We start from the raw sequence: 56,248 nt of genomic DNA, 5'->3' as shown, positions 1-56,248 counted from the left end.
ACGTGCGTGAACTGGAAAATACCATGCACCGGGCCGTGCTTCTGGCGTCCGGCGAGGAGATTGGCGTCGAGGCCATCCGCATGCCGGACGGGTCTCCCCTGTCGGTAGCCAGTGGCCCGGCCGAGCGGGCCGCGCAGACGGCGGAAGCCGTCAGTCGTTCTTTCGTCGGGCGGACGGTGTCCGATGTGGAGCGGGATCTCATCCTCGATACGCTCGATCATTGTCTGGGCAACCGGACACATGCCGCGAAAATTCTGGGTATTTCCATTCGGACCCTGCGCAACAAGCTGAATCAATATACCGGTGAAGGGGTTCGCGTTCCCGGGCCCGGGGAAGCACGGGCCTGAAGGATCCGGCCATCGGTCAATGACCGGATTTCGAACGCTCAAGAGCATCCTGTCTTCGGATAAACGCGGAGAAGATGCCGTAACAGTCTAGGACCGATCAACTTTTCCGCTTTTTCATTGGTATGGAAGCGGGTTGATCCAGGAAGTGAACAGCACAATGTCGGACACGGCAGCAGGCGAACAGGGCGGGTCGGGCGGACCTCCAGCAGAGCAGCAGGCGGCAGCGCAGCCGGTCGCGGCTGGAGGCGGCCTGCCGAGAATCCGTGAGCTGATCGATACCCTGCGCACAGGGGATATCGGCCTCGCCACCGGCATTCTGGTGATCCTGACCCTGCTGATCCTGCCGATGCCGCCGGTGATGCTGGACATGTTCCTGGCGGTATCGATCATCTTTTCGGTCATGGTTCTGATGACCGGCCTGTTCATCCAGAGACCTCTGGAATTCTCGTCGTTTCCGACCGTTCTTCTGATCGCGACCATGTTGCGGCTGGGTCTCAACATCGCGTCCACGCGCCTGATCCTGGCAAACGGACACGAGGGCACGGCGGCGGCCGGCAACGTCATCCAGTCCTTCGGCAATCTTGTCATGGGCGGGAATTTCGTCATCGGGATCATCGTGTTCGCGATTCTGGTGATCGTAAACTTCGTCGTCATCACCAAGGGTTCCGGCCGTATCGCGGAAGTGGCCGCGCGCTTCACGCTCGATGCGATGCCCGGCAAGCAGATGGCGATCGATGCGGACCTGTCCGCCGGCCTGATCGATGAAACGGAAGCCAAGACCCGCCGCAAGGTGCTGGAAGACGAAAGCTCGTTCTTCGGCGCCATGGACGGTGCCTCGAAATTCGTGCGCGGCGATGCGATCGCCGGGCTCCTGATCACCTTCATCAACATTCTCGGCGGGATCTTCATCGGCGTCGCCCAGATGGAACTGACGTTCTCGGAGGCGGCCAACAATTACACGCTGCTGACGATCGGCGACGGCCTGGTATCGCAGATCCCGGCTCTGATCGTCTCGACGGCGGCTGGCCTGCTCGTCTCCAAGGCCGGCGTGCATGGCGCGGCCGACAAGGCGCTGACCAGCCAGTTCACGGGCTATCCCAAGGCGCTCGGCATGTCGGCGGCGGTGATGGTCATCCTGGCGCTGCTGCCCGGCATGCCGATGATCCCGTTTCTGGGCCTTGCCGGTCTGGCGGGCTATCTGGCCTATCAGGTCGGGGCGAAGAAAAAGCGGGAAGCGTCAAAGGTCGCGGAGAAAAAGGCCGTCGACGACGCGCCGAAGCCGCCGCCGGAGCCGCCGATTACCGACGCCCTCAAGATGGACGAATTGCGGATCGAGCTGGGCTACGCCCTGCTGCCGCTGATCAATGGCAAGGCGCAGGGGGAAAGCGACGTCCTGACCGAGCAGATCAAGGCGCTGCGCCGCCAGATTGCCGGCGACATGGGCGTTATCATGCCGCCCGTGCGCATTCTCGACAATATCCAGCTCGGCGCCAACGACTATGTCATCAAGGTCAAGGAAGTGGAGGCTGGCCGCGGTATTCTCTACCCGAACCATTTCATGGTCATGGACCCGGCGGGCGGTCAGGTGAAACTGCCCGGCACGCACACGACGGAACCGACCTTCGGCCTGCCCGCGACCTGGGTGGAAGCCCAGTACCGCGAGGATGCGTCCCTGCGCGGCTATACGGTTGTCGATCCGGCGACGGTGCTGTCCACCCATCTGACGGAAACGATCAAGGCCAATATCAGCGAACTTCTGACCTATGGCGACGTTCAGAAACTCCTGAAGGAGCTGCAGGGCGAGCAGGCCAAGCTCGTCGAGGATCTCGTTCCCTCGCAGATCACCGTCTCCGGCGTTCAAAGGGTTCTTCAGGCGCTGCTCAACGAACGGATTTCCATCCGCGACCTCGGCACGATCCTGGAAGGCGTCTCGGAGGCTACCGGCATGAGCCGCAATACCGACACCATCGCGGAGCATGTGCGCTCGCGGCTCGGGCGGCAGATCTGCGCCGCCAATCTCGCCCCGGGCGGCTATCTGCCGCTGATCGCCCTGTCACCGCAATGGGAGCAGGCCTTTCTGGAATCCATCGTCGGTGAGGGGGACGATCGTCAGCTCGCCATGCAGCCGAGCAAGCTGCAGGAATTCGTCGGCAAGGTGAGGGACGCCTTCGAGGAAGCCGCGCAGCTGGGTGAAGTGCCCGTTCTGCTGACCTCGCCGCTGACACGGCCCTTCGTGCGCTCGATTGTCGAGCGCTTCCGGGCGCACACCACGATCATGAGCCAGGCGGAGGTCCATCCGCGGATCAAGCTGAAGACAATCGGATCAATCTGACGGTATTTTGCTGAAAGGCAGCGCTTCATACCAAAGAGTATTGATTATGACCCATCTGATGGCCCATTTCCGTTTGCCGGCGTGGCGCATCGCGTAGCGCGGTCTGGTTGACCGGGCGCGCGGTACAACGAAGTCCGGCGGGCGTAAATGGGCCACCAAACGCGGTCAGATGTGTCATAATCAATACTCTTTGGTATCAGATCACGACATTGACGCGGGACATGACCGCGGTCGGGCTGGAGTAGACGTTCTGGCTGCCGCGGCTCTGTATCACCAGAGCCGTGTTTGCCTGAGAGGCGTAGGTGTTGATGCTGCTGAAGTTGTTGGCAATCGTGCGCAGGTTCTGCATTTTCTGAGCAGCTGCCGCCCGCCGCGAACCCCAGGACTTGTTGAAGTCCGACCAGGTCGACTTTTTTCGCGAGCTATAGGTCTTGTGGTAGTCTCTTTGGACGTAATTTCCGATTTTTGCCATCAGTGCATCTTTCCTGGATACGAGGATAGCCTCCCATAACAGCGTTAATAACGCGTTAACCGGTTGCATTGTGCAAACGTGCGAGCAGCGTTCGCGGAAAGCGGAATTGTATTGGCACTTGGTATCCTGCCGCTCAACTGGTAAGCGCAGAAACACGCCAAACCGCCGTTGGAGACAAGATGCACGGACAGACGCTCGACATGAATGGCTTTTGGGATGTCCCGGACGGGAAAGTCGCCGTTGTGGTGACTTATCTCGAAATGCTGAAAGCGCCAGAAGCACCGCTCGCTCGCCCGAGAGAAGATCTCACGCTCGAACGGTGGCCGTCGCCAGATATTGATGCGTATCGGCGGCTCTTCCGGCAGATCGGCGAGGACTGGATCTGGTTCGGACGGCTGATCCAGGAAGACGCCGCTCTGAAAAACATGCTTGCCGAACCGGCGCGCGAGAATTTTCTGCCAAAGCGCGATGGGGCTCCTGTCGGGACGCTTGAGCTTGATTATGCGAACCCGGAGGAACCGGAGATTTCCTATTTCGGTCTGATACCGGAGGCAATCGGAGGCGGCGCGGGCCGTTGGCTGATGGCGCAGGCGGTGGAGATGGCCTGGGCGCGTCCGGAAACCAGGCGGCTCTGGCTGCATACCTGTACCGCTGACAGTCCGCAGGCGCTGGGGTTCTACATGTCCTGCGGCTTCCGGCCTTACAAAAGATCGGTCGAAATCGCCGACGACCCGCGTCACATGGGTCTTTACTCCAGAGACAAGGCACCGCATGTGCCGGCGATCGGCTGAGACCGGATCAGCAAACGTTTCAGGCGCTGATTTTCACCCGTTCGGGAAAGGCTTCGGCGATGGATTTCCGGTTCGCGGCAAGCACGCCGCGCTCGGTGATCAGGCCGCTCACCAGGCGGGCCGGGGTGACATCGAAGGCGGGGTTGCCGACAGGCGATCCTTCCGCGACGATGCTGATGGTCTCCACGCCGCCGCTGTCGGTCTTGCCGGTGATGCGGCTGACTTCCGCGCCGCCGCGCTCCTCGATCGGGATCTCCCGAACGCCGTCGGACAGGGAAAAGTCGATGGTTGGCGAGGGCAGGGCGACATAGAAGGGCACGCCGCAGTCCTTTGCCGCCAGCGCCTTGAGATAGGTGCCGATCTTGTTGCAGACGTCGCCCGTTGCGGTCGTGCGATCGGTGCCGACGATCACCATATCGACTTCACCATGCTGCATGAGATGCCCGCCGGCATTGTCGACGATTACCGTGTGCGGTACGCCATGGTGGCCCAGTTCCCAGGCGGTCAGGAAGGCGCCCTGGTTGCGCGGGCGGGTTTCGTCCACCCAGACATGGACCGGAATGCCGCCCTCATGGCACATGTAGATCGGTGCGGTCGCCGTACCCCAGTCCACCGTCGCCAGCCAGCCGGCGTTGCAATGGGTGAGGATGTTGACCGGCTCCCCCTCACGCTTGGTGCGGGCGATTTCGGCGATGAGTTCCATGCCGTGCATACCGATGGCCATGTTGATGGCGATGTCTTCGTCGCAGATATCGGCGGCCAGCGTATACGCCGCCGCCGCACGGTTTTCCGGTGCGACCTGCAGGAGTGATTTTCGCGCCAGGTCGAGCGCCCAATGAAGATTGACGGCGGTCGGACGGGTTTCCAGCAGTGCCGAACAGGCGGCATGAAGGGAGGCGTCGGAGGGATCGGCGCGCATGGCCAGGGCGACACCATAGGCGGCGGTCGCCCCGATCAGCGGAGCGCCGCGCACCTGCATGACGCGAATCGCATGAGCGGCGTCCTCCATCGTGTGAAGTTTGACGATCTCGAATGCGTAGGGAAACTTTGTCTGGTCGATAATTTCGACGGACGCACCGTCCGCCGCGAGCCAGATGGTCCGATATTTTTTCCCGTCGACATTCATGGCAAAAACTCCCGGAAATCAGCGAATTGCCTCTGCATAACCCATGAATGAGGCGCAGGCCAGACCGGTGCTGCTGGTCTCAGGGTTAAAAATCTCCTAATCTCGGTTAACCATGTTTGGATCATTGCCGGTGGATAGCCTGAGGGGAAGAGCCGCAAGTCTGTCTTCCCACCGGGGGAGTCGGTTAGGATTCCATAAACCAGCGGCAAAAGAACGGAGTCAGGCGCCTCATGTCTGAAATGCAGGATAACGTTGTCCCCCATACGCGCATGCGGTCCTTGCGCGATGCGATCCGCAAGGTTCAGCTCGGTGAGGTCGAACGCTCGGACGTGGTGGTCGAGCTGCAGGAAACCGAACGGGCCCGGCTGGATATGCTGACCGATGAACTGAAGGATGTCTTCAGGGAGATCCCCGATGACGACGATCAGTTCTCGCTGCAGATCATCTCCGGCTCAACGCCGCGCCTGTGGATCGATGCCACCAGTCATGTGGCCGTCGGTGGCGATCGCCGGACCTACCGGTTCCTGAAGGACACGCGCCTTGGCCGCGTCGTCATTCTGGAAACCGCGAATATCGACGACATGGCCGATTGCCTGACCGAATATATCGCCGAACGGGTGCTGGAGCGGGAAAAGGCGCTGGAGGGCGACTGGCTCAACAACCGGCTGCGCGAAGTCGCGCTCGATTCGAAGGTGATCCGGGTCAAGGAAAGCCGCACACCCTGGCTGGCCGTGGCCGGTGCTTTCGGCATCGGTATCACCGCAGGTATCGTCGGTCTGGTCGCCTTCGCCTGGTTCGCCAATCCGCTCTGAAACCGGTGGCGGCGTCGAGCCTGTGCTCCGCCGCGGCGCGCTGATGCCACTGGCTTGAACAGGATGCTTTTCCGCGGTCGGGACCTGCGATGACGAAGCGCGGGCGGCCTGACGCAGGTGTGTCAGACCCTGTCCGGAATGGTGACCTGACGGTCCTTCAGCAGCGTGACCGGCATGTCCGGTTCGGCAAAGCCGTGTTCTTCCATCCGGCAGGTCCAGCCGGGGTTGGTCTTTTCGATTGTGAACAGATTGTAGCGGGCGGCCGGTTTGCTGCCTCCCGGCGCGCTCGTTGCCGAGGGGACGCCGATGACCGGGACCGGGCCGTTCGGGCCGTCTATATTGTCGAAGCTGGCGATATGGGTGTGACCGTGCAGGATCAGTTCGGCGCCCGCCTGTTTGACAACCGCCCGTACCCTTGAAGCGTCGGAAAGCCGTTTGTGCCAGCGCGTGGCGTTTTTGAACGGCGGGTGGTGCAGCATAACGACCCGGAAGAGATCTTCTTTGCCGAGGTCTTCCAGTATCCTTCTCAAGCGCTTGCTCTGGCTGCTGCCGACTCTGCCCGTCGCGAACCAGGGAGCGCTTGCGCGGCCAGTGGTGACACCGATGAGGGCAACACCATTGCGTCTGCGGATATAGGGGAAGGTCGCTTCAGACTTGCCGCTTTCGGAAGGTGCGTCCTGGGCGTCGTCGCCGGACATATAGGGCCACCAGGCAGCGCGGGCCTTGCGGATGGCTCCGCGGACATAGGCATCGTGATTGCCTGGGACGACGGAAACATTTTCCGGCTCGCCGACTTCTTCCAGCCAGGTTCTGGCGCCGGAGATTTCCAGCGGGAGGGCGATGTTCACCAGATCGCCGGTGACCGCGATGTGGTCCGGCGCCTGGACTTTCATGTTTTCGACAAGCTGCTCCAGGTAGCTGCCGCCCATGATTCTCGAGCGGTTCCGGTGCCAGTTCAGGTAACCGAGCAGGCGTTTGGAAAACAGTTGCAGGAGTTTGGGATCAGGTAGAGGACCGAGATGGGGATCGGAGAGATGAGCAAGCTTGAACATGGGGGCGCATCTTCAAAGCAAAAAGCGCCGCGTCAAGGAAAATAACGCGGCGCTTTGAATATCATGGCAAACTTGCGGGATCAGGCGGAAGTCCTGGAGCGTTTGACCTGCGACTTTGAGGTCTTGCCCGTTCCGGCCCCGCCGACGGTGCGTGTGGTCTCGCGCAAAGCGGCGCCTACAACATTAACGAAACCGAACATCGGTTTTCTCCGTGTGAGATCCGTGACCAGACTTAGTAATTGGTCGGGAAGGTTGCCAGGGCCGCGGCAATGCGCGGATTGCTGAGATCGATAGCAGGTTTCCACTGATAGTGGCTGCGGCGGATACGGCGTTTGCCAAACAGGGCGCTGAACATCGGGTTTTCCTTCAAGGCGGCAAACGGTGCGAATGCCTGCGAATTCATCAAGTTGCACGTTATGTATGCAAGTATCGCCCAAATGAGTAGCGTTATTCTGATCTGGCTGCCCTGCAGGGAATGCATGGGTTAATTAAGTTTTACTTCACAATTCCATTTCGTAACCTGAGGTGAATATTGAGAATCCTGTCATATCTGCCGAACCGATGGACCACGCGGCTGGTTCAGGGCATCAACCTCGTGCGCAATCCCGTTACGCTTGGCGTCAGGGTGATCGTCGAGGATGAAGGGAACCGGATCCTGCTGATCCGGCACAGTTATGTCACGGGCTGGTATCTACCGGGCGGCGGCGTCGACAGGGGCGAAACGATGGAGGAAGCCGCCTGCCGGGAAGTTCAAGAAGAGGCCGGCATCGCCCCCGCCGGACGGCCGGTCCTGCTGAATATCTATCTGAACGAGGAGGCTACGGGCCGCGATCACGTCGGCCTGTTTCACCTTCAGGACTGGATACAACACACCGGGTTCCTGCAGCCTAACGCGGAAGTGCTGGAAGCCGCGTTTTTCGCGCCGGAACAATTGCCGGAAGATGTCAGCGGAGCGACTGCCCGGAGGCTGGCAGAATTTCGCGCCGGGGAATTCCTGTCGAGCCGGTGGTAGGGCGCAGGTGGCGCCTCAGGTGTTCGAATGCCGGTTGCTGCCGGAAACCTGCCTTTGTCCCATGGCCTGTCGCGTTGCCTGTCACCTTGTGAAAAGGGCTGTCCCGGCCTTGAGCCGGGACCATGTCGGGAGCGTTGGAGGTCCCGGCTCAAGGCCGGGACGGCAGCGCGTACAGGTTTCCGGCCTCCGAAGACAATTCGGCCGTTCTGCATGGGGCTCTCAACGGCTTTGCCACATGCACCGGGTCTTCAGGCCGCCGCTTTCAGGCGGTTCCTGTCGTGCGGCCTCGTGAAATCGAGTTCCGGGCCAAGGGGAACGATGCGGTGCGGATTGATGCTTTCATGGGAGCCGTAATAGTGCTGCTTGATCGTCGCCATGTCCACCGTTTCGGCGACGCCCGGCACCTGGTAAAGCTCGCGCAGGTAGTTTGACAGCGCGGGGTAATCCTCGATGCGGCGGATGTTGCATTTGAAGTGGGTGGCATAGACCGCATCGAAACGCACAAGCGTGGTGAACAGACGCCAGTCGGCTTCCGTCATGCGCTCTCCGGCCAGATAGCGCTGCCGCGTGAGCCGGTCTTCCAGAAAGTCCAGCGTCTCGAAGAGGGCGGTGACCGCTTCCTCGTAGGCTTCCTGGGTTGTGGCGAAGCCCGATTTGTAAACGCCGTTATTGACCGTGTGATAGACGCGCTCATTGATCGTGTCGATCTCCTCGCGCAGATCCTCGGGGTAGAAGTCCAGCTTTGAGCCGGTGAGGCCGTCGAAGGCTGTATTGAACATGCGGATGATTTCGGAAGATTCATTGCTGACGATGGTGTTCTGCCGCTTGTCCCAAAGGATCGGGACCGTCGTGCGGCCGGTATAGTGCGGGTCCGCCTTCACATAGACATGCCAGGCATATTTCGCGCCTGTGTGCGGGTCGATCTCGGCGAACTCCCAGCCGTTTTCCAGCATCAGCGGCTGGACCGCCGACAGGGAGATCAGATCTTCCAGGCCCTTCAGCTTTCGGAAAACCATGGTGCGGTGCGCCCAGGGACAGGCGTAGGAGACAAAGAGGTGATAGCGGTCCGGCTCGGCCTTGAAACCGCTGGAGCCGCTGGGGCCGGCAACTCCGTCCGCCGTGATCCAGCTGCGGAAAGAGGACTCCTTGCGGACAAAACGTCCGCCCGTTGACTTGGTATCGTACCATTGGTCCTTCCATACACCATCGACCAATAAACCCATTTTGTGCTCCCTGGACCAACCCGGTTTCATGCGCGATCACCTGAAACCGGTTAAGTGATTTTGAAGTGTGGAAACTTTCGAAAGTCCTTCAACTGTCGAAATGCTCTCTTTCGATAACGCACTACGTCGTGCGCGTGTCGCGAAATTCAATCGGCTGAATGGTTTGTTCGAAAACAGTGAACAGTCCCGGCGCGCAAAAAGCGCTGGACCCGATACACGATTGCGTGGTAACCGCTTGACCCTCATAAAAGGAAATGCCGGGGTTCTCTCAAAGTTCCCCGCGCGATCTTACGAGACTGGGAAAAATGACCGCAGGTCTGACACTCCGACGACGAACCGGCCGACGAGACATTTCTCGTTCGCACCGTCGCGGCTGACCTGATCCCGGACTTCCCTGAGACGTTTCATCTGGGCCATCGGCAGGCGCGCCTTTCCTGAAGACTGCCTGCTGGGTACAGAAAAATGAAACAGACCACCTGGGTTATCCGGCCCGAAGACGCATCCGACACCACCGCAATCGACGACCTCCAGGCGGAAGCCTTCGGACCGGGCAGATTTGCCCGGACCGCATTCCGTATCCGGGAAAACGTACCGTATCGCGCGGACCTGTCCTTTGTCGCTCTGGTGGGCGCGCAGGTTGCGGGGTCGATCCGCCTGACACCGATCAGCATCGGGGAAACGAAGGCGCTGCTTCTCGGGCCGCTGACAGTTTCTCCCGATTTCAAGAACCGCGGTCTCGGCAAAGCGCTGATGGGCGCCGCCATGAATGCTGCCGAAGCCGCCGGCGACAAGGCAGTGGTTCTTGTGGGGGATGCGCCCTACTACAGCCCGTTCGGCTTTCAGCAGGTGCCTTTCGGCCGGATCACCCTGCCGGGCCCTGTCGATCCGGCCCGCCTCCTGATCGCGCTGCTGAACGGCAGCGAGATGCCTGAAGGTGCGGTGCATGGCGGGCAGTTTTAGGTAACGGACTCTCCTGTCCTGCGACCAGCAACGGCTGGAACGCCCCGATTAACGCCCCTCGCGGTACCAGGTGAGCGACAGCGCGCCGAGGAGGAGGGCGAGGCCGAGAAGGCCGATCATCAGGGGAAAGCGGTCAACGCCGTTGAGGACGCTGGCTTCGGTGGCCCTCAGCCCGATCCAGCCGTTGCCGGCGTAACTCGCCGACTGGCGCATGGAGACGACGCGCGGCATGTCCAGTTCGCCGCCGATATCGCGCAGGCGCCGGGAAACACCACCGGTGGCTTCGCTGATCGGGTCGAGAACGTCGGTCGTGGACAGGACGTTGGTATATTCGCGCGGATTTTGCGGGCCGACGTGAATGAGTGCATTCATTTCCCCGTCCGTGACGGCAAAAAGGCCTGTTTCGCTGACCGGCAGGCTGCCCCGCCACAGGCCGGGTTCCTGTTCGCTCATGGAGATGTCCCAGCGCTCACCCGTGGGTGAGACGACACTCACGTCGCCGACAGTTTCGCCGAGTGTCTGGCGTTCGATGACAAGCTCCTGGCCAAGAAGCGACACATTCAGTGCCTCTTCCTCCAGATCCGGCTCCTGCATCAGCCAGTGGGCCAGGCGGCGCAGCAGCGGCACATGCGGTCCGCCGCCCTCAAAACCGCGCGCCCACAGCCAGACGTGATCGGACAGCAGCATGGCGACGCGTCCTTCGCCTTCCCGGTTCAACACCAGCAGCGGCGTATCGCTCGGGCCGGACATCAGGGCCTGGCCGGCGTCAAGCTCGGTATCGACCGCCCGGAACCAGCGACTCCAGGCCGGCGGATCCTGTTCCGCGCCGGGCAGGCCCCTGGTGACCGGGTGACGTTTTCCAAGGTCGGCCAGCGTGGCATGGAAAGGTTGTTCCAGAACGGTCCCCGTCGGCCGGGCGGGAAGGATGGGGGCAAGCGGCGTTCTGTAGAGACTGCCGGCTTCGGCGTAATCGGGGCCGCCGGCCAGCAGGACCGCGCCGCCGTCGCGCACGTAGCGGGCGATATTGTCGAAATAGAGCATCGGCAGGACGCCGCGCCGCACATAGCGGTCGAAAATGATCAGATCGAACTCGTCGATCTTGACGGAAAACAGCTCGCGGGTCGGAAAGGCGATCAGCGAAAGCTGGTTGATGGGGGTGCCGTCCTGCTTTTCAGGCGGACGCAGGATGGTGAAATGGACGAGATCGACCGAGGCATCCGACTTCAGCAGATTGCGCCAGGTGCGCTCGCCCGCATGGGGAGATCCGGACACAAGCAGAACGCGCAAGTTTTCCCGGATGCCGTCGATCGTGACCACGACCCGGTTGTTCAGCGTGGTCAGTTCGTCGTCCAGAGGCTCGGCATCGAATTCGAAGATATTGTCACCGCCATGGGCGATCTCGACGGGGATATCAATCTTCTCACCCGTCCGGGCGGTGCGCTGGGTGACGACATCGCCATCGCGCTTGACGGTGACGCGCACCTGGTCGCCCGGCCCGGTTCCCTGGCCCTGGTCGACCACGGTCATGCTGACGGTCTGCTCCGAGCCAACGAGACCGAACCTGGGGGCCTTGTCGAGGACGATGCGCCGGTCGCGTTCATCGGCCGTGCCGGTGATCAGGCCGTGGACCGGGGCGTCGAAGCCAAGGGCGCCGGCATTTTCCGGAATGTCATGGATCTGGCCGTCGGTGATGACGATGACGCCGCCGACCCGTTCGGGCGGCACGTCCGCCAGTCCGCTGGACAGCGTGTTAAAGACTTCCGTTCCGTCTCCGGAACCCGAATTGCGGGCTTCCAGAACCCGGGTTTCGAATCCCTCCAGCGCTTCGATGCGGCCCTGCAGGAGTTCCGCGGCTTCTTCGGTCGTCGACTGGCGGTCCGCGAGACGCTGGCTCTGGCTCTTGTCGACGACAAGGGCGACAACACTGGTCAGCGGTTCGCGGTCTTCGCGCTCGACAGCCGGGTTGGCCAGCGCCAGAAGCAGCAGGGCCATTGTACCCGCCCGCAGCACCCAGCCGCGCAGCTTGAGGAATCCCGTGACCGCCGCGATAACAAGAGCGACGGCAATGCCGGTATAGATCGCCCACAGGGGCAGCAAAGGATCAAAGGAGAGGGACCAGACCATCGGGGTTCCTATTGTCCGAGCCGTTCGAGCAGGGCAGGGATATGCACCTGGTCGGCTTTGTAGTTGCCGGTCAGGCCGTACATGACGATATTGACGCCGGACCGGAAGGCGTAGTCGCGCTGCGACAGACTGTTCGGCACCGTCGGAAACATGAATTCGCCGGTCTCGGAAATCGCCCAGGCCGCGGCAAAGTCATTTCCGGTGATCAGGATGGGGGATACGCCGTCGCCGGCGCGTACCGGCCGGTCGCCCCGTGCGGTGCTTTCCTCCAGGCTTTCCACCCAGAGGGGACTGGTCGCATAGCGGCCGGGAAATGAATCGAGCAGATAAAAGGCCTTGGTCAGGACATGATCGAGGGGAACCGGCTCCAGGGGCGGCACATCCAGGTCCTCGAGAATCTCACGCAGTTTCAGGGTTGCCGGGGTGGAGGCAAATTCGTTGGCGGTCGCGTTGATATGGTCGCGCGTATCGAACAGGATCGTGCCGCCATTGCGCATGAAAGTGTCGATGCGCGCGATTGTCTTGTCGCTGGGTTTGTCCGCGGCCGGATCGATCGGCCAATAAAGCAGGGAATAGAAGGACAGTTCGTCGCTGGCGATATCGATTGCAATCGGCGATCCCGGCTCCAGCGCGGTGCGCTCGGCAAGGAACTGGGTCAGGCCGGAAAGGCCCGCGGCGCTGGTGTCGTCGATTTCCGGATTGCCGGTCAGCACATAGGCCAGCCGGGTCTGCAGGGTCGATTCCAGAGCCTGCAATTCCGCCGAAGTGGACTGCGCGCGGGCGGCCTCCGGTGTGGTTGCCACCAATGCCATACCACCGACCGCAAGGGCGAGAGCCATGCCCGCGGCCCTGCCGCGCAGCCCGAGGCGGCTCAGGCCGCCGGCCAGCAGGAAGACGGCAATCGCATCGAGGACCATCAGAAGGAAGGCCAGGGTGAAGAACACGGATCTGAGGTCCAGGGGGTCGGAGGCCGGATAGGGGGCTTCGATGGCGTCGCCTTCGAAGGCGGCAAGGTCCAGCGGCAGAAGCGCATCGCCGCTTTGCATCAGGTTCAGCGCGCGGAAACCGTCTTCCGTGCCGTAGAGGCCGGGCGGGGTTCTGCGGCTGGCTTCAGCCTCGCGGAAGGCGGCGGCGCCGACGGGCGTGACTTCAACCGGTGGAGGGCCGAAGCGGCCATAGCCGTCAAGAAGGCGCAGCGGAGGCAGAACGCTCTGGGAGGGTGTGCCGTCCTCGGCGGTTTCGGAAGCAGCCGCGACGTTGGAAACGGCAAGGATTCGGCGCAGCATGTTCAAAAAGACACCGGACAGCGGCAGGTTCGACCAGGAGGAATCCGCCGTGACGTGAAAGAGCACCACGCTGCCGGCTCCGATGGAGGCGGCCGTCACCAGCGGCGTGCCGTCCTCCAGCATCGCCCATGTCCGGTCGGGCAGATCGGATGTGGGTTCCGCCAGGACCTGACGTGTCACGGCCACTTCCTCGGGCACTTTCAGTCCGGAGAAGGGCGAGCCTTCGGGGAAAGCCGCCAGATGCTGCGGCTGTTTCCAGGACAGGGAGCCACCGAGCGAGCGGTCGCCAGCCCTGAGGCGCACGGGGATCAGGTCATCGCTGCCACCGGCGGTCCGGGGGCCGGCGAAACGAACCAGTGTGCCGCCGTTCTGCACCCATTCGCGCAGGGTTTGCACCGTCGTGTCCGGCAGACGGCCGACATCGGCCAGAACCAGAACCGAAATGCCCTGGTCGATCAGAGCGGGCACGGCCACGGCGATGTCGCTGTCCCGGGGGCGGCGGATGTCCGAAAACGGAGCAAGCGCGCGCTCAAGGTAATAGACCGGCGACAGAAGCGGTTGATCGAGGTCGCCGGACTGGCCGGAAATCAGACCCACGGTACGGCGGCGCCAGCTGTCGTCGACAAGCTGCACGGCGCCGGCCGCGGCCTGCCCGGAGATTTCGACGCGGGCGATATCGTTGCGCAATTCGCTCGGCAGATCGAAACTGGCCCTGGTTTCGTTCGCGCCGGCGTCAAAGCTCGCCTGAACCTCGCCGAGCACGAGCCCCTTGAGATCGAGGGCCCGTACGGTCGCGGAGCTGAGTTGCTGGTCGGGATGGCGGACAACTGTAAGCGATAGCGCGTCCGCGTCGTTTGCCAGGTCTTTCAGGCCCATGGGTGTTTCAAGTCCGGTGAGAACCGTGACGGGGACCTGACCGATCGTCTGCGCGAGTTCGGTCAGAAAACCGTCCCCGGTGCTGGTGCTGTCGGAGAGCCAGACGACGGCGCCGGGAGGGGCCGAGCGGGCGGCTTCGCGCAGACCCGCGCTCAACTCGCCGCGCCGCGGCGGATAGGGCCGGGGTTCGAGCGCGCGGAGTTTTTCCAGCGCGCTTGCAGCAGCTTCCGGTGAAAAGTTCTGGGAAGGTCCTTCGGCGGTCGCGGCAAACAGTACCGGCTGGCCATCCTGTTCGGCGGCCGCGAGGATCTGTTCGGCCGCGCTTACCTGCGCGTCCCAGCCCCTTGCGGAGGTCCAGCCGTTGTCGACCAGCATCCAGAGCACGCCTTGCCCGGTTTCAACCGGTTCGGCGGAGCGCCAGACAGGGCCGGCGAGGGCGACGATCAGGATGGCGGCCAGAAGCAGGCGCAGCAGCGTCAGCCACCAGGGACTGCGCTGCGGCGTTTCCTCATGCTGATCGATGCCGAGCAGCAGGCGTGTGGGCGGAAAGGCGATTTCACGCGGGCGCGGCGGGGTCAGCCGCAACAGCCACCAGATGACCGGCAGAAGGGCGAGCGCCGCCAGGATCCAGGGCGCGGTGAACGTCAGGGGCAGTCCGGCTAACACGGGTCAGACGCCTCCTCTCTGCATGACATCCAGCGCACCCGAAAGCGCGCTGTGCAAGACCAGCAAGGGTTCGGATGCCGGCCGGTCCGTATGATGAAGAACATAGGTCCAACCGGCCCTGCGGGCCATGTCCCGTATTTCCGCCCGGTGGGCTTCCAGCTTGTTCTTGTAATCCTCGCGCCAGTTTTCAGCCCGTCCGGCTGTCAGGCGGATGCCCATTTCCGGATCGGTGAATTCGACGCGGCCGTCAAAGGGAAAGGTTTCCTCAATCGGGTCAAGCACCTGGACCAGATGACCGCGGGCGCCGGTTCCCGCCAGCCTGGCGATCCACGCAGCGATATCCTCGATCGGATCGAGGAAGTCGGAAATCAGCACAACGTCGGCGAAGCGTTTCACCGCAATGGTGTCCGGCAGGGCGACAGGTGTGGAAAGATGCGTCAGCGCGTCGGCGAGCCTTTCGGCCGCGCGCCGGTCGGAAAAGGGCCGTGTCAGGCCCGGAAGGCCAATGCGTTCGCCGGTTTCCGCCAGCAGGTCCGCCAGCGCCAGAATGAGCACGATGGCCCTGTCGCGCTTGCTCACACCCGCAAGGCGGGACTGGAAGATCATCGACGAGGACAGATCGGCCCACAGCCAGACCGTATGGGCGGCCTCCCATTCCCGTTCGCGGACATAGAGATTGTCGTCCCGGGCGGAGCGGCGCCAGTCGATGCGCTTTGCCGGTTCCCCCATGTTGAAGGGGCGGAACTGCCAGAAGCTTTCCCCGGGGCCGGCCCGGCGGCGGCCGTGCCATCCGGAGATGATCGAACTGGCGACATGGCTGGCATCAACCAGCAGATCCGGCAGCGCATCCGCGACCGTACGGGCTTCGCCGATCACATTCGGCCATGTGCCCTGGTCAATGCCTGCCGTCGTGCTGCTGGGATCCATTCCGTCTGGCTCCTGGGAGAGTGGGTTTCGGATCAGGCGATCTTCTCTTTGACCCGGCTGATCACGTCGCGGACCGTGTGCCCGTCCGCCCGGGCGGCGAAGGTCAGGGCCATGCGGTGCTGCAGGATCGGTTCGGCAAGCGCGAGGACATCGTCCACGGAGGGGGCCAGGCGGCCGTCGACGAGCGCCCGCGCCCGCACGGTCAGCATCAAGGCCTGGCTGGCGCGCGGTCCGGGACCCCAGGCGATCAGATTGGTCACGTCCGAGGCGGCGGCGCCTTCCTGCGGCCGTGCCGAACGCACGAGCTTGAGGATCGCCTCCACGACGGATTCCCCGACCGGCATGCGGCGCACGAGCTGCTGGTATTCCATCAGTTCCTCGGCCGTCATGGCTGTCCGGGCCTTGGCCTGCTCGGCGCCGGTGGTTTCCAGAAGGATCCGCCGTTCTGCTTCCAGATCGGGATAGTGAACGTCGATCTGCATCAGGAAGCGGTCGAGCTGGGCTTCGGGCAGCGGGTAGGTGCCTTCCTGCTCAAGCGGGTTCTGGGTCGCGAGCACATGGAAAGGACGGGGCAGGTCATGGGGGTTCCCCGCCACGGTGACGTGATATTCCTGCATGGCCTGCAGCAGCGCCGACTGGGTGCGCGGGCTGGCGCGGTTGATCTCGTCGGCCATCAGAAGCTGGGAGAACACGGGACCGGGAATGAAGCGGAAGGAGCGGCTGCCATCCGAGCTTTGCTCCATGACCTCGGCACCGAGAATATCGGAGGGCATCAGATCCGGGGTGAACTGGATCCGGCGGGCATCCAGCCCGAGCACGGTGCCGAGCGTTTCCACAAGCTTGGTCTTGGCGAGGCCGGGAACACCGACCAGAAGCCCGTGGCCTCCGGCGAGGATGGTGACGAGGGTCTGCTCGACCACGGTTTCCTGCCCGAAGATGATCCGTGCGATGTCCGCTCTGGCGTCCGTGATGTGGTTGACGGCGCGCTCGGCGTTCTCCGCCACGGCGGCGAGATCCTGTTCGGTCGGGGAGTTGGGGGAAACAACGCTCATTAATCACCTTTCCCTGTATTCATCTTCCGGCGGCCGTGCCGGGCTGGAAAGCGCCTTGATCAGGCTGCTGCGACTCAAACACTCTGACACCATATGAAAGGGTAGATAAGGCGCAAATGTGCGCCATACAGTGGAAAGGTCCAAGATTCTTTCCATGCTTTGGGGAAAACTCGCGCTTTCGCGGGGCTGAGGGGGGACAATGACAATTGCGAGAGGATCGGAACTGTTAAATTTCGCGGTGCCCTGCGCCCTGATTTGCGCGGGTTTCCTTTTGAGGAACGATACCGGCAGCGAAAATGCTATCGGTAAAATCCTCACAACCGGCCGGAGAAGAAAAGATCCATGACGGAGCGTCCCGCCGATATCGACAAAACGATGCCGGAAGGCCTGAAAGCGCTGATGAGCCGGGCGGATGCCGGCGACCGCGCGCCGCCTCCGGTGGAAAAATGGAACCCGCCCTTCTGCGGGGATCTCGACATCCGGATCGCCCGGGACGGCACCTGGCACTATCTCGGTTCGCCCATTGGCCGCGAACGGCTCGTCAGGTTGTTCGCGTCGGTATTGCGCAAGGATGCGGACGGCAGGCATTATCTGGTTACCCCGGTGGAAAAAATCGGTATCACCGTGGAGGATGCACCGCTTCTCGCCGTCGAAATGGCGGTGGAGGGCGAGGGGGAAAACCAGGCCGTGACGCTGCGGACAAATCTGGGAGATCTCGTGAGAGTTGGGCCCGATCATCCGCTGAGGTTCGAAAAAGAAACGGACAGCGGCGGCCTCAAGCCCTATGTTCTTGTCAGAGGCAGGCTCGAGGCGTTGTTCACGCGCGCTTTGATGTATGAGCTTGCGGACATGCTGGAAGAACGAGAAGAGGGAAATGGTGTGGCATTGGGGATCTGGAGCGGAGGCGCGTTTTTTACCCTGGCTTCCGATCTGCTCGACGCGCCGGAATGAGCACCCGATCCCTGAAACGATAGCACACGGCTGACTTCATGACCGCCCCCCTTGTGAACAATTCAAACGCCGGATCCGATTGGGCGCATCATCTGCGGGAGCGCCTCGCGCAAGCTTCCCTGCTGGACCGTGAGCGGGAAACAGGAGACCACATTCTCAATCCGGATCTCGGCCCCTATGCGAAATGGGACGGCCCGCCCCGGGATGCAGCCGTTCTGATCGGACTGGTGGAGACCAGGGAAGGGCCGAATGTGGTCCTGACCCAGCGCACCGGGCACTTGAACTCCCATGCCGGCCAGATTGCCTTGCCGGGCGGCAAGATCGATCCGCAGGACAAGGGCCCCGTTGAGGCGGCGCTGAGGGAAGCTGAGGAGGAAATCGGCCTCCAGCCGAAGCGTGTCGAGCTTCTCGGCAGTCTTGCGCCCTATCTGACAGGTTCCGGCTACCGCGTCGTCCCGGTCGTAGGAGCTATTACGGAGATAACCGCCTTCCGCCCCAATCCGGAGGAAGTCGAGGACATTTTCGAAGTGCCGCTCGCTTTTCTCATGAATCCGGCCAATCACCAGAAGTTGAGCCGGGACTGGGAGGGCCGTCAACGCTACTTTTATGCTATGCCTTTCGGTGAACGGTATATCTGGGGTGTTACCGCCGGTATCATCCGCTCCTTTTACGAAACGGTATATCGCTGATGCTCAGAATTTTCCTTTCGCACCTGTTTCTGTTTCTGCTGCCGTTTTTCTGCTACGCGCTCTGGTTGTGGCTCAGCAAGCGGAGCGGCCATCCGGACCGCTGGTCAAAAGGGCCGATTGCCTGGCTGACGCTTGCCGGGCTCGTCCTGGTCATTTCGGGCCTCGCCGGAATGGCCATGCTCGAGCGCAGCTCGGAAGGCTTGAACTTCATACCCTCTGCAATGCAGGACGGCGTTTTTGTTCCCGGACGGTACGAATAACACCATGTCATCGGTGGCGGACGACATACTCGCCCGGGCGGACTGGCTGCGGAGCGCGGCTGTCCAGGCCGTGTTTTCCGCCATCGAGCAGGACGGGGACGAGGCCCGGGTCGTGGGCGGCGCCATACGCAACACGTTGCTGGGGCATCCGGTGCCCGACGTCGATATCGCGACGACCGCCCTGCCGCAGGACGTGATGAAGCGCGCGCGAGATGCCGGCCTGAAAGCCATCGGGACCGGTCTCGACCACGGAACGGTGACCGTCGTGAGCCGCGGGTTTCCGTATGAGGTAACCACCTTGCGCGAAGACGTCGAAACCTTCGGGCGTCAGGCACGGGTTGTCTTCGGCCGCAACTGGGTCAGGGACGCCGAACGCCGGGATTTCACCATGAACGCGCTTTATGCCGACAGGCAGGGCCGTCTGTACGACCCGCTTGCCGGCCTGGAGGACTGTCTCGCCGGCCGCGTCCGCTTCATCGGCGACCCGGATGCACGCATCCGGGAAGACTATCTCCGCATCCTGCGGTTCTTCCGGATCTTTGCCGCCTACGGAGAAGGAGACATGGACGCGGAAGGACTGGGGGCCTGCCTGCGGCAAAGGGAAGGGCTGCGGCAATTGTCCGCAGAACGGATCGGCCACGAAATGCGCCGTCTTCTGCGTGCGCGGCGGGCAGCTCCTGCCCTGCGCCTCATGAACGATTGCGGACTTTTGGAAATCGCAACGGGTGGACTTGCGCGTATAGAGGACTTCAATGCCCTGCGGGGACTGGATGACCTTGCCCCGGAAACCAGGGATCCGGAACTCGCACTGGTCGTTCTTGCCGGCTTCGTCCATGAGGATCTTGAGCGGGTCTGCGACCGGCTCCGCCTTTCCAATGCGGAAGGCAAAAGGATGAAAACCGCCTGGGCGGTCATGAAACGGCTGAAGAACCCGGTGGATCCGCCATCCGCCGCTTCGCTTCTTTACGACTTCGGCCGCCAGGGGGCTATCGACGGGCTGCTCGCGGTCTGGGCCGGTCTGCGCGCCCGGAAAACCGCCGACGATGACAGGTTTGGCGTCCTGCTTTCAGATCTGCGGATTGAGGCGGTGCCGGAGTTCCCTCTGAAGGGGGCGGATCTGATTGCGTCAGGGCATCCGTCTGGTCCTGAACTAGGCAGTTTTCTCAAGTATCTGGAAGAAGAATGGCGCGAAAGCGGATTTTCACTCAGCAAACAGGAGCTAATGGCGCGTTATACAAGATAGTTTTAGGGGTTCTTAAAGGAAACTGCGCGATCTCTGTTGGAGTTTGTTCATGATGAAACGAGTAAACTTGACGCCAACTTGCACATAGACGCGGATTTTGAGGGGACGGTGAATGGAAATTGTTCTGATTTCGGACGGACCTCTTTCTATCGATTCACCTGCCCGCAAGCTGCCGTTTTTCTTTGCCGCTCGGCTGGTCGACATGGCCAGCGTGTCGGAGCGAACAGTCGTTGACGCAAAAATCGCGGTTCTGGAGTTGCAGGACGCAACCGAGGCCGGATTGAAGGCCCTCAAGGCCTCCTGGAAACACCTCGCCGCAGTTCCGGTTATCTGTCTGGTCGACGAGAAGTCCCGCCGGGAGACCATTCAGGCCGCGGCACTTGGAAACTCGGAATTGTGCGACCGTGACACGCCGATCATCCTGCTGCTGAAACGGATCAACGGCCTCGTCAACGAGGATCTGTGTGCCGCCCTGCCCGAGAATGCGCCCGCGCAGACCGTCGAAGCCTACCGTCAGAGCAACGTCTTCCTGCAAAGCCTCTGTCTGTCCGCGGTGGAAGGTTCACCTATTCAGGTCAATCTTTTGAACGATAGCGCAGATGAACTGCTGGCGTCCCTTTCGCTCAACGGCCTTTCGTCCTGGCTCGAGGCGGTACACACCCATCACAGCGGCACTTACAGCCATTCCCTTATGGTGGCGGGTGTCGCGGGCATGTTCGCGATTCACCTGGGCTGGCCGGAAGAGGAATGCAGGGAAGTGATCGCCGGCGGTCTGGTGCATGACATCGGCAAGATGCGCATTCCGCTCTCCATTCTCGACAAGCCTGGCAAGCTTACCGAAGAAGAGCGCAAGATCGTCAACAAACATCCGCTGTACGGCCGGGATATCCTCAAGCCACGGCTGGAAGTCTCGGTCGGGATCAAGAAAATGGCGATGCAGCATCATGAATACCTGGACGGTTCCGGGTATCCGCTGGGACTGGATGGCAGCCGGATTTCAGCACAGGTCCGTCTCATGACGATCAGCGATATCTTTTCCGCTCTGACCGAGACACGGGCCTACAAGGACGGCGTTCCGGTTCGCGTCGCGATCGATATCCTGAGGAAGATGGGACCGAAACTGGATCAGAACATGTTATCCAGTTTCGCAGACATGGTCCTGAAACGGGATCTCGGCGACGTGAAACGGACATCCGCACACGCCAGTGGCGGCGCTGCCGCCTGACGGGGCCTTATGGCCACTTCACCAGCGGTGGCATGGACGACAGGATGGACGCGACGTTTCCCCCCGTCTTCAGGCCGAAAATCGTACCCCTGTCGTAAAGCAGATTGTATTCCACGTATCTGCCCCGCCGGACGAGTTGTTCCTCGCGCTCCGCCTCGGACCAGTTTTTTTCGAAATTCCGCCGCACCAGCTCCGGATAGACATTCAGGAACGCCAGCCCGACATCCCTTGTGAAGGCGAAATCATCTTCCCAGCCGCCGCTGTTGAGATAGTCGTAGAAGATGCCGCCGACGCCACGCGGCTCGCTGCGGTGTTTCAGGTAAAAATAGTCGTCGCACCAGGCCTTGTAGGCCGGATAGTCCGCGATCTCATGGGCTTCGCAGGCGGTCCGCATCGCTTCGTGGAAGGTTATCGTGTCCGGGTCGTCCTGGGTGCGCCGGGCATCCAGGACCGGTGTCAGGTCGGCGCCGCCGCCGAACCACTGACGGGTGGTCACAACCATTCTGGTGTTCATGTGGACGGCGGGAACATGCGGGTTGCGCGGATGGGCAATCAGGCTGATGCCGGAGGCCCAGAAACGCGGGTCTTCCTCGGCGCCGGGAATCTGACCGCGGAACTCCGGCGAGAATTCACCGTGAACCGTGGAGATATGCACGCCGGCCTTCTCGAACACGCGGCCATGCATCATGGACATGACACCTCCGCCACCCTTGGCGCCCGAGCTGTCGGTCCGCTCCCACGGCGTGCGTTCGAAACGGCCCGCAGGCTGATCGGCAAGAGGGCCGGCGAGCGAACCCATATCGTCCTCGAGATCCTCGAAGGACTTGCAGATCCGGTCTCGCAATTCCTGGAACCAGGCCGGGGCAGTGGCTTTCTTGTTCTCGATACCGTCCGGGATCGGACCGCCACGATTTTCAGGAGAGGCAGCATTCATATGATCGGCCTTGAAGGTTCGGGTCTGTAATGGACGGAAACTGGATTATTCCGGCGTTTTAGGAAATGAGCCCGTTTGCCGCAAGGCCTCGCCGAGCACCATTCCGGCGGAAACCGCCACGTTGATGGAACGCATGCCCTCGGCCATGGGAATTCTCAGCCGGGCATCGGCGGCCTGGTGAACGTCTTGCGGGGCGCCGCTGCTTTCACGGCCCATCAGCAGAATATCGTCACGGTTGAAGGCAAAGTCCGTATATGCGGTGTCCGATCCCGTCGTCAGCAGGACGAGGCGCCGGTCCCGGCCCCGGCGCCAGGAGTCGAATTCCGCGAAACTGATATGACGCAGCATTGCCGCCCTTTCCAGATAATCCATTCCGGCCCGCTTGAGTGCGCTGTCGGAGATGGGAAATCCCGCCGGTTCGATCAGGTGCACAGTGACGCCAAGGCAGGCGGCAAGGCGCAGGATCGTGCCGGTGTTTTGCGGAATATCCGGCTGAAAGAGAGCAATGTCGGGCATGGCGTCCTGAGAAATCGATATCAGGTCGTGGCATAGCAGCGGCGGTCGCGTTTGTCATCGGCAGGGCTGGGAGCATCTTATTTCTCCCGCCATCAAACAGTTCAATATAACCGGGATGCGCTTTAGGATGTGGCCAAGAATCGCTCCAGCCCCCATGGAGACGCCCGTGTCCCTGCTCTTTCGCCTTTTTGAAACCTGGATCGATCCCTTCCAGGGGTCTCCCCACAAGGATATGCCGCGCAGCGGCATGGCGTTTCTGTTTTATTTCATCACTCAGGTTCGCTGGCCCTTTGTCGCGATGCTTGCCCTGGGTGGCGCCGCGGCTTTTATCGAAGTGGGAATCTTCAACTTCCTCGGCGATATCGTCGATCTGCTGGACAGCGCAAACCGGGCGACCTTTTTCAGCGATCACGCCTGGACGCTTCTGGGAATGGTTCTGGTCGTGCTCGTGTTGCGGACGGTCACGCTCACACTTACAGCCCTTGTGGAAGAACAGACCATCGTTCCCGGTTTCTTCAATATGGTTCGCTGGCAATGCCATGAGCGGGTCATGAAACAGGGTCTCGGTTTTTTTCAGGACGACCTGGCCGGACGGTTGGCGCAAAAGGTCATGCAATCCGGCCTTTCCGCCGGGGATTTCATGGTCAATCTGCTGCAGGTGGTCTGGTTCATCGTGGTCTATGCGGTGACGACGCTGATCCTGGTAACGGAACTGGATCCGCGGCTCGGCGCGATTGTCGGGCTCTGGCTCACATGTTTCGCGGTGGTCGCGTGGGCCTTCGTTCCGCGCGTGCGCGGAGCGTCCAAGGCGGTTGCCAATTCCTATTCCGGCGTGACGGGCCGCCTGGTCGATACCTATACGAACATCCAGTCCGTAAAGCTGTTCGGCTCCACGGCCGAGGAAAATCAGGGCGCCAAAGCCGCGGTCGAAACATTTGTAGGCAAGCTGCACGCGTTCACCCGGCTCCTGACCACCGTCCGGGTGATCATGAACGTCCTCAACGGCGTGATGATCGTCGCGATCACGGCCATGGCGCTCAAGGCCTGGCAGGACGGAGCTATCAGCAACGGTCACGTGGCCTTTTCGCTCAGCCTGGTCCTGAGGCTGAACATCCTGCTGAACAGGCTATTCAATCAGCTCAATGGCCTGTTCCGCCATTTCGGGTCGCTTCAGGACAGCATGGAAACGATCGTCAAGCCGATAACGCTCACCGACGCGCCGCATGCCCGGGACCTCACGGTGCCCGCGGGAGCGGTGATATTCGAAAATATCCGCTTTCACTATGGCAAGAAAGACGGCGTGATCGATCATCTGAACCTGACGATCCGTCCCGGCGAGCGGCTGGGTGTCGTCGGACCCTCGGGTGCCGGCAAAACCACCCTGACAAGTCTTTTGCTGCGGTTTTTCGACGTGGAATCCGGGCGGATCCTCATCGACGGCCAGGATATCAGGGATGTGTCGCAGGAGTCCCTGCGCCGGTCCATCGGCATGGTCACGCAGGACTCGTCCCTGCTGCACCGCTCGATCCGGGAAAACATTCTTTACGGCCGGACCTCGGCCCGCGAGGAAGAAATGTTCGAGGCCGCCCGCAAGGCGCATGCCTTCGATTTCATCCAGGGTCTGGAGGACAAGCGGGGCCGCAAGGGGTTCGACGCCTTCGTCGGCGAGCGCGGGGTCAAACTGTCCGGTGGCCAGCGTCAGCGCATCGCGATCGCGCGGGTGCTCCTGAAGGATGCGCCGATCCTTGTGCTCGACGAGGCGACCTCGGCGCTGGATTCCGAAGTCGAGGCGGCCATCCAGGAAAACCTGCAGGGATTGATGACCGGAAAAACGGTAATCGCGATTGCGCACCGCCTCTCGACCATAGCCGCCATGGACCGGCTGATCGTCATGGACAAGGGGCGGATCGTGCAGCTGGGAAGCCATCAAACGCTTCTGGCCGATGAAGCCGGTCTCTACGCGCAACTCTGGCACCGTCAGTCGGGCGGGTTCCTGGAAGCGGAGGCCGAACCGGCCTGACGACGCGATCGAAGCGAAAGGGACCGGCCCATATCCGGGCGGTTTCCGGATGATGCCGGCGCTTGCGGCGGAAAACCGCTGATCCGCCAAGGCTTCCGGTCCGTAGACCTGCCGCAACCCAAAAGAGGTTCCCATGTCACAGCTCGTCATCGCCTATTTTCTCACGGTTTCGGTTTTTCTTACCGTGGACTTCATCTGGCTGTCGCAGATCGCCACCCGGTTCTATTTCGACCGGCTGGGGCATTTGATGATGGACAAGCCGAACATGGCCGCCGCCGCGGCGTTTTATGTCGTTTACGTCGTGGGAATTATCATTTTCGCGGTCGGTCCGGCGCTGAAAAACGGCAGTCTGGGCAGCGCCGTCGTCTATGGCGCCCTGTTCGGGTTCTTTACCTATGCGACCTATGATTTCACCAACTTCGCGACATTGAAAAACTGGCCGGTGAGTGTCGTCATCGTGGATATTGCCTGGGGAACCACCCTGTCGGCCTTTTCCGCCGGTGCCGGCTATGTGCTGACCCGGCTGGTTTCCTGACAGGGAGGCGGTGCCGCTGTCCCGTGGGAAAGGGTGGCGGGAACGGCCCGGGTGCCAAACTTCGTCACCATGCGGGGTGAAACATGCGCATATGCAGCCGGTGACGGAATACATGCAGCACACGGAGACGCAACCGGGTCAAATTTGCGTCAGTCCTCAGTCTCAAGCCGGTCGGTTTTTGCAAATTGCGCCAACCTTACAGTTCAATCGACAAGTAAGACCTGATATAAATGACAATATTCATAGACTGCTTTCCTGATTAGACATTAAACGAGGATTTTCCCGGTAAGGTAAAATCGGAACCTTTCCTGAAATGAAGGCGGGTTATGTCGGAATTCTTGGCCGGGTCGCCAATTCCATATCTGATAGTCTGCCTCGCGGTGGCCGTCTCTTTCTTCTTCATTGGGTATTTCAGTGGGGTCAGGAGAGGCATTCCGGCGCGCGGAGCGGGTCCGTCACAATTCGGCAATGATGCCGCCATCCTGAAGCTCGTGGTGGAACATGCCCACGAGGGCCTGGTGATGCAGGACATCTACGGGCGCATAGAATGGACCAACCCCGCTTATTCCCGCATCACAGGTTATACAGCCGAAGAAATCCGGGGGCGGCGCCCGCAGGAATTCATTCTCGCGCCCGAGAGCCAGGTTTCGCCGGAAGAAATTGAGACTTTCAAGTTCGACCTGACAAAATACCAGTCCGGCTTCGAAGAGCTGATCCACAACAGGCGCAAGAACGGGGAATATTTCTGGAACCAGCTCACCTTCGCGGTTGTCGAGGGCAAGACTCTGGAAGACTCGAAGATCATTGTCATCTGCCGGGACGTCACCAGCAAGGTGGAATACATGGAAGAGCTGGAGGTCGTGCGCAACACGCTCAAATATCAGGCCGAGCACGATGATCTCACCGGCATCGCCAACCGGGCCAAACTCTCCTCATTTCTTCAGGAGACCGTCTCGGCCGCCAATGAGACCGGCCGGCAGGTCGGCATCATCCATTTCGATCTGGATCATTTCAAGGAAATCAACGACAGCCATGGCCACAGTGTGGGGGATGCCGTCCTGCAGCACGCCGCCCATGTTCTCAAATCGGTGCTGGGGGACAAGGGCCTTGCCGCCCGGACCGGTGGCGATGAGTTCATTGCGGTTGTTTCCGAGCCGTGCAGCCGCGAGCAGATGCAATCGCTGGGAAACCGGATTCTCGATGGTCTGGCAAAGCCCGTCAAGGTGGACAGCCAGAGCCTGAAGGTGAGCGTCAGTGTCGGGCTGGTGCTCGCGGATGGTGCAAAGTCGAGCGCCTCCGAACTGATCAATTGCGCCGACATGGCGCTTTACGCCGCCAAGAAAACGGGGCGCAGCCGGATCGCCTGGTACACGGAAGCCCTCGGGGCGGCGCATCGCCAGAAACGCATGACGATGGCGCAACTCGACGAGGACCTGGAAACCGGACGGCTGACCCTGCTGCTGGAACCGCAATACAGTTTCGAACACCGGCGGATCATCGGCTACGAGGCGTTCGCCTGCTGGCTGCACCCTTCCAGGGGGCTGGTCGATCCGGTTGAGATGCTGTCCTCGCAGGAAGATGTCAAACACATAGCCAAAATCGAACATTTTGCGCTGCGCCGTGGCATTGCGGAGATCAAGCGGCTTCGGGAAACCTCGACACATCCCTTCTTCCTGTCCGTCAATCTGACGGGCGCAAGTCTGAAGGATCCGGGCTTCAGGGATGCTGTTGAGGAACTTTGCGATGAGAATATGTTCGCAAGGCAAGACATCGTCATCGAACTGGACGAAAAAATAATCAGGCTAAACGAGTCCGACGGTCTGGCGGATCATCTCGGCAAGATTTCGGAGCTGGGTTGCCAGATTGCCCTGGACAAGTTCGGCAGCGGGCATGGCGGCGCCGGCCAGCTCATTCATCTGAACGCGGACGGGCTGAAAATCAGCCGTCTCCTGATTGCGGGTCTGAGGGACGGGACAAGCCAGCAGCAGCTGGTTGAGTCGATCATCCGGCTGGCGGCCACGCTCGGGCTGAAAACATCGGCGGTGGGTGTGGACACGCAGGAACAGGCCGAGATTCTGAGAAAATCAGGCTGCGGCGTGATCCAGGGAGAGGTGATCTCAAAGCCGCTGACCCCGAGAGAAGCGGAGACGCATATTCGGGATTTCGTGCCGCAATTCGAAATGCAGTAGCCGTCCGCCGAAGGGGCTGTGTCCCAATGGCAACAGTGACCCCGTCATGCAGCATATTGCCGCATTTTCGCTTTTCAACCCCGGCGAATGCGGTTACCAACGTTCCCGGTCAACTGTTGATGGTTGGCTTTAACCCTAGCAGCCGCCCGGCTGCGCAACCAGGAGGGCTTACATGATTGATCTTTGCATGATCCACCCATCTGCCGCCCTCATGGGTTGTCCGGGGATTGCTGTCCGCTTCCTCTAGGAAGCCACAGCCCGTCTTCATTATCCAGGACTTGGCGGTGACCGGCTCAAGCCGTTCCATCCGAGCTGCACGCGTGTTGCACCCGTGTCTGCCGTCACCAGTATTACGATCCCATTTCGGAGATGATCCGATGTCAATTCAATATTTGCCGCACGTGGCTGCCCTTGCGGAGCGTTCGGATTTCGAAGTGCCGCCGCCGAAAGAGCCTCAACCGGGATTTTTCCGCCGTGTCCGCCGCGTCGTGGTGGTCGCTGGGCTCTTCCTGGGACTGACCTTCGCGATCGCCGTGGTGTTTTTCATTCCGGTGCTCGTTTTCAATCTGGGCCGGATCGAAGCCCTGGAATTTGCGGGAGAGCTCATCCCGGCGAGCGTATTCGCCGAACAGCTCGTCGCGCTTTTCTGGGGAACGTTCATCCTCGCCCTGACATTCACATGTCTGGTCGCCGGCACGCGTCTGTGCGTCCCCGACAGCATCGTCCGCCCGGTTCAGCAATCGCCAATTCAGGACAGTTCCCTGCATCTGATGAGTGTCCTGCGGTTGATCGGGTCTGAGAGGTAAAAATGTTCGACTGGTTCGAGAAACTCGTCGATCCGTTCGAGAAAACGGATCTTGACGTGCCGCCGAATGGCTTCTGGGCCTTCTGCTGGTATTATACCAAACCGGTGTGGCCGATCCTGGCCGGCGTTTCCGTCCTTGGCGCAATGATCGCCTTTCTGGAAGTGATGATCTTCACGTTTCTCGGCGAACTGGTCACCTGGCTAGGCTCGGAAAGCGCAGAGACGTTCTTTCAGGACAACTGGCCGCAGTTGCTGTGGATGGGGCTGGTGGTGCTTGTGCTGCTGCCGGGTTGCGCCGCCATCTGGGAAATCATGTTCCATCAGGGCCTGATGGGCACATATCCCATGTCGGTACGCTGGCGGGTGCACCGGTATCTGTTGCGGCAGAGCATATCGTTCTATCAGGACGATTTTGCCGGCCGGATCGCCAACAAGCTGATGCAGACAGCGCTTTCGGTCCGGGAGGTCGTGACCCGCATCGCCGACATCCTGGTCTACGTTGCGGTCTATTTCATCGCCGCCCTGTTCGTGGTGGCGGACGCAAGTCTCTACTTCCTGATCCCGTTCGCGGCCTGGTTCGGGTGCTACATGGTGACCATGCGGATCTTCATTCCGCGCCTGAAGAATGTTTCCAGGGAGCAGGCGGATACACGGTCGCTCATGACCGGGCATGTCGTCGATGCCTATACGAACATTTCGACGGTCAAGCTGTTCTCCCACGCCGAACGCGAGGAGGAATATGCCAGGACATCGATGACCGCGTTCCTGAAGACCGTATTTCGGCAAATGCGGCTGGTCACGGGGATGAACATCACCCTGACGATCATCAACATGCTGTTGCTGTTCGCCGTGGGAGCATTGTCGATCGGTCTCTGGCAGGCAGGGCGGGTCACCACCGGTGAAATCGCGGTGGCGGTTGCCCTGGTCCTCAGGTTTCAGGGCATGTCGCAATGGATCCTTTGGGAAGTGTCCGGTCTTTTCGAGAATATCGGAACGGTTCAGGACGGCATCAACACCATCGCGCGGGAGCGGGACGTGGTCGATGTTCCGGATGCCGTCAGGCTTGCGGTTCCCGAAGGCGAAATCCGTTTCGACGGGATCTGCTTCCATTACGGCAAGCAATCGGGCGTCATCGAGGATCTGGATCTAACCATCCGGTCCGGAGAGAAAATCGGCCTTATTGGCCGGTCCGGCGCCGGCAAGTCGACGCTGGTCAACCTGTTGCTGCGGTTCTACGACCTGGAACGCGGACGGATCCTGATCGACGGTCAGGACATCTCCAAGGTTCGTCAGGACGACATCCGCGCCAATGTCGGTGTGGTGACGCAGGACACCTCGTTGCTGCACCGGTCGATTTTCGAGAACGTTGCCTATGGCAAGCCGGATGTCAGCCGCGTCGAGGTGGAAGGCGTCCTTGAGAAGGCGCATGCCCACGGGTTTGTCCGGGACCTGACGGATCTCAATGACCGAATCGGGCTGGACGCGCATGTCGGCGAACGGGGCGTCAAGCTCTCCGGTGGCCAGCGCCAGCGGATCGCCATCGCGCGGGTGCTGTTGAAAAATGCGCCCATCCTGGTTCTCGACGAGGCGACGTCCGCACTCGATTCGGAGGTGGAACTGGCCATTCAGGAAAGCCTGTTCGACCTGATGGAGGGCAAGACCGTGATCGCGATCGCACACCGCCTGTCGACCATCGCGGCCATGGACCGGCTGATCGTCATGGACAGGGGCCGAATTATCGAAGAGGGCTCCCATCAGGAGCTTCTTGAGAAAAACGGTCTTTACGCTCAGCTCTGGCAACACCAGTCGGGCGGGTTCCTGTCGTCGGTCGCGGCGGCGTGATAAACAGGGAAGAAACGCAGGGCCGAAATTCAGTTGAATTACGGTCTTGCGCTCTTTGACAAAAAAAGGGCAGAAAAGCGGCGCGGTGGAGCTTTTGGCTGCGACATAAATGTTTCGAGGCGTTCGTTGAACTGGACAAGCGTTTCGAAGGGTGCAAAAAGACAAGCCGCTTGACTGGTGCGGAGAGAGTGTCGTACCCGGTCCCCGAAAAGCCCGGCATGGTTCCGACCCCTTCTTTGCGAAAATGAAGGGCCCCCGAACGTGATGCGGGCTTTCGGTACAGGTTGAACAGGTTTCGAGAGGACGCGACCTTGGTACATACGGATCAGGCGGAACCGACCCGCCGCGATTTCCTCTACATTGCGACGGGCGCCATGGGCGTTGTGGGCGCTGGCGCGCTGGTATGGCCGTTCATCGACCAGATGAACCCCGATGCCTCCGCATTGGCTTTGGCTTCCATCGAGGTCGATGTGTCTGCCGTTGAAGAGGGGCAGTCAATTACAGTCAAATGGCGCGGGAAGCCGGTTTTCATCCGCAACCGTACAGAAACGGAAGTGGAAGAAGCCAAGGCCGTTCCCGTGGCCGATCTCAAGGACCCGCTGGCGCGAAACGCCAACCTGCCGGCGGATGCGCAGGCAACGGACCCCAACCGGGGCGTCGCAGGCCAGGAAAACTGGCTCGTTCAGGTGGGGATCTGTACCCACCTCGGCTGCGTGCCCATCGGCGATTCCGGCGATTTCGGCGGCTGGTTCTGCCCGTGTCACGGTTCTCACTATGATACCGCCGGCCGTATCCGCAAGGGCCCGGCTCCCGAGAATTTGCTGATTCCGCCGCTCGAGTTCGCCAGCGACTCGACGATCAAGATCGGCTAACGGCAAGATATTTCAGGAGACAGCCATGGCTGGACATTCAAACTATGTACCGCAGAGCGCCGCGGCAAAGTGGCTGGAAAGCCGGCTGCCGGTCATCTCGCTCATGCGCGGCTCTTTTGTCGACTTCCCGACCCCCAAGAACCTGAATTACTGGTGGACCTTCGGCGGTATCCTGTTTTTCATGCTGATCGCGCAGCTCATCACCGGCATCGTCCTGGCGATGCACTACACGCCGAACGCGGGTTTGGCGTTCGACAGTGTCGAGCATATCATGCGCGACGTGAATTTCGGCTGGATGCTGCGCTACCTGCATTCCAACGGCGCGTCGATGTTCTTCATCGCCGTCTATATCCATATTTTCCGCGGTCTCTACTACGGCTCCTACAAGGCGCCGCGCGAGATCTCCTGGATCCTCGGCGTGATCATCTTCCTGATCATGATGGGCACCGCCTTCATGGGCTACGTACTGCCCTGGGGCCAGATGTCCTTCTGGGGCGCGACGGTCATCACCAACCTGTTCTCGGCCATCCCGATGGTCGGCGATGCGATCCGCACCTGGTTGTGGGGCGGCTTTGCGGTCGACAACGCGACGCTGAACCGCTTCTTCTCGCTGCACTACCTGTTGCCGTTCATGATCTTCGGCGTGGTCATCCTGCATGTATGGGCGTTCCACACGACGGGTAACAACAACCCGACCGGAGTGCAGCCGAAGACCAAGCAGGACACCATTCCGTTCCATCCGTACTACACGGTCAAGGATTTCTTCGCGATCATCGTGTTCATGATCGTCTTTGCCTGGTTCGCCTTTTACGTGCCGAACTACATGGGCCATCCGGACAACTATATCGAGGCCAACCCGCTGGTGACCCCGGCCCATATCGTTCCGGAATGGTACTTCCTGCCGTTCTACGCGATCCTGCGCGCCGTTCCCGACAAGCTCGGCGGTGTAGCGGCGATGTTCGGTGCAATCGCGGTCCTGTTCGTGCTGCCCTGGCTGGATACGTCCAAGGTCCGCTCCGGTGCCTACCGTCCGCTGTTCAAGCAGTTCTTCTGGATCTTCGCATTGAACGCGGTGGCGCTCGGTTATCTCGGCGCGATGCCTGCGGAAGGAACCTATGTTCTTCTCGCCAGGATCTGCACAGTCTATTACTTCGCCCACTTCCTGATCATCCTGCCGATGCTCGGGTTCCTTGAGAAACCGCGGCCCGTGCCGACTTCCATTTCCGAAGCGGTCCTGAAGAGCGGGTCCGGCAAGCCGGCCGGTGCGGCAGCCGCACCGGAAACGAAGTAACGCGAACCGGATCAGGAGTTAGTTGAGACAATGAGCACCATGATCAAAATGGTTCGTTCCCTCGCCGCGGTGGCGGCCATTGCCGCCGCGACCCCGGCCCTCGCCGCCGGTGAAGCGCCGCATATCGAACGCGAGCAATGGTCCTTCTCCGGACCATTCGGCTTCTACGACCGCGGGCAGGTGCAGCGCGGCCTGAAGGTTTACCGCGAGGTCTGCGCGAGCTGTCACGGACTGCGGCAGGTCGCGTTCCGTAACCTTGCCGACTATGGCGGGCCGAGCTTTACCGAGGATCAGGCAAAGCAGATCGCGTCCGAATACACCGTGGTCGACGGTCCGAACGACGATGGCGACATGTACGAGCGTCCGGGGATCCTGGCGGACAAGTTTCCGTCACCGTTTCCGAACGAACAGGCCGCCCGTGCGTCCAATGGCGGAGCCTATCCGCCGGACTTCTCCCTGCTGGCAAAAGCGCGCGCCGGCCATCGCGGTTTTCCGTGGTTCGTCTTCGACGCGGTTACCCAGTATCAGGAACAGGGTCCGGACTATATCTACGCGCTGCTGACCAGCTATCCGGAAGACAATCCGGCGTGTCTGGGAGAGGATATCGACGGCTACTATAATCCGAAATTCCTTGGTGGATCGGTGACGGCGGAAGAATGCGCGCATGAGCATCTGACCGGCGGTCCGATCGGCATGGCGCCGCCGCTTTCGGAAGAAATCGTCGAATATACCGACGGTACGCCGATGACGGTCGAGCAGTATGCGCGCGACGTTGCCGCGTTCATGATGTGGGCTGCCGAGCCGCATCTCGAAGAGCGCAAGAAAATCGGCTTCCGCGTGATGGTCTTCCTGATCTTCTTCGCCGGACTGCTCTACTTCACCAAGAAGAAACTCTGGCGCAACGTTGACCATTGATTGAACGTTGACACAGTGCATTATGAAAGCCGCCGGTTACCGGCGGCTTTTTCTTTGAGAGGTAATGGAATGCGCCGCATATCGATTTTCCTGTGTGTGCTGCTTTTTCCCGCATCGGTATTTTCCCAATCCGCGGCGATGCATACGGTTGCCGTCCTGGATCTGCAGATTGCGATGAGAGCCGCGCTGCGGGCGGTGGAGGTCTGCACCGAGGCCGGGCATCAGGTGGGCGCGTCGGTCGTCGACCGCTTCGGCGTCGAGCAGGTAACGCTGCGCAGCAACATGGGCGGGGCGCATGTGGCCGAAACGGCGCGGCGCAAAGCCTGGACGGCGGCGAGCTTCAACATGCCCACTCTCGATCTGGACACGCTTGCCGAACCCGGCAGGGCGTGGGGCCTCGTTACCGTTCCCGGAGCGGTGACGCTTGGCGGCGGGCTGCCGATCGTCTCGCAGTCCGGAGAGCTTCTGGGCGGCATCGGCGTTGCTGGGGGCGGCGGCGGGGACAACGAGGCGCAATGCGCCAAAGCCGGCCTTGACGCGATCGCGGATCAGCTGAAATAACCCACGCGGATTACCTTCGGCGCCTTGAGACACAAGGCTGGCCGGATCAGGCAATTATCAGGAGCGGGCATGGCAGACGCAGTCTTGGGCATCATCGGCGGTTCGGGCATCTACGATTTGCCGGGTCTTGAAAATTCGGAATGGATCAGTGTCGAAAGCCCCTGGGGGGTCCCATCCGATCAGGTGCGGGTCGGAACCATAGACGGACTGAAAATCGTGTTCCTGCCGCGCCACGGCCGCGGCCATGTCTATTCGCCGACCACCATCAACTACCGTGCCAATATCGACGTCATGAAGCGCTGCGGCGTCACCGACCTTCTGTCTGTCTCCGCCTGCGGTTCGCTGAAGGAGGAACTGGGGCCGGGTACATTCGTGCTGGTGGATCAGTTCATCGACCGGACCATCGCACGGGAAAAGAGCTTTTTCGGCACGGGATGCGTCGCCCACGTCTCCATGGCGACCCCTGTCAGCCCGAAGCTGGTCGATGCAGTGGCCGCGGCGGCGGAAGCGGAAGACCTCGCCTACACCAAAGGCGGGATCTATCTTGCCATGGAAGGCCCGCAGTTTTCCTCGCTTGCCGAAAGCCGGCTCTACAGGTCCTGGGGCTGCGATGTGATCGGCATGACGAACATGCCCGAAGCCAAGCTCGCCCGCGAGGCCGAGATCTGTTACGCGACCGTCGCGATGGTCACCGATTACGACAGCTGGCATCCGGATCACGGCGAGGTCGATATCCAGGCAATCCTCAAGGTTCTGCGCGAAAATGCCGACAATGCGCAGCGCCTCGTTGCCCGCGTCGCCCGCGATCTGCCGCGCGAACACCGGTCCTGCCCGGCCGGCTCCGACACGGCACTGGAATTCGCCATGATGACGGCGCCCGAAAAACGGGATCCGGCGCTGGTCGCCAAACTGGACGCCGTCGCCGGCCGTATTCTGAACAAGGCCATCTGAGAGAGCGGCAGCCCGCAATCGGGAGCAAAATGGCTTCGGCCACTGGCGTAAACTTGCTATAAGCCACGGTCGGAGCCCGGGTCATCGCAACCCGGCCTGCCTGACCAGATCACAAACCCGGGACAGTTGCTGCTATCTCGGGAACCGTACCAGAAAGAGAGTTCGATGACCGAACAGACGATCCAGGATGAATTGATCTCGTCGATACGTACGATCAAGGACTATCCGAGCGAAGGGATACTGTTTCGCGACATCACCACACTGCTTGGCGATGCGAGGGCGTTCCGCCGTGCGGTGGACGCTCTGGTGCAGCCCTGGGCCGGTTCGAAGGTCGATCAGGTTGCCGGCATCGAGGCACGCGGCTTCATTCTGGGTGGGGCTGTCGCCCATCAGGTCTCTTCAGGTTTCGTACCGATCCGCAAGAAGGGAAAGCTGCCGCACGAGACGGTGCGTATCGCCTATTCCCTGGAATATGGCCTGGATGAAATGGAAATGCACAAGGACGCCATTCGGCCGGGGGACCGGGTCATCGTGGTGGATGACCTGATCGCCACGGGCGGGACGGCGGAAGCGGCCTGCAAGCTGCTGCGATCGATGGGCGCGAATATCGAGGCGGCAGTTTTCATCGTCGATCTGCCGGATCTGGGCGGGCGCGGGAAGCTGGAAGCGATGAACGTTTCGGTGCGCACTCTGGTGGAATTTCCGGGGCACTGAGCGCTCATGCAGGGAGGAACCGGCGCAGGGGGTGCCAAACCGGAATTTTCGCAGGCGTTTCAGAGGGACTTCGAGACCCTGCTGAAATGGCGTCGCGACGTGCGCCGCTTCAGGACCGATCCGCTTCCCGCCGGCGCGCTCGACCACCTTCTCGCTCTGGCTGATCTGGCTCCTTCCGTCGGCAACAGCCAGCCCTGGCGGATCGTGATCGTAGACAGCCCGGACAAACGCGCAGGGATCGTTGCGTGCTTCGAAGCGGAAAACGAAGCGGCCGCGGGCCGATATGACGAAGGCATGGCGCAGCAGTACCGGCAGCTCAAGCTGGCGGGTCTGAAGGAAGCCCCCGTTCATCTGGCGGTTTTCTGCGACGGCGCACCCGCGCAGGGACACGGTCTCGGACGGGCGACCATGCCTGAAACGCTCGCTTATTCCACCGTCAGCATGATCCACACGTTCTGGCTGGCGGCGCGGGCGGAAGGCATCGGTGTCGGCTGGGTATCGATCCTCGACCCGCACGCCGTCGGGAATATCCTCAAGGTTGACGCCGGCTGGCGGCTCGTGGCTTATCTATGCGTCGGTTTTCCGGAAGAAGAGCATATCGATCCGGAACTGGAGCGTGCGCACTGGCAAGCGCGCAGTCCTCTGGAGACGCGGTTATTCCGGCGTTAGAGCATCCCGGGTTGGGCCGAACCCGGACCTGCTGCCCTGACACTACAAGAGCGATCAACTTTTTTGCTTTCGTGTATTGCCGCATGACAGCAGGTTGATCTGGGAGCGAATAATGCCTGTGATCATTCGACATACCGAAGACAGAGACCATGCCGACGTGCACCGGCTGCTGACGGACCGCTGGACCGCGCCGGACCTCATGCTCGACAACGAGATGCTCGATGCCTCGCGCCTGCCCGGATATGTCGCATATGACGGCGATGACCTTGTCGGCCTCGTCACGCTGATCAAGCGCGATGGCGAGTGGGAAATCGTGACGCTGGATTCAATCAACCGCTGGGGCGGGGTGGGCAGCCAGCTGCTCGATGCGGTGATCACCGAGGCGCGGACGAAAAACGTGCCGCGCCTTACCGTGCGCACCTCGAACGACAATCTGGATGCTTTCCGCTTCTACCAGCGCCGTGGTTTCCGGCTGGAGCGGATCGGCCAGGGGGTCATTGATCAGGAGCGGAAACAAAAGCCCGCAATTCCGCTTCGCGGCGACTACGGTATCGAGATCCACGACGAAGTGCTGTTCGCGAGGGTGCTGTGAAGCCTGTCTATCATTTGAGAATTTGTGAGCTTATTACCAGGAAGACAAACAATAGAATAATGGCTTCAACGATCCCATTGCTTGTATCTATGGTCGTGTGCGGGTATCTTTTTAATGAACATAGAGATCACTTTTCATATTTCCTGACGGTAGTATTTTCAGTTTTATTCTTTCTGTCCTTTGAATACGGGTTTTTCGCAAGAATGGCGTCTCTCGTGATGGGGAACTCCTTGCGCTCTGTTCGCGGGCAGCCAAGAACGCGCTTCCAAAGAGACCTGGGGCACTCCGTCGCTGTCTACAAGGCGGTCGGCATTTGGGTCGAGGACAAGAAATAGCCTTCTCTGAAGGTTGGCAGGCCGGACGCTGGGAGCCTTTTCCTTTGTGACCCATCCTTCGAGACGGACCTTACGGTCCTCCTCAGGATGAGGGTCAACATGTTGCTATTCCGGGACTTCCAACATCCTCATCCTGAGGAAGCGCGCCAGCGCTGTCTCGAAAGATGGGCCGCAGAGAACGGTTTCGCTGGCTTCCAATTTGAGCCTTCAGCGTATTTGCATTGCGCTGCACAATAGTTATAATCGCAACATCCCAAGATCACTCTACGTGCCGGAAAATTTCCGCGCATTTTCTGATAAGATTTCCTGAGGAGGATAATACATGACCGCTGCCAGGTCACTTGAAACGGCTGAGGAAATTTCAGATATCGCGTTCGGTTTCATGGGTTCGAAGGCGCTGTTTTCTGCGCTTCATGTCGGTTTGTTTTCAATCCTCTCCGACACGACTTTAACTCCGGAAGAAGTTGCCGCGAAAAGTCTTCTTGATCTCGACCGGGCAACCACTCTTCTGACGGCCTTGACCAGTCTCGGTCTGGTGCGCAAGGACGGCGCGGGCTTCACCAATTCCCCGGCTGCGGAAGCCTTTCTTGTGAAGGGGCGCAAATATGATTTCGGCGACTATCTGCGGTTCCAGATCGACAGGCAGATGTATCCGTTCATGACCCAGCTCAACGACGCGCTGACCGACAGTCTGGATCAGGATCAGGTTGCTTCCTATGAGGACTGGTTCAGCGATCCGGAAGAAGCCCGGCTCTATTCGCGCTCCCAGCATGCCGGCTCGCTCGGACCGGGGCGCGGGCTTGCGAAGATGGTCGATCTGTCCACGGCGAAGACACTTCTGGATGTCGGCGGCGGCACCGGTGCGTTTTCGATTTCGCTGTGCAAGGCCTATCCGCAACTGACGTCCACCATTCTGGATTTCCCGAATGTCGCCAGCGTCGGTGAGGAATTCATCGCGGAGGAAGGCCTTTCGGACCGGATCGCCTACCGGCCGGGCAACGCCCTCACGGACCCGTGGCCGGAAAGCGCCGACGCGGTGCTGATGTCCTATCTCTTTTCCGGCGTTCCCGGATCGGCGATCCCCGGTCTGGTGCGCAAAGCCGGCGAGGTGCTTGCTCCCGGCGGGCGCTTCATGGTGCATGACTTCATGGTCGACGAAAACCGGGAAGGTCCGAAACTTGCCGCGCTCTGGCAGCTTCAGCACACGGCGTTCAACCCGGAAGCCCGCTCCATCACCAGCGCCTATGTGGCCGGGCTGATGGAAGCGGCCGGATTTGACCAGGTCAGGACGGAAGTGATGATCCCCGGCATGACCATGCTGGTGCATGGCCGCAAGCCTGCCTGACATCTCGCCAGCCTGACACGTCAGCTCTTGCGCCGTTCCACGAACACGATTCCCTTGAAGGCGAAGACCAGCGTGCCGTCCTGATTATGCGCCAGCATGTCGGAGTGGATCAGTCCCCATTCGGGGCGGCTGCGGCTTTCCGTCTTGCCGGTCACGACGCGGCTGTAACGAAGGGTATCGCCGGCGAACACCGGCTTGACCCATCTCAGTTCCTCGAAGCCGGGGGAGGGGCCGAGCCTTGCCGGCGTGCGTCCTTCCTCGAGCGCCTTGCGGTGAAGCGCCTGATGCGTGGCGACGAACAGCTTCATGAATATGGATGCCGTGTGCCACCCGGAGGCGCACAGGTGACCGAAATGGGTTTCGGCCGCGGCCTCTTCGCTCAAGTGGAAGGGCTGGGGGTCGAACTTGCGGGCAAACCGGACGATCTCGTCGGCGGTGAAGGTATATTCGCCAAGGTCCAGCGTTTCACCGACCGCGATCTCCTCGAAAAACGCTGTCATGCGCCCGGATACCTCTTTGCGAAAAGGATGGGATTTTCCCACCGGAGAACTTCGGCATCGCTCTGGTTGATGGCCGTCACGCGCACGGAGACGATACCCATTTCCGGTCTCGAGCGAAGGTTTTTCGTTTCCAGAATTTGAGCGGTGGCGAAGAGCGTGTCGCCGGGAAAAACCGGGCGCTTCCACTGCAGCTTGCTGATGCCGGGTGACCCCAGGCCAGTGCTCTTGTTGAGCAGTCCCGTGGCCAGGAGGTTCATGACCAGGCTTCCGGTATGCCAGCCGGAGGCGGCCAGTCCGCCCAGAATCGACGCCTTGCCGGCCGTCTCATCCACATGAAAGGGCTGCGGGTCGAATTCACTTGCGAATTCGACGATGTCTTCCTTGCTCACGGTCACCGAGCCGAGCTCAAACTGCTGGCCCGGTGTGAAATCTTCGAAATGAATCAGGTCGGACATGAATTACGATGGCTGTCGTGACTGGTCGGGAATGCGACACGTCTGCATTCCGGGGCGATGAAAGGTGGCACAAGATCAGTCGTAATAGATCTCGTTGTCGTCCATATAGACGTTGCTGGCCGCGCAGATATCGATGGCGATGGGATCGTCCAGAACTTCCGTATCGTCGTCAGCAAGCCAGCCGACCTGGAATGTCTGGTCGCAGTTTCCGGTATCGGCAACAAACGTCGCCCGGGCATTTTCTCCCGGCTCCAGTGCTTCGGAAAGCCAGTTGTCGCTCCAGCCGCCGCCGTCATTGGTGTAGAAGCCGACGACGGTATTTTCTTCGGTGTTGTTGTAGATCCGGAAATAGCCTTCCGATCCCGTGCCCTGCGCGAGTGCGGCAGCGCCGGACACCAGCAAAGTGAGGCCGATGACGGCCGAACCAAGTACTCGCATTTAACTCCCCCGGGTGCGCTGCCTGTGTGGTTCCAAGGCCTGTGAAACTAGTCTGAGGTGCCGGGGAAGTAAATTCAATTCGGCGCCGGTCCGGGCCATTGCGGCATGTCTTCGACGCGAGCTGCTTCCCGCCTCAGACCTTCACATATTTGCGCCAGTCGTGCTCCTCCCGGAAACCCAGCACTTCGCGGATCTTGCGATTGGAAAACAGCGCCTCGTGCTCGCCGAGGTCCCGGCCGAGCGGGACATCGGGAAAGAAGCGTTTCAGGATTTCCTTGTTGGGAATATCGACCGAATTTGTGTCGTTGCCGGCATTGAAGACCTGATAGCCGAGGCCATCCTTTTCCAGGCACAGATCGACGATCTGGCCGAGATCGCGGGCATCGATGTAACAGAAGATGTTGCGGCGCCGCTGGGCCGGGTTCCTGAAAAAGTCCGGGAAACGGTCATATTCGTGCGGCTCGATGACGTTGCCGATCCTGAGCGCGTAAATATCGAAGCCGGAGCGCCGCTGGAAGGTGCGGGCCGTCTGTTCGTTGACCACCTTGGAGAGCCCGTAGCTGTCCATGGGATCGACGTCGTAATCCTCTTCCACCGGCAGGACCTTGGGATCGGCCACGCCGTCGGCGAAGCAGACGCCATAAGTGGTTTCCGACGAGGCAATAATGATCTTGCGGATGCCCAGCTTCACCGCCGCTTCGATGACATTGTAGGTGCCGACAGCATTCACCGCGAAGGTCTTGTTGTCCGGGTGGATCAGGATGCGCGGAATGGCGGCGAAATGAACGACGGCATCGAAGGAGGGGACGCCGTTGCCGGGCTCCATCTCGTCGAAATTGGCGTAGCTGGTCATGACGTTGAACATTTCGCCCGACTGGGTGATGTCGGCGGTGAGATTGTCGACACCCGGATGGTCGAGCGGTTTCAGATCGACATTGACCACCCGGTGGCCGCGGTCCAGCAGGTAGGGAACGACGTGCTTGCCCGCCTTGCCGGTGCCGCCGGTGAACAGAATTCGTTTGCGTGAGCCCATCTGCGTGTCCATCCCGAATTGATTGATTTGCGTCCATCATGCCGAAAAAGGCGCCGGAAACCAGAGGCTGATTTTATCCCTTTAGGGAAATCACCTTTTCGGGTGATTGCGGACCGGGTCCACGATGGTGGCCTTTGCCGCAAAATCCGGGTGTCTCTCTGCGTTGGCATCCCCGGCCTTGAGCCGGGGTCTCGTGACGGGTCCCGGATCAAGTCCGGGCAGCGCAACGGGACTTGTTGCAGCCGCCGTAGCAACAGCATTTAAAGCGGCCAGAAAATCAGGATTGCCGGTATGGCGACCGCGAGGACCAGGATTTCGAGCGGCAGGCCGATGCGCCAGTAGTCGCCGAACCGGTAGCCTCCGGGGCCCATGATGATGGTGTTGTTCTTGTGGCCGATAGGCGTCAGGAACGCGCAGGAGGCGGCCACGGCGACACCCATCAGGAAGGCGTCCGAGTTCACGTCGAGTGTCGTGGCAATCTGTACGGAGATCGGCGCGGCGATCAGGCAGGTGGCGACATTATTGAGGAAGTCCGAAAGGGTCATGGTGACGACCATAAGCACCGCAAGGGTCACCCAGGCGGGCGCACCGGCGGTCGTGGTGACAATTCCGTCCGCGATAAGCTGGGCGTTTCCCGCCTGTTCGAACGCCTGCCCGAGCGGAATGAGCGATCCGAGCAGGACAATCACCTTCCACTCCACCGCGTTGTAGACTTCCGAGCCGCTGACAAGACCGGTCGCCGCGTAGAGAATGACGCAGGCGGCAAGCGCCACGGGCAGATAGGCTATTCCTGCCACTGCCGCCGCTATGGCGACCACAAAGCCGGCAATGGCCAGCCAGCTCTTGTTGCGCTGGATCATGCCGGTCTGACGGCCCTCCAGCGGCAGAACGCCAAGCCAGGTGCAGGCCTCTTCCAGCCGGTCCGGCCTTCCGAGCATCAGCAGGACGTCGCCCGGACGGACCGGCTCGTGACGGACGCGTTTTTGAATGCGCCGCCCCTGGCGGGAAATGCCGAGCAGGGTGACGCTGTGATTGTTCAAAAGCCGCATGTTGAGCGCCGAACTGTTGGCGATGCGGGCATTGTCGGGGACAATGGCTTCGATGAGCGACAGCGCGTCTCCGGTAAAGCCCCCCTTGTGCCGTTCCGATCCGGCGAAGCCGAGTTTTGCCGCTCCCATGAAGCTTTCGATGGCTTTCGGATCGCCTTCCACCATCAGGAAATCGCCGTCCTTGACCGGTTCGCGGCGCGCGAAGCCCTTGATCCGGCGTCCGTTGCGGATAAGGCCGATTATGGCGACATCCTTCTCGTCCGCGGCGGGATAAAGATCGCCCACCGTAAGGGACTTTTCTTCCGAACCCGTGCTGACCTTCAGTTCGGCCACGTAGAGACTTTCCGCGAAGTCGGAAGGTTTTTCCTCCGCGCGGAAGCGTTTCGGCAGGAGGCGCCAGCCTATCAGGGTGACAAAGGCGATGCCGCTGACGGCGACGGCCAGGCCCACGGGGGCGAAGTCGAACATGGAAAAGGGAGCGCCCAGGGCGTCCGACCGGTATTGCGCGATGACGATGTTCGGCGGCGTGCCGATGAGGGTGATCATGCCGCCCAGGATCGTCGCGAAGGACAGCGGCATGAGCGAGAGACCGGCGGAACGGCCGGCTTTTTTCGCCGCCTCCAGATCGAGCGGCATGAGCAGGGCCAGCGCGGCGACATTATTGATGATGCCCGAAAGGGCGCCGCCGAAGACCGCCATCAGGCCGATATGTCCGGACAGGCCGCGCGAGGCCGACAGGAGACGCCCGGCGATCAGTTCGACGGCACCCGAATTCATCAGGCCTCTTGAAACGATCAGCACCAGGGCGATGATCACGACCGCCGGATGCCCGAAGCCCGAGAAGATCCGGTCCGACGGGATAAGGCCGAGAAACGCACCGACGATCAGTGCGGCGAAAGCGATGAGATCGAAACGGATGCGGCCCCAGACCAGCAAGGCAAAGACGATGCCGAACAGGATAAAAAGGGCAGTCTGGTCGAATGTCACGGATAAGGGGCTCCGTTGAGGGGGCGGCTGCGGCAGAGGATCGGCACGGTTTCAGCAGACCATGACCGAAGATTGATCCCAAGACCAGCCGTCGATCCGTTTTGCTCTCCATATCCCTGTCGGCGACGGCGTGTATATCCTCACCAACGCTTCCGCCGTCATCCGGTTCCGGACGACAGCAGGCCAGCCAATGAAAAAACCCGCCGGGAAACCGACGGGGTTTTCATTTCGTCCCGGGTCATGCGGAGACGGGGCTTAAATCACCTTTACGGAGAGCCCGGGCAGGTCCGCGATCGAGACTTCCAGCACGTCGCCACGGGCAACCGGGCCGACGCCTGCCGGCGTTCCGGTCAGAATCACGTCGCCGGCGGCCAGTTCGAAATACTCGGAGAGATAGGAAATCATTTCCGGGACTTTCCAGATCATCTGGTTGAGATCGCCGTCCTGTTTGACCTCGCCGTTCTGTGTGAGCCTGATCGAACCTGTGTCCTTCGGGCCGCATGCGGCGGCTGGAACCAGGGGCGTGATCGGAGCCGATTTCTCGAACGCCTTGCCGATTTCCCAGGGACGGCCCATCTTCTTGGCCACGCCCTGCAGGTCGCGGCGGGTCATGTCGAGCGCGGCTGCATAGCCGTAGACATGATTGAGCGCGTCGGCGATCTTGATGTCCGTGCCGCCCGATTTCAGCGCCACGGCCAGTTCGGCTTCGAAATGTACGTCTTCCGATTGCGCCGGGTAGGGAAACTCGTTCGAGACAACGAGGTTGTCGGAGTTCTTCTGAAAAAAGAAGGGGGCCTCCTTGTCCGGGTCGTGTCCCATTTCGACAGCATGTGCCGCGTAGTTCCGGCCGATGCAGTAAACTCTACGGACCGGAAACCGCTTGTCGGTTCCCTTGACGGGCAATGTTGCGGGCTGTGGCGGCTCGATCACAAACTCAGACATTCAACACCTCTGCTTTTTTAGGTTCTGCATTGACGAAAACCCTTACCGATTTTTAGATCAATCACAACCAATTTTTCTTGTTTCGATTTTTTCTTGCAATATAGCAATGATTGAGGATTAATCATCGTATTGATCCTGAAATTGGTTGATCAATTTTCTGATTGGCTGCAGATCTTGAACGAAGGGAAACAGCTGGTGCTAACCCGTCCGGAAACGGCATCCCGCGGTGAAGCGGTGGGGCTACTCAAGGATTTTATCGCTGAAAACAGCTTCGCTCCCGGAGACAGGTTGCCGGCCGAGCGGGAGCTCATTGGCCGGCTGGGCATGACGCGGAGCAACCTGCGCAAGGCGCTGGACAGCCTTGAGCATGAAGGCGTCATCTGGCGGCATGTCGGCAAGGGGACGTTCATCGCGGGACAGGACGACAGGCTCGACATCGGGCTGCTGTCGGACATCGGCCACCAGATCACACCGGTCAAGATGATGCGGGCCCGGCAGTGCATCGAGGCTGTGATTGCCCGGGAGGCGGCGATCAACGCCTCCAGACAGGCCGTCAAGAAGATCATCCAGATCAAGGATCGGGCCAGGGCGGCGTCGAGCTGGGAAGAATACGAGACCCAGGACGATCTGTTTCATTACGCGATCGCGGAAGCCACGGACAATATCCTGCTGCTTGCCCTGTTCGACCAGCTCAACAAGGTTCGCCGGGCCGTGGCGGTCAGCACGGTGATCCGCGAGACCAGGCGTCCGCCGGAGGATCATACAAGTTTCACGGAACACGACCGCCTCTGCGCGGCGATCGAAGCGCGCGATCCCAAAGCCGCACACGATGCCATGTGGCAGCACATCAGCTCCGTTTCCGCGCGTCTGTTCGGGGAGATGTGAAGACACGTTTTTTCGGGCGGCCCGACCGAGCCAAAGAAGCCGGAGGCCCGCGCGAAACAATCGGACCCACGAGGTCCATATTCGGGAGGAGAACCATGAATACTTTCTTGCGCAAACTGGGAGCGGCTGCCGCGGCCATTCCGCTTGCCGTCGCCCTGCTGGCGAGTCCGGCTGACGCCGCCGGCAAGATCAAGATCGCGCTTGCGGAAACCCCTTCGGACGAGCTGGCGGCCTTCTTTGTCGCCCTCGACCGGGCAAAGGCCAACGGCCTCGATTACGAGTGGACCGCTTTCTCTGACGAGGAACTCGCCATTCAGGCGGTGCTGAGCGGCCAGATGGATATCGGTTTCGGCACGCCCTATGCTGCCATGCAGCGCTCCAAGGCGCCGATCCGGATCGTGTTTCAACTGTCGAAGCTGAAATTTTTTCCGGTCACGTCCAAGAAATACGACAAGCTGGAAGATCTGAACGGCGAACCGATCATGCTGCACTCGCGCGGCGGGGGCACGGACTCCATCGCCAACGTGATCGAGGACAAGGTCGACATCAAGTTCGGCGACCGATCCTACGTGCCCGGTTCGTCAAACCGGGTGGCGGCGCTCATGGCCGGCCAGACCGATGCGACGATCATCGATCTGTCCAACAAGAACAAGATCATGAAAATCGCCGGGGACAAGTTCAACGTCCTGCCGATGTTCGAGGTCGATGCCAGCGACGAAGCGCTTTTCGCCAACCTGGACTGGATCAAGAACAACGAGAAGGACGTCGATATCTTCGTCAACGCCCTGCTCAGCGTCTGGCAGGACATGGCCGAGGACCCGACGATCATTTCGAAGGAAACCGATCCGAACGGGCCCATCGGCCAGCTTCCGCCGGAGATCCTGGGCACGCTTGACGAGTTCTACGCCGCAGCGGTCGAGGGAGGGCTTTACGATCCCAATGGCGGCGGCGAGAAAGCGGCTCTTGCCGATTTCGACTGGTATTCGCGCGCCGGTCAGCTTGAGGGAGACCTCTCGACGCTGAAGGTAGAGGACTTCTGGTACCTCGAGCCGCTTAAAAAAGCGGCGAAATAAGTTGCCTGCACGGCCGCCGGTCCGTCCGGCGGCCACCTTTTCATTTCAGCGAAATCAGGAATGTGGCTTATGACGCGCCGTTCCCTCTGGCTCAAGATCATATCCGCGGCGGTGCTTTTCGGGGCCTGGCAGATCGCGGGAATGATCCCGGTCAGCTACGCTTTTCCGACTTTTTTCGAATCCATGGCGGCTCTCTTCCGCATGGCCGCCGACGGCACGTTGCTTACGGCCTATGTCGAAACGCTCCGCCCTCTGGTGGTTGGCGTCGGCATCTCGGCCTTTCTGGGGATCGGCCTGGGATTGTGGATCGGGCTGAGTGCCAGGTTCGACTGGCTGTTTTCGCCGATTTTCATCGTCATGCAGGCCGCTCCGCTGGCGGCGCTTATCCCGCTGCTCGTCATGGCCTACGGCATCGGGCTGACCTCAAAGGTCTTTGTCGTCTGCATCATGGCGATGCCGGTCATTGTCCTCAACACGGCCAGCGCGGTGCGCAACACGCCCGCCTCGCTGAAGGAGATGGGCCGGTCCTTCCTGGCCTCCGATACGATGATCATGCTCAGGATCATCATACCCGCCGCATCGCCGGTGATCTTCAGCGGTCTTCGGCTTGGCGTTTCCGCAGGCTTCATCGGGGCCATTCTCGCCGAACTGAAGATCACGCCGACCGGCGTCGGCGACATCATCACCTACAGCCGCTCGATTGCGGATTACCCCGCCATGTATGCGGCGATCTTCTCCATCATCCTTCTCGCCGTCCTGTTCCTGAACTTCCTGGAGCGGCTCGAAGTGTATCTCTTTGAAGGAAATGTCCGTGGTTATGCCTCAGATTAAAGAAGCCGTGAACGTGCCAGACATGCCGCAATCCGACAACGCCGTCGTTGCCCGGGGGATTTCCAAGACTTACGGTGAGGTCGAGGCGCTGAGAGATCTGTCGCTGGAATTTCCCCGCGGTCAGCTCACATCCCTGCTGGGGCCGTCGGGCTGCGGCAAGACAACCCTGCTCAAGATCATCGCGGGACTTTTGAAACCGAATTCAGGTGAGATTGAAGTCAACGGCAAGCCCGTCAAGGGGCCTGGTCCGGACCGCGCCTTCGTCTTCCAGGACTTTGCCCTGATGCCCTGGGCGAATGTGTTGCGCAACGTGGCTTTCGGTCTGGAACTGCGCGGCGTTGCCACATCCGAACGCGAGGCGATCGCCGAGAAGTATATCGCCGAGGTCGGGCTTGCGGGTTTCGAGAAAAGCTATCCGCATCAGCTTTCCGGCGGCATGCGCCAGCGCGTCGGTCTTGCGCGCGCCCTGTCGGTCGATGCGGATGTGCTGCTGATGGACGAACCGTTTTCCGCTGTCGACGAACAGACCAGGCGCAAGTTTCAGGAAGATCTTCTCAATCTCGTGCAGCACGAGAACAAGACCTTCATTTTCGTCACCCACTCGATCGAGGAAGCGGTCTATGTTTCCGACCAGATCGCGATCTTGCTGCCGCGCCCGAGCCGGGTGTCGGAAATCATCCGCCCGACCGACCTGAGGCACAAGAATGTCGACAATATCCGCCGCGACCCGGAATACCTGGATATCGTCGACAGTATCTGGGCTTCGCTGCGCAGCTACGTGGAATAGGAGAGGCCAATGACACTCTTCGGATACCGCCTTCCGGCCATGTCCTCGCTGATCCTCTGGGCCCTGGTCTGGGAAATCATCGGGCGGCTGGATCTGACGTTCTTCGTGCCGCCGCTGTCGGAGGTTCTCGTGACGCTGACTTCGGTGATCGGCACGGCACCTTTCCTGAAAGCTCTCTCGGAGACGGCCCAGGCGTTCGGGGCCGGTGTTGCGGCTTCCGTGCTGATCGGCATCCCGGTCGGCATCCTGATGGGCAAGAACCGGCTCATCGACGAGTTGCTGCTGCCCTGGGTGAACATGTTCCTGAGCGCACCGCTGACCGCGCTCGTGCCGGTGCTGATGGTGCTGTTCGGGTTCGGCATGAAATCGATCATCATCACGACAACGCTCTTCGCCATCTGGATCATCATCCTGAATGCCAGGGCCGGAGTGCTGCAGATCAACCGGTCGCTGGTGGAGATGGCGCGCAGTTACGGGGCCAACCCGTTCCAGGCGTTTTACAAGATCTATTTCTGGGCCGCGCTGCCTGAAATCCTGGGCGGGGTGCGCATCGGTGTGATCCGGGCGGTCAAGGGTGTCATCATCGGTCAGCTGCTGATCTCGATCGTCGGCTTCGGCGCGCTGTTCGAGCTCTATGCCAACAATTTCCTGATGGCCCATTTCTGGGCGGTGCTGATCGTGCTCTTCGCCCTGGCGTTCTCGGTCTCGGAAATTCTCGCCTACCTGGAGCGGCGGGTGTCCTATTACGCGGCGAGCCGCTGAGACCGGTTTTCCGCTGAAACGCCCGGGCCATGGTCCGGGCGTTCCCAAAGAGTTGCCTGAAAAGAGTCTGGCGCTGTCTTACGTATTGAACTTGAAGAGCAGGATGTCGCCGTCCTTGACGATGTATTCCTTGCCTTCGTCGCGCGCCTTGCCGGCTTCCTTGGCGGCGGTTTCGCCGCCAAGCGAAACGTAGTCGTCATAGGCGATGGTCTGGGCCCGGATGAAGCCGCGTTCGAAATCCGTGTGGATGACGCCGGCAGCTCCCGGCGCCCTGGTGCCCTGGGTTATGGTCCAGGCGCGTGTTTCCTTCGGCCCGGCCGTGAAATAGGTGATCAGGCCGAGCAGGTCGTAGCCAGCACGGATCAGCCGGTCGAGCCCCGGCTCTTCCAGGCCGATGGTTTCCAGGAACTCTTCCTGTTCCGCGGTGTCTAGTTGCGAGATTTCCGCCTCGATGGCCGCGGAAATCACGACGCATGCCGCGCCTTCTTCCTTCGCTCTGGCGGCAACCTTCTCGGAAAGCGCGTTGCCGGTTCCGGCGGACGCCTCGTCCACGTTGCAGACATAAAGAACCGGTTTGGACGTCAGGAGGTTCAGGCCCTGAAGCAGCCGTGCTTCTTCCGCGTCGGCCACTTGCAGCAGGCGCGCCGGCTTGCCGTCCTGCAGAAGGGTGAGGGCGCCTTCCATGATCGGCAGGAGTACCTTGGATTCCTTGTCGCCGCTGCCCGCCTTCTTCCTCAGCGGGGTGATGCGGCGCTCCAGGCTTTCCATGTCGGAGACCATCAGTTCTGTTTCCACCGTTTCGGCATCGGCCAGCGGGTCGATCGCGCCTTCGACATGGGTGATGTCGTCGTCCTCGAAACAGCGCACTACGTGTGCGATGGCATCGACCTCGCGGATGTTGGCCAGGAACTGGTTGCCCAGGCCTTCGCCCTTCGACGCGCCGCGCACCAGACCGGCAATGTCCACAAAGGTAATGCGGGTCGGGATGACTTCCTTGGACCCGGCAACCTTGCGGATCGCATACAGGCGCGGGTCCGGAACCGCGACTTCGCCCGTATTCGGTTCGATGGTGCAGAACGGATAATTGGCAGCCTGGGCCGCTGCGGTCTTGGTGAGCGCATTAAAGAGCGTGGACTTGCCGACATTCGGCAGCCCGACGATGCCGCACTGGAAACCCATGGGAGTTCGCTTTCGGTTCGTGTCGTGAAACTGTTGCAGCGCTACATGCCCGAGCGCACCGGGCAGGTCAAGGGTTTGGAGCGGCGGCGGCGCAGGAAGCGGGCGGGACCACCGGCAATTTGCGTGTCCCGCACCCGGCGGTGGACCGAAGGGGCGTATAAGCTCTTTTTTCGCAGGCGCGATAGGCTATACTTCAGCATATTTCAAGATGCGATGTTTCGGGAATTTGGTTGGGATGATCTCCTCGGTTTCGATCTTCACCCACGGGCTCATCCGGCGCGTCGGGTTTCATTCAGCCGCGCTTGTTGCTCTCCTGGCTCTGGGCACCGCATGGGGAGCCATTCCCGCCGGCGCCCAAGCCTTCGATCCGCGCAGTCTGACGGGCCTGGGAGGGGATCAGCCCATCGATCCCGCGCAGCTTCAGGACGTCAGGACTGCCGAGGTCACCCGAGCCTATATCCCCGATGCGATCGATCTCTCGCCGCTGATGCCGCCGCCGGTGCTGCAGCGTTACGGAAGCTGCGTCTCCTACGCGATCGGTTATGCTCTGCGCGGCTATTATTCGGCACTGGAAAACGGCACGCAGCCGGGGCAGGTGAATTTCACGCCCAGTCCCGCCTTCCTCCACTCCCGGATACGCAACCCGGTAACGACCTGCGACGACGCAGGCAGCAACGCGCTGCTGGCGATGCGCTATTTCTCCGGCAATGGCGCACCGGACAGGGATGCCGTTCCCGACAGCGCGATCTGCACCGACACGGCCGAATACGCGACCACCGCTCCCACCCGTTTTCGTATCCGCGGGTTTGAATTCATCTTTTCCAGCGGCCGGCGGCGGAGCCATGCAGGCAACCGGGTTCTGGATGCGATCAAGCAGCAGCTGGCGGCCGGGAACCCCGTCGCCACGGGCTTCAGGACAGTTGGCGTTGTGCCATCGGCGGAGCAGCCCGGGGGCGCGACCCTGCAATATCTGAAGGCGGGAGAAATATACCGGGGATCGCTGGGTCCGAATTCAGGGCCGTCCGGCGGCCACCAGATGGTGTTCGTCGGGTATGACGAGCGGCGGCAGGCCTTTCTGGTCCAGAATTCCTGGGGTCCAAGCTGGGCTGGAGACGGTTACGGCTGGATCAGCTATGCCGCCGCAAGGGCGGATATGCATAACGCCTCCATCATGCGCACCAATGTCGTTCCGCCCCGTCCCGTTCCCGGAATCACCCGTACAGATCGGGACAACGAGGTCGCTTTTTCCGAAGACGCCTGCAGCCGGCTGTATGTGGTCGATGAATTGTCCGGCCTCGGCCCCGTCCTGAACGGCTTCGTGAGCAGCCGTGAGGCCCTTCGGGGGCTTTCGGCGGAGTATGCGCCCGAGCAGATCCGCGACGTCGCGATCCGTCCCTGGCCGGTCTGTGAGGTCCTGAAAACGCTGGACGGGCCGCTGGCCGAACCGTCACGGCCGGAAATCCGCATGCTTGGCGGGGAGACGACGCTCTCCTACGGTGACTCGCTCGCCTTTCAGGTGCGCGCACCCGATTTCGCCTCCTTTCTCTATATCGTCTATCTTCAGGCGGACGGCACCGTGGTCAACCTGTTGCCCCGGCGGGGACCCGTCCGGCAGCAGGTGGATTTCGGCGCAAGATTCGTTTACGGGGACGGCCGCAAGGGACGCCAGAAATTCACCGTACAGCCGCCTTCCGGCGCTGAAGCAATCGTGGTGATCGCGGCGCGCAGTCCCATCTCGCAGCTCGAGGAGCTTGAGGAAGAAGGCGGTGGACAGTTCACCATGCCCGCCAGTGCCAAGAGCGGTGGCAGCGTGGCCGACGACAGGCACTTCCTGACGGCGCTGCGGGCAGGGATGGCCGAACGGCCGGATGAATTGAGCCTCGGTCGCGAAATCTCGGCCGCCGTGCTTCATCTGACGATACGGGACTAATACCAAAGAGCGTTGATTATGACTCATCTGACCTGTTTTAAAGGGTTTTCGGCCAGGAGCTCGTAGCAGCGCGCCTCGCCGGCGAACGGGAATGGCCCATCAGATGGGTCATAATCAACGCTCTTTAGTATAAGACACTATCAAGTTTTGCAGGGGTGGTTTCATGCGGTTTTCAACTATAGTCCGGCCAATGCTGGTAATGCCGATCATGGCCGCTGGCGTTCTGCTGGCCTTGCTGCTTCCCGTTGCAGCACAAACGGTGACGAGCGAGGAGATCGTCCGGGCTCTGCTGCCGCAGGACAGCGGCTCCAAGGTGCGGTCCTTCCGCAAGAAGGAACCGCATCCTTACCGCGGGATCAATATCGAGGGGGAACTGCCGCCGGAGGTGGAGCTGCCACGGATCAATCTTACGGTCAATTTCGAGTTCGATTCCGCTTCCCTCACCAATGACGGCATCCTGACCCTTCAGGCGCTGGGCGTGGCGCTGCAGGACCCGCGTTTGAAGAACATGCGCTTTCAGATCGCCGGACATACGGACCTGCGCGGCTCGTATCAGTATAATGTCAGTCTTTCCCAGCGCCGGGCGCTGACGGTCGCTGAATTCCTGGCTGCTTTCTATGGCATTCCCCGGCAGCAGCTCTACCCGGTCGGCTACGGCGAAAGCCGTCCCGTCGATCCGTATAATCCCTCCAGCGGGCTGAACCGGCGCGTTGAAATCATCAATGTCGCGCCATTGTCGTGACGGGGTGATCTTGAAATGCCGTCTTTTGCGGGCGGGACAGCGCATCGCGTGCCAGAACAAGCTCCGCAACGATCGCGTCCGCCGGGAGTGCCCCGCGCGTCCGATCAACGTCCGCGCAGAAACTTCGCTTATTGCAGTCCGGGCGGGTCGATGAGACCGCGCGAACAGCCCATGCCGACGGTGTCGGCGGCGAGCATGAGGTCGCCCAGCCCGCTTTCCGGCGTGACCGTGCCCTTTAGACTGATCCAGATTTCGTTGATGAGATTGCGGCCGCCATCGGATGTGCATTTGATCTCGACCCGCTCGCCTGTGCCGGCGCCGAAATCCGCGTCGAAGGCGGCGCGGATGTCCGCACCGGTGATTTCCCCGCCGACATTGTTGAAGAAGAGATCGCCCACGGCGCTGTCGTTGATCAGATCCGTCAGGTGAAGCGTGTCGTCGAAATATTCGTCCGCCCCGCCGTCTCCCAGAAAACAGGTGCCATGCTTGATCCATTCGTGATGATGCAGGAAGCTGGCAAAGCCCGGCATCGCCGCGCGCAGCGCGTCGGCGGTGTCCGTGTCGATTTCCGGTGAGGGGAGGCGGTTCCAGTTGTCCGGATTGTCGAGATTTTTGACATTCGCCGGCACGCCGCAATAATCCTTGCCCTTCGGCTGTGGCCAGAGGCCGTGGATCGACAGTTGACGGGTGGTGTGCGGCAGGAGCCCGTCATTCAGGTCCCGGCACTCCTTCTTGCCGGAACGGATCTCGCAGAAGGCCGGCTGCCAGCTCAGGGTGAGCAGATTGTCGGTCGATTCCGATCCGCTCTGGTCGATGACGACGTCATCGTCCTCATCGACGGGCCTGCTGATGGCGGTGCCGGCTTCCACCACGTGAATGCCGCAGGAGGTGCTGACCCAGCGGGAATTGGTGACGGGCGCGCCATCGATCACGACCTGGAAATAGTCTCCGCCTTCCTTGTTAAGGCCGAGCATCTCATAGGCCCTGTGCACGGATGTGGTGATATTGCCGGGATTGGTCTGTTTATTCTTGCTTTGAAAGGCTTCGCAGACCTCTTGGGCGATGAAATATCCGTCAAGCTTGAAGAAGGCGGATGCCGGTGCCGGCAGAACCAGACACAGGACAGCAGTCACAAAAAGGAAACGCATCACTCACCTCCCGGAATCGTCGCGTCAGAGCGCGTCCAGACCATGGGACGCGCGCATTGCAATTATGTGACGCGAGAGGTGTTGTTGCAACATCCAGAGGTTGCGGTTGCGGCTTAAAACCCGGTCAGCTCTTGTCTCCGCCGAGCAGCCTTTTCAGCATGTCGGCCATGGGGCCGGTTTTCGGTACGCTGACGGGTTGCTGCTGACGGGCCTGGCGAATGTGACTCTGGCCTTTCGGTTTTCCGGCCGCGCCCCCGCCGTCCTTGCCCGGGTCCGATTTTTCCTTGCGCTTGGCTTTCTCCGGTTCCAGGGCGAGGGTCAGCTTGTTGGCGAACTGGCTGTCCTTACCCTCGGCCAGCAGGCTGGCATTGTCGGCAATTTCCGCGAGCAGCGGGTCCAGCCAGTCCCGGTCCGATTTGGCGAAATGACCGAGAACGTAGTTGGAGACCAGGTTCTTGTCGCCGGGATGGCCGATGCCGAGGCGCAAGCGCCGATAGTCCGGGCCGATATGATCGGAAATCGACCTGATGCCATTGTGGCCGCCATGGCCGCCGCCCTTCTTCATGCGGAACTTGCCCGGGGGCAGGTCGAGCTCGTCATAGATCACGAAGATGTCTTCCGGCTCCAGTTTGTAGAAGCGCATGGCTTCGCCGACGGAGCGGCCTGAATCGTTCATGTAGGTGGAGGGCTTGAGCAGCAGGACATTCTCAGCGCCGATGCGGTTTTCGCAAACATGGCCCTGAAACCGGGATCGCCACGGGTGGGCGCTGCAATGGCGTCGATGGATCTCATCGATGGCCATGAAGCCGATATTATGCCGGGTACCAGCATAGTTCGTGCCCGGATTGCCTAGGCCGACGATCAATTTCATGGCATGCCTTCCAAGACTGCATCCTGAAATGAAAAAGCAGCCGGAGCGGCTGCTGATAAAGGGTTCTCCGTGGAGGAGAGGAGGCAGCTTGCTGCCTCCCGCATTTTTATAGCAGATCGCGAATTTATTCGCTTGTCTCTTCTGCGACTTCTTCGGGAGCCTCGTCGTCGGTCTCCTGAACACCTGCCGGCGCGGCGATCGTCGCGATGGTGAAATCGCGGTCGGTGATCGTCGGATGGCAGCCTTCGGGAAGCTTGACGGCGGAAATGTGCAAGCTGTCGCCCGGCTGAGCCTTCAACAGATCGATTTCCAGAGCTTCTGGGATGTTGTCGGCCGGAACGGTCATTTCGACGGTGTGACGCACGATGTTCAGAACGCCACCCTTCTTGATGCCCGGGCATTCTTCCTCGTTGAGGAAGTGGACCGGCAGATCGACGGTCAGGGTCGCGCCCTTGGCGACACGCAGGAAATCGACATGCAGGACAGTGTCGCGCACCGGGTGCAGCTGAAAGTCCTTGGCGATGACCTGGTGCTTTTCACCGTCGAGATCGACAATACCGATATGAGTCAGAAAACCGCCCTTTTGCAGGGTGAGAGTGGTTTCCTTCATGGAAATGGTAATCGGCAGAGCCGGTTTTTTATCGCCGTAGATCACGGCAGGTAGAAGGCCTTCTCGACGCAGTGTCCGTGCGGCCCCCTTGCCCACCCGGTCCCGTGCCGACGCCTTCAGCTCATAGCTGGCAGCCATGGCAAAACTCCTTGAGTGTATGATAACGGACCGGCGATCCACCGTGGGGTCTTGCAAAGACTTCAGATGTCCGGGATCGGTCCAGAAACGCCTCCTCCAGGGGTGCAGGCGCGAGCGCGCATATAGCGGAAAAGCAGACTGTGTGCAAGGGCAGGCGGATTTCCGCCGCAAACATTTGCCTGGCAGTCACCATATCAACCTCCTTCCTGCAGGGGCAGTCGGATAAGTTGGCTCTGTCAAGGTGCTGCTTGGGAGGGTGCTTTGCGTCTCTGAAGCTAGAAGTTGATATTTACTATGTAAAATTGCAGTATCTTTTGATTTTTTATTGTTATAAGTGTCAATAATTTTTCTGGTAAAGCCGTATAGTTTGAATTTAAGCAGTGAATTTAAGCTTGTACATATAATTTTAAGAAAAGTTCGGCATCATTCCTCTTGGTAAACTCATGGGAGTGAGCAATGAAATATCTAATTCAAACGACTGCACTTTGTCTTTTCTTTGTCGGTTCTGCCTATGCAAACGAATTCGAAAGCGAGCTTAAAAATCTTGCCGCAGGCAAGATTGCGGAAATCGCTGCCTCCGAGGAAGTTGTATCGGCGGTAAAAGCGCAAAACGGCGTAACCGGGTCCTACGATCAGTCGAAAATCGACGAACTGGACGCAAAATGGCGTGTGGAAGCCGATGCGGTGGACCAGCCGATGATCGATGAGGTTCTGGATAAACCCTTGTCGGTCTATCTGGCGGATTCCCAGGAAGCGAGCGATGGTCTCTTCACCGAGATATTCGTCATGGATGCCAAAGGACTCAACGTCGGTCAGAGCGATGTGACCTCAGATTTCTGGCAGGGAGACGAGGCCAAGTGGCAGGAGACCTATTCCGTCGGCAAAGGTGCGGTCCACGTCAGTGAACTGGAAGAAGACGACAGCACTCAAACTCTGCAAAGCCAGGTGAGCGTGCCGGTCTTCGACCCGGCCAGTGGTGACCCCATAGGTGCTATCACCTTCGGCGTGAACGTCGAAAATCTCTGAATAGAATGAGAAAAAGCGGGAAGGCATCGCTTTCCCGCAACTTCCAGGAGGAAGCATGAAAGTCTCCGTAAAACTTCCGGCACTTGTGCTTGGCATCGCGCTTTTATGTTCGGGTGGCGTTGGGGTGGCGAGCTATATGTCAGGCGCCAACACTGTGCGCGGGCAGGCGGAGCAACGTTTGATGGCCCTCGCTGAAGGCCGCAGGGACAGCCTGCTGGAGTTTTACCGAAGCAAGGAGATATCCATCGGCAGCCACATGGGGGGGAAAGCTCTCCGGTCTGCCTTTAGCGACCTGGAAGCGGCCTGGGCGAAATACGGTGACAAGGCGTTCGAAACACTGACGAAGATCT

Annotated in this window: 55 protein-coding genes (2 of these 55 only partly in view); 34 read left to right on the top strand and 21 right to left on the bottom strand. The window is 60.7% G+C overall.

Annotated features, from left to right (window positions below; genetic code table 11):
• Both flbD and flhA read left to right on the top strand, forming a co-directional pair.
• Positions 1–347 carry the 3' end of a sigma-54-dependent transcriptional regulator FlbD gene (flbD, locus tag CLV41_RS18425; RefSeq protein WP_103223886.1) on the top strand. 1,006 nt of this gene lie to the left of the window's left edge, so 347 of the gene's 1,353 nt are visible here — the last part of the coding sequence; the start codon falls outside the window, past its left edge; the stop codon is at positions 345–347.
• A gap of 157 nt (positions 348–504) precedes the next feature.
• Positions 505–2,679: a flagellar biosynthesis protein FlhA gene (gene flhA, locus CLV41_RS18420; RefSeq protein WP_103223924.1), complete on the top strand. Its 2,175-nt coding sequence runs from the start codon at positions 505–507 to the stop codon at positions 2,677–2,679.
• A gap of 196 nt (positions 2,680–2,875) precedes the next feature.
• Here the strand turns inward: flhA and CLV41_RS18415 are convergent, their stop codons facing one another.
• Positions 2,876–3,151: a flagellar biosynthesis protein gene (locus CLV41_RS18415; protein ID WP_103223885.1), complete on the bottom strand. Its 276-nt coding sequence runs from the start codon at positions 3,149–3,151 to the stop codon at positions 2,876–2,878.
• A gap of 179 nt (positions 3,152–3,330) precedes the next feature.
• Between CLV41_RS18415 and CLV41_RS18410 the strand changes: the two genes are divergently transcribed.
• A complete protein-coding gene (locus tag CLV41_RS18410) occupies positions 3,331–3,942 on the top strand; it encodes a GNAT family N-acetyltransferase (protein WP_103223884.1) in 612 nt (203 codons plus the stop codon).
• 19 nt (positions 3,943–3,961) lie between these two features.
• Here the strand turns inward: CLV41_RS18410 and mtnA are convergent, their stop codons facing one another.
• Positions 3,962–5,068, bottom strand: a complete 1,107-nt coding sequence (mtnA, locus tag CLV41_RS18405) for an S-methyl-5-thioribose-1-phosphate isomerase (RefSeq protein WP_103223883.1) — start codon at positions 5,066–5,068, stop codon at positions 3,962–3,964.
• Positions 5,069–5,298: 230 nt separating this feature from the next.
• Here mtnA and CLV41_RS18400 point away from each other — a divergent pair, with 230 nt between their 5' ends.
• On the top strand, positions 5,299–5,880 hold the full coding sequence (locus tag CLV41_RS18400; RefSeq protein ID WP_103223882.1) for a hypothetical protein: 582 nt from the start codon (positions 5,299–5,301) through the stop codon (positions 5,878–5,880).
• Between the two features lie 122 nt (positions 5,881–6,002).
• On the opposite strand, the gene CLV41_RS18395 is transcribed toward CLV41_RS18400, so the two are convergent.
• Both CLV41_RS18395 and CLV41_RS27835 read right to left on the bottom strand, forming a co-directional pair.
• On the bottom strand, positions 6,003–6,932 hold the full coding sequence (locus CLV41_RS18395; RefSeq protein ID WP_103223881.1) for a metallophosphoesterase family protein: 930 nt from the start codon (positions 6,930–6,932) through the stop codon (positions 6,003–6,005).
• Between the two features lie 232 nt (positions 6,933–7,164).
• A complete protein-coding gene (locus tag CLV41_RS27835; RefSeq protein ID WP_170107231.1) occupies positions 7,165–7,335 on the bottom strand; it encodes a hypothetical protein in 171 nt (56 codons plus the stop codon).
• 129 nt (positions 7,336–7,464) lie between these two features.
• On the opposite strand from CLV41_RS27835, the gene CLV41_RS18390 reads away from it, so the two are divergent.
• A complete protein-coding gene (locus CLV41_RS18390) occupies positions 7,465–7,944 on the top strand; it encodes an NUDIX domain-containing protein (RefSeq protein WP_235867171.1) in 480 nt (159 codons plus the stop codon).
• Positions 7,945–8,192: 248 nt separating this feature from the next.
• Here CLV41_RS18390 and CLV41_RS18385 read toward each other — a convergent pair whose 3' ends face one another.
• Positions 8,193–9,167, bottom strand: a complete 975-nt coding sequence (locus CLV41_RS18385; protein WP_103223923.1) for a glutathione S-transferase family protein — start codon at positions 9,165–9,167, stop codon at positions 8,193–8,195.
• 462 nt (positions 9,168–9,629) lie between these two features.
• On the opposite strand from CLV41_RS18385, the gene CLV41_RS18380 reads away from it, so the two are divergent.
• A complete protein-coding gene (locus tag CLV41_RS18380) occupies positions 9,630–10,127 on the top strand; it encodes a GNAT family N-acetyltransferase (protein ID WP_103223879.1) in 498 nt (165 codons plus the stop codon).
• 48 nt (positions 10,128–10,175) lie between these two features.
• On the opposite strand, the gene CLV41_RS18375 is transcribed toward CLV41_RS18380, so the two are convergent.
• Genes CLV41_RS18375 through CLV41_RS18360 form a run of 4 tightly spaced genes read right to left on the bottom strand, consistent with a single transcriptional unit; the run spans position 10,176 to position 17,058 of the window.
• Entirely contained in the window at positions 10,176–12,251 is a 2,076-nt protein-coding gene (locus CLV41_RS18375) for a hypothetical protein (RefSeq protein ID WP_103223878.1), read from the bottom strand.
• A gap of 8 nt (positions 12,252–12,259) precedes the next feature.
• Positions 12,260–15,079: a DUF4159 domain-containing protein gene (locus tag CLV41_RS18370; protein WP_103223877.1), complete on the bottom strand. Its 2,820-nt coding sequence runs from the start codon at positions 15,077–15,079 to the stop codon at positions 12,260–12,262.
• Between the two features lie 3 nt (positions 15,080–15,082).
• The gene (locus CLV41_RS18365; protein WP_103223876.1) at positions 15,083–16,006 is read right to left on the bottom strand and encodes a DUF58 domain-containing protein; all 924 of its coding nucleotides are present in this window, start codon (positions 16,004–16,006) and stop codon (positions 15,083–15,085) included.
• 32 nt (positions 16,007–16,038) lie between these two features.
• Positions 16,039–17,058 (bottom strand): AAA family ATPase, encoded by a 1,020-nt coding sequence (locus tag CLV41_RS18360; protein ID WP_103223875.1) that lies wholly within the window; start codon positions 17,056–17,058, stop codon positions 16,039–16,041.
• Between the two features lie 342 nt (positions 17,059–17,400).
• Here CLV41_RS18360 and CLV41_RS18355 point away from each other — a divergent pair, with 342 nt between their 5' ends.
• From CLV41_RS18355 to CLV41_RS18335, 5 genes are all read left to right on the top strand, one after another.
• On the top strand, positions 17,401–18,009 hold the full coding sequence (locus CLV41_RS18355) for a DUF1285 domain-containing protein (RefSeq protein WP_103223874.1): 609 nt from the start codon (positions 17,401–17,403) through the stop codon (positions 18,007–18,009).
• A 38-nt stretch (positions 18,010–18,047) separates the two neighbouring features.
• A complete protein-coding gene (locus CLV41_RS18350; RefSeq protein ID WP_103223873.1) occupies positions 18,048–18,698 on the top strand; it encodes a CoA pyrophosphatase in 651 nt (216 codons plus the stop codon).
• On the top strand, positions 18,698–18,958 hold the full coding sequence (locus CLV41_RS18345; RefSeq protein ID WP_103223872.1) for a DUF6111 family protein: 261 nt from the start codon (positions 18,698–18,700) through the stop codon (positions 18,956–18,958). Before CLV41_RS18350 ends, CLV41_RS18345 begins: the two co-directional genes overlap by 1 nt.
• Positions 18,959–18,962: 4 nt before the next feature.
• Positions 18,963–20,201: a CCA tRNA nucleotidyltransferase gene (locus CLV41_RS18340; protein WP_103223871.1), complete on the top strand. Its 1,239-nt coding sequence runs from the start codon at positions 18,963–18,965 to the stop codon at positions 20,199–20,201.
• Positions 20,202–20,313: 112 nt separating this feature from the next.
• On the top strand, positions 20,314–21,426 hold the full coding sequence (locus CLV41_RS18335) for an HD-GYP domain-containing protein (RefSeq protein ID WP_103223870.1): 1,113 nt from the start codon (positions 20,314–20,316) through the stop codon (positions 21,424–21,426).
• 7 nt (positions 21,427–21,433) lie between these two features.
• On the opposite strand, the gene hemF is transcribed toward CLV41_RS18335, so the two are convergent.
• Positions 21,434–22,360, bottom strand: a complete 927-nt coding sequence (gene hemF / locus CLV41_RS18330; RefSeq protein ID WP_103223869.1) for an oxygen-dependent coproporphyrinogen oxidase — start codon at positions 22,358–22,360, stop codon at positions 21,434–21,436.
• 45 nt (positions 22,361–22,405) lie between these two features.
• Entirely contained in the window at positions 22,406–22,876 is a 471-nt protein-coding gene (locus CLV41_RS18325) for a tRNA (cytidine(34)-2'-O)-methyltransferase (RefSeq protein WP_103223868.1), read from the bottom strand.
• A gap of 127 nt (positions 22,877–23,003) precedes the next feature.
• On the opposite strand from CLV41_RS18325, the gene CLV41_RS18320 reads away from it, so the two are divergent.
• The 14 genes from CLV41_RS18320 (at position 23,004) to CLV41_RS18250 (ending at position 38,512) form a co-directional block, all read left to right on the top strand.
• Positions 23,004–24,896, top strand: coding sequence for an ABC transporter ATP-binding protein (locus CLV41_RS18320; protein ID WP_408014063.1), 1,893 nt, complete (start codon positions 23,004–23,006; stop codon positions 24,894–24,896).
• Between the two features lie 133 nt (positions 24,897–25,029).
• Positions 25,030–25,431, top strand: coding sequence for a DUF2177 family protein (locus CLV41_RS18315; RefSeq protein WP_103223866.1), 402 nt, complete (start codon positions 25,030–25,032; stop codon positions 25,429–25,431).
• Positions 25,432–25,757: 326 nt separating this feature from the next.
• Positions 25,758–27,620, top strand: a complete 1,863-nt coding sequence (locus tag CLV41_RS18310; RefSeq protein ID WP_103223865.1) for a putative bifunctional diguanylate cyclase/phosphodiesterase — start codon at positions 25,758–25,760, stop codon at positions 27,618–27,620.
• A 377-nt stretch (positions 27,621–27,997) separates the two neighbouring features.
• On the top strand, positions 27,998–28,426 hold the full coding sequence (locus CLV41_RS18305) for a hypothetical protein (RefSeq protein ID WP_103223864.1): 429 nt from the start codon (positions 27,998–28,000) through the stop codon (positions 28,424–28,426).
• 2 nt (positions 28,427–28,428) lie between these two features.
• Entirely contained in the window at positions 28,429–30,267 is a 1,839-nt protein-coding gene (locus CLV41_RS18300) for an ABC transporter ATP-binding protein (RefSeq protein ID WP_103223863.1), read from the top strand.
• A gap of 311 nt (positions 30,268–30,578) precedes the next feature.
• Entirely contained in the window at positions 30,579–31,139 is a 561-nt protein-coding gene (petA, locus tag CLV41_RS18295; RefSeq protein WP_103223862.1) for a ubiquinol-cytochrome c reductase iron-sulfur subunit, read from the top strand.
• Between the two features lie 25 nt (positions 31,140–31,164).
• Positions 31,165–32,430: a cytochrome b gene (locus tag CLV41_RS18290; RefSeq protein WP_103223861.1), complete on the top strand. Its 1,266-nt coding sequence runs from the start codon at positions 31,165–31,167 to the stop codon at positions 32,428–32,430.
• 30 nt (positions 32,431–32,460) lie between these two features.
• On the top strand, positions 32,461–33,345 hold the full coding sequence (locus tag CLV41_RS18285) for a cytochrome c1 (protein WP_103223860.1): 885 nt from the start codon (positions 32,461–32,463) through the stop codon (positions 33,343–33,345).
• Positions 33,346–33,414: 69 nt separating this feature from the next.
• The gene (locus CLV41_RS18280; RefSeq protein WP_103223859.1) at positions 33,415–33,906 is read left to right on the top strand and encodes a GlcG/HbpS family heme-binding protein; all 492 of its coding nucleotides are present in this window, start codon (positions 33,415–33,417) and stop codon (positions 33,904–33,906) included.
• Between the two features lie 69 nt (positions 33,907–33,975).
• Entirely contained in the window at positions 33,976–34,857 is an 882-nt protein-coding gene (locus CLV41_RS18275) for an S-methyl-5'-thioadenosine phosphorylase (RefSeq protein WP_103223858.1), read from the top strand.
• A 165-nt stretch (positions 34,858–35,022) separates the two neighbouring features.
• Positions 35,023–35,571: an adenine phosphoribosyltransferase gene (locus CLV41_RS18270; RefSeq protein WP_103223857.1), complete on the top strand. Its 549-nt coding sequence runs from the start codon at positions 35,023–35,025 to the stop codon at positions 35,569–35,571.
• 6 nt (positions 35,572–35,577) lie between these two features.
• A complete protein-coding gene (bluB, locus tag CLV41_RS18265; RefSeq protein ID WP_103223856.1) occupies positions 35,578–36,240 on the top strand; it encodes a 5,6-dimethylbenzimidazole synthase in 663 nt (220 codons plus the stop codon).
• 112 nt (positions 36,241–36,352) lie between these two features.
• Complete coding sequence (locus CLV41_RS18260) at positions 36,353–36,832, top strand: GNAT family N-acetyltransferase (RefSeq protein WP_103223855.1); 480 nt, start codon at positions 36,353–36,355, stop codon at positions 36,830–36,832.
• A gap of 657 nt (positions 36,833–37,489) precedes the next feature.
• Positions 37,490–38,512: a methyltransferase gene (locus CLV41_RS18250; RefSeq protein ID WP_103223853.1), complete on the top strand. Its 1,023-nt coding sequence runs from the start codon at positions 37,490–37,492 to the stop codon at positions 38,510–38,512.
• A 20-nt stretch (positions 38,513–38,532) separates the two neighbouring features.
• On the opposite strand, the gene CLV41_RS18245 is transcribed toward CLV41_RS18250, so the two are convergent.
• From CLV41_RS18245 to CLV41_RS18220, 6 genes are all read right to left on the bottom strand, one after another.
• A complete protein-coding gene (locus CLV41_RS18245; protein ID WP_103223852.1) occupies positions 38,533–39,012 on the bottom strand; it encodes a MaoC family dehydratase in 480 nt (159 codons plus the stop codon).
• Positions 39,009–39,467 carry a MaoC family dehydratase gene (locus CLV41_RS18240; protein ID WP_103223851.1) on the bottom strand — a complete coding sequence of 153 codons (459 nt, stop codon included), beginning with the start codon at positions 39,465–39,467 and terminating at the stop codon, positions 39,009–39,011. Before CLV41_RS18240 ends, CLV41_RS18245 begins: the two co-directional genes overlap by 4 nt.
• Before the next feature lie 75 nt (positions 39,468–39,542).
• Positions 39,543–39,905: a hypothetical protein gene (locus tag CLV41_RS18235; RefSeq protein ID WP_103223850.1), complete on the bottom strand. Its 363-nt coding sequence runs from the start codon at positions 39,903–39,905 to the stop codon at positions 39,543–39,545.
• A gap of 133 nt (positions 39,906–40,038) precedes the next feature.
• Positions 40,039–40,938, bottom strand: a complete 900-nt coding sequence (locus CLV41_RS18230) for an NAD-dependent epimerase/dehydratase family protein (RefSeq protein WP_103223922.1) — start codon at positions 40,936–40,938, stop codon at positions 40,039–40,041.
• Between the two features lie 260 nt (positions 40,939–41,198).
• Positions 41,199–42,974 (bottom strand): SLC13 family permease, encoded by a 1,776-nt coding sequence (locus tag CLV41_RS18225; RefSeq protein ID WP_103223849.1) that lies wholly within the window; start codon positions 42,972–42,974, stop codon positions 41,199–41,201.
• A 255-nt stretch (positions 42,975–43,229) separates the two neighbouring features.
• A complete protein-coding gene (locus CLV41_RS18220) occupies positions 43,230–43,916 on the bottom strand; it encodes a fumarylacetoacetate hydrolase family protein (RefSeq protein WP_103223848.1) in 687 nt (228 codons plus the stop codon).
• 195 nt (positions 43,917–44,111) lie between these two features.
• Here CLV41_RS18220 and CLV41_RS18215 point away from each other — a divergent pair, with 195 nt between their 5' ends.
• From CLV41_RS18215 to CLV41_RS18195, 5 genes are all read left to right on the top strand, one after another.
• Complete coding sequence (locus CLV41_RS18215; protein ID WP_103223921.1) at positions 44,112–44,801, top strand: FadR/GntR family transcriptional regulator; 690 nt, start codon at positions 44,112–44,114, stop codon at positions 44,799–44,801.
• Between the two features lie 95 nt (positions 44,802–44,896).
• The gene (locus tag CLV41_RS18210) at positions 44,897–45,874 is read left to right on the top strand and encodes an ABC transporter substrate-binding protein (RefSeq protein ID WP_103223847.1); all 978 of its coding nucleotides are present in this window, start codon (positions 44,897–44,899) and stop codon (positions 45,872–45,874) included.
• Positions 45,875–45,943: 69 nt separating this feature from the next.
• Positions 45,944–46,705 (top strand): ABC transporter permease, encoded by a 762-nt coding sequence (locus CLV41_RS18205; RefSeq protein ID WP_103223846.1) that lies wholly within the window; start codon positions 45,944–45,946, stop codon positions 46,703–46,705.
• Positions 46,692–47,492 carry an ABC transporter ATP-binding protein gene (locus CLV41_RS18200; protein ID WP_103223845.1) on the top strand — a complete coding sequence of 267 codons (801 nt, stop codon included), beginning with the start codon at positions 46,692–46,694 and terminating at the stop codon, positions 47,490–47,492. The genes CLV41_RS18205 and CLV41_RS18200 overlap by 14 nt, the downstream gene beginning before the upstream one ends.
• Positions 47,493–47,501: 9 nt before the next feature.
• Positions 47,502–48,254 carry an ABC transporter permease gene (locus CLV41_RS18195; RefSeq protein ID WP_103223844.1) on the top strand — a complete coding sequence of 251 codons (753 nt, stop codon included), beginning with the start codon at positions 47,502–47,504 and terminating at the stop codon, positions 48,252–48,254.
• Positions 48,255–48,332: 78 nt separating this feature from the next.
• Here the strand turns inward: CLV41_RS18195 and ychF are convergent, their stop codons facing one another.
• Positions 48,333–49,433: a redox-regulated ATPase YchF gene (gene ychF, locus CLV41_RS18190; protein WP_103223843.1), complete on the bottom strand. Its 1,101-nt coding sequence runs from the start codon at positions 49,431–49,433 to the stop codon at positions 48,333–48,335.
• Positions 49,434–49,668: 235 nt separating this feature from the next.
• On the opposite strand from ychF, the gene CLV41_RS18185 reads away from it, so the two are divergent.
• Both CLV41_RS18185 and CLV41_RS18180 read left to right on the top strand, forming a co-directional pair.
• Entirely contained in the window at positions 49,669–51,363 is a 1,695-nt protein-coding gene (locus tag CLV41_RS18185) for a DUF4384 domain-containing protein (protein ID WP_103223842.1), read from the top strand.
• A gap of 163 nt (positions 51,364–51,526) precedes the next feature.
• Complete coding sequence (locus CLV41_RS18180) at positions 51,527–52,105, top strand: OmpA family protein (protein WP_103223841.1); 579 nt, start codon at positions 51,527–51,529, stop codon at positions 52,103–52,105.
• Between the two features lie 128 nt (positions 52,106–52,233).
• On the opposite strand, the gene CLV41_RS18175 is transcribed toward CLV41_RS18180, so the two are convergent.
• The 3 genes from CLV41_RS18175 to CLV41_RS18165 form a co-directional block, all read right to left on the bottom strand.
• Positions 52,234–53,253: a ribonuclease T2 family protein gene (locus tag CLV41_RS18175; protein WP_103223840.1), complete on the bottom strand. Its 1,020-nt coding sequence runs from the start codon at positions 53,251–53,253 to the stop codon at positions 52,234–52,236.
• A 124-nt stretch (positions 53,254–53,377) separates the two neighbouring features.
• Positions 53,378–54,124, bottom strand: coding sequence for an aminoacyl-tRNA hydrolase (gene pth / locus CLV41_RS18170; protein ID WP_103223839.1), 747 nt, complete (start codon positions 54,122–54,124; stop codon positions 53,378–53,380).
• A gap of 124 nt (positions 54,125–54,248) precedes the next feature.
• Positions 54,249–54,872, bottom strand: coding sequence for a 50S ribosomal protein L25/general stress protein Ctc (locus CLV41_RS18165; protein WP_103223838.1), 624 nt, complete (start codon positions 54,870–54,872; stop codon positions 54,249–54,251).
• 456 nt (positions 54,873–55,328) lie between these two features.
• Here CLV41_RS18165 and CLV41_RS18160 point away from each other — a divergent pair, with 456 nt between their 5' ends.
• On the top strand, positions 55,329–55,898 hold the full coding sequence (locus CLV41_RS18160; RefSeq protein WP_103223837.1) for a hypothetical protein: 570 nt from the start codon (positions 55,329–55,331) through the stop codon (positions 55,896–55,898).
• A 55-nt stretch (positions 55,899–55,953) separates the two neighbouring features.
• Positions 55,954–56,248, top strand: the beginning of a protein-coding gene (locus tag CLV41_RS18155) for a methyl-accepting chemotaxis protein (RefSeq protein ID WP_103223836.1). The gene runs 1,832 nt beyond the window's last position; the window shows 295 of its 2,127 coding nt (coding positions 1–295); its start codon is at positions 55,954–55,956; its stop codon lies off the right edge, out of view.

It is taken from the genome of Roseibium marinum, assembly GCF_002906165.1.
GTDB classification, from domain to species: domain Bacteria; phylum Pseudomonadota; class Alphaproteobacteria; order Rhizobiales; family Stappiaceae; genus Roseibium; species Roseibium marinum.
Note: the sequence above shows the minus strand (reverse complement) of the source record. Positions and strands in the feature narration are given on the sequence as shown.

Excerpts from the sequence above, each read along its gene's own strand:
- flhA (WP_103223924.1), top strand. The coding sequence starts at position 505 with ATGTCGGACACGGCAGCAGGCGAACAGGGCGGGTCGGGCGGACCTCCA.
- CLV41_RS18415 (WP_103223885.1), bottom strand. The coding sequence starts at position 3,151 with ATGGCAAAAATCGGAAATTACGTCCAAAGAGACTACCACAAGACCTAT.
- CLV41_RS18410 (WP_103223884.1), top strand. The coding sequence starts at position 3,331 with ATGCACGGACAGACGCTCGACATGAATGGCTTTTGGGATGTCCCGGAC.
- mtnA (WP_103223883.1), bottom strand. The coding sequence starts at position 5,068 with ATGAATGTCGACGGGAAAAAATATCGGACCATCTGGCTCGCGGCGGAC.
- CLV41_RS18400 (WP_103223882.1), top strand. The coding sequence starts at position 5,299 with ATGTCTGAAATGCAGGATAACGTTGTCCCCCATACGCGCATGCGGTCC.
- CLV41_RS18395 (WP_103223881.1), bottom strand. The coding sequence starts at position 6,932 with ATGTTCAAGCTTGCTCATCTCTCCGATCCCCATCTCGGTCCTCTACCT.
- CLV41_RS27835 (WP_170107231.1), bottom strand. The coding sequence starts at position 7,335 with ATGAATTCGCAGGCATTCGCACCGTTTGCCGCCTTGAAGGAAAACCCG.
- CLV41_RS18385 (WP_103223923.1), bottom strand. The coding sequence starts at position 9,167 with ATGGGTTTATTGGTCGATGGTGTATGGAAGGACCAATGGTACGATACC.
- CLV41_RS18380 (WP_103223879.1), top strand. The coding sequence starts at position 9,630 with ATGAAACAGACCACCTGGGTTATCCGGCCCGAAGACGCATCCGACACC.
- CLV41_RS18375 (WP_103223878.1), bottom strand. The coding sequence starts at position 12,251 with ATGGTCTGGTCCCTCTCCTTTGATCCTTTGCTGCCCCTGTGGGCGATC.
- CLV41_RS18365 (WP_103223876.1), bottom strand. The coding sequence starts at position 16,006 with ATGGATCCCAGCAGCACGACGGCAGGCATTGACCAGGGCACATGGCCG.
- CLV41_RS18360 (WP_103223875.1), bottom strand. The coding sequence starts at position 17,058 with ATGAGCGTTGTTTCCCCCAACTCCCCGACCGAACAGGATCTCGCCGCC.
- CLV41_RS18355 (WP_103223874.1), top strand. The coding sequence starts at position 17,401 with ATGACGGAGCGTCCCGCCGATATCGACAAAACGATGCCGGAAGGCCTG.
- CLV41_RS18350 (WP_103223873.1), top strand. The coding sequence starts at position 18,048 with ATGACCGCCCCCCTTGTGAACAATTCAAACGCCGGATCCGATTGGGCG.
- CLV41_RS18345 (WP_103223872.1), top strand. The coding sequence starts at position 18,698 with ATGCTCAGAATTTTCCTTTCGCACCTGTTTCTGTTTCTGCTGCCGTTT.
- CLV41_RS18340 (WP_103223871.1), top strand. The coding sequence starts at position 18,963 with ATGTCATCGGTGGCGGACGACATACTCGCCCGGGCGGACTGGCTGCGG.
- CLV41_RS18335 (WP_103223870.1), top strand. The coding sequence starts at position 20,314 with ATGGAAATTGTTCTGATTTCGGACGGACCTCTTTCTATCGATTCACCT.
- hemF (WP_103223869.1), bottom strand. The coding sequence starts at position 22,360 with ATGAATGCTGCCTCTCCTGAAAATCGTGGCGGTCCGATCCCGGACGGT.
- CLV41_RS18325 (WP_103223868.1), bottom strand. The coding sequence starts at position 22,876 with ATGCCCGACATTGCTCTCTTTCAGCCGGATATTCCGCAAAACACCGGC.
- CLV41_RS18320 (WP_408014063.1), top strand. The coding sequence starts at position 23,004 with ATGTGGCCAAGAATCGCTCCAGCCCCCATGGAGACGCCCGTGTCCCTG.
- CLV41_RS18315 (WP_103223866.1), top strand. The coding sequence starts at position 25,030 with ATGTCACAGCTCGTCATCGCCTATTTTCTCACGGTTTCGGTTTTTCTT.
- CLV41_RS18310 (WP_103223865.1), top strand. The coding sequence starts at position 25,758 with ATGTCGGAATTCTTGGCCGGGTCGCCAATTCCATATCTGATAGTCTGC.
- CLV41_RS18305 (WP_103223864.1), top strand. The coding sequence starts at position 27,998 with ATGTCAATTCAATATTTGCCGCACGTGGCTGCCCTTGCGGAGCGTTCG.
- CLV41_RS18300 (WP_103223863.1), top strand. The coding sequence starts at position 28,429 with ATGTTCGACTGGTTCGAGAAACTCGTCGATCCGTTCGAGAAAACGGAT.
- CLV41_RS18290 (WP_103223861.1), top strand. The coding sequence starts at position 31,165 with ATGGCTGGACATTCAAACTATGTACCGCAGAGCGCCGCGGCAAAGTGG.
- CLV41_RS18285 (WP_103223860.1), top strand. The coding sequence starts at position 32,461 with ATGAGCACCATGATCAAAATGGTTCGTTCCCTCGCCGCGGTGGCGGCC.
- CLV41_RS18280 (WP_103223859.1), top strand. The coding sequence starts at position 33,415 with ATGCGCCGCATATCGATTTTCCTGTGTGTGCTGCTTTTTCCCGCATCG.
- CLV41_RS18275 (WP_103223858.1), top strand. The coding sequence starts at position 33,976 with ATGGCAGACGCAGTCTTGGGCATCATCGGCGGTTCGGGCATCTACGAT.
- CLV41_RS18270 (WP_103223857.1), top strand. The coding sequence starts at position 35,023 with ATGACCGAACAGACGATCCAGGATGAATTGATCTCGTCGATACGTACG.
- bluB (WP_103223856.1), top strand. The coding sequence starts at position 35,578 with ATGCAGGGAGGAACCGGCGCAGGGGGTGCCAAACCGGAATTTTCGCAG.
- CLV41_RS18260 (WP_103223855.1), top strand. The coding sequence starts at position 36,353 with ATGCCTGTGATCATTCGACATACCGAAGACAGAGACCATGCCGACGTG.
- CLV41_RS18250 (WP_103223853.1), top strand. The coding sequence starts at position 37,490 with ATGACCGCTGCCAGGTCACTTGAAACGGCTGAGGAAATTTCAGATATC.
- CLV41_RS18245 (WP_103223852.1), bottom strand. The coding sequence starts at position 39,012 with ATGACAGCGTTTTTCGAGGAGATCGCGGTCGGTGAAACGCTGGACCTT.
- CLV41_RS18240 (WP_103223851.1), bottom strand. The coding sequence starts at position 39,467 with ATGTCCGACCTGATTCATTTCGAAGATTTCACACCGGGCCAGCAGTTT.
- CLV41_RS18235 (WP_103223850.1), bottom strand. The coding sequence starts at position 39,905 with ATGCGAGTACTTGGTTCGGCCGTCATCGGCCTCACTTTGCTGGTGTCC.
- CLV41_RS18230 (WP_103223922.1), bottom strand. The coding sequence starts at position 40,938 with ATGGGCTCACGCAAACGAATTCTGTTCACCGGCGGCACCGGCAAGGCG.
- CLV41_RS18220 (WP_103223848.1), bottom strand. The coding sequence starts at position 43,916 with ATGTCTGAGTTTGTGATCGAGCCGCCACAGCCCGCAACATTGCCCGTC.
- CLV41_RS18210 (WP_103223847.1), top strand. The coding sequence starts at position 44,897 with ATGAATACTTTCTTGCGCAAACTGGGAGCGGCTGCCGCGGCCATTCCG.
- CLV41_RS18205 (WP_103223846.1), top strand. The coding sequence starts at position 45,944 with ATGACGCGCCGTTCCCTCTGGCTCAAGATCATATCCGCGGCGGTGCTT.
- CLV41_RS18200 (WP_103223845.1), top strand. The coding sequence starts at position 46,692 with ATGCCTCAGATTAAAGAAGCCGTGAACGTGCCAGACATGCCGCAATCC.
- CLV41_RS18195 (WP_103223844.1), top strand. The coding sequence starts at position 47,502 with ATGACACTCTTCGGATACCGCCTTCCGGCCATGTCCTCGCTGATCCTC.
- ychF (WP_103223843.1), bottom strand. The coding sequence starts at position 49,433 with ATGGGTTTCCAGTGCGGCATCGTCGGGCTGCCGAATGTCGGCAAGTCC.
- CLV41_RS18185 (WP_103223842.1), top strand. The coding sequence starts at position 49,669 with ATGATCTCCTCGGTTTCGATCTTCACCCACGGGCTCATCCGGCGCGTC.
- CLV41_RS18180 (WP_103223841.1), top strand. The coding sequence starts at position 51,527 with ATGCGGTTTTCAACTATAGTCCGGCCAATGCTGGTAATGCCGATCATG.
- CLV41_RS18175 (WP_103223840.1), bottom strand. The coding sequence starts at position 53,253 with ATGCGTTTCCTTTTTGTGACTGCTGTCCTGTGTCTGGTTCTGCCGGCA.
- pth (WP_103223839.1), bottom strand. The coding sequence starts at position 54,124 with ATGAAATTGATCGTCGGCCTAGGCAATCCGGGCACGAACTATGCTGGT.
- CLV41_RS18165 (WP_103223838.1), bottom strand. The coding sequence starts at position 54,872 with ATGGCTGCCAGCTATGAGCTGAAGGCGTCGGCACGGGACCGGGTGGGC.
- CLV41_RS18160 (WP_103223837.1), top strand. The coding sequence starts at position 55,329 with ATGAAATATCTAATTCAAACGACTGCACTTTGTCTTTTCTTTGTCGGT.